Origin of the sequence: Streptomyces sp. B1866, assembly GCF_031932565.1 — a bacterium.
Taxonomy (GTDB): domain Bacteria; phylum Actinomycetota; class Actinomycetes; order Streptomycetales; family Streptomycetaceae; genus Streptomyces.
The window spans coordinates 1-54502 of the sequence record NZ_JAVSCF010000006.1; the positions used below are offsets into that span (position 1 = coordinate 1).

Sequence of the window (54502 nt, forward strand, 5' to 3'; positions counted from 1 at the left end):
CCGCCCCCGGCGGGACTCGGCGCCCCGCCGCGCCGCCCGCGCGCGTACCCGTACCGGGCTCGCGGTCCGTGGCCGGCCGGGCGCCGGCCGCCGGGTCCGCCGCACGGGTCGCCGTCAACGCCTCCCCCATGGTCGGCAAGGTGTTCCTGACCAAGAGCGACGGCGACTACGTCTGCTCCGGCTCGGCCCTCAACAGCGAGTCCGGCAACGTGGTCCTCACCGCGGGCCACTGCGTCTACGACGGCGGCTGGGTGCGGAACTTCACCTTCGTGCCCTACTACGACCACGGGAAGCGCCCGTTCGGCAGCTGGGCGGCGGCGCGGCTGCGCACCTTCCGGGGCTGGACCGACCACGGCGACTTCCACTACGACGTCGGCATGGTCAACGTCTGGGACAACGACCGCACCCTCGTCGCCACGGTCGGCGGCGAGGGCATATCCACCTCCGACTCCGCCGGCCGCCTCCCCGACGTCATCGCCATCGGATACCCGAGCGAGGGCCCGTACGACGGGACCTGGCAGTACTACTGCCGAGGGGACGCGACACGCGCGGACGGGCGCATGCGGCTGCCGTGCGGCCTGACCCGCGGCGTGAGCGGCGGGCCGTGGCTGCTGGACTACAGCGACGCCACCGGCATCGGCTACGCCTCCGGCGTCTTCTCCACGATCGACCGGGTCACCGACCCGAGGACGGCCTACAGCCCGCCCTTCGGCAGCGCCGTGTGGGACCTGTACCAGTCCGCGCAGGTCTACCGCCCGGCCTGACCGGCGCCCGGCCGACGGGGCATCATGTCCGCCGGGGGCGGGTGCGGAAGTCCGCGTCGGAGGGTCACGGGAGGGGCGGGGCGCATGGCCGCTGAGCGGTTGTCACGGCGGGAGCTGATCCAGCGGCGGCTGCGCGGCGGGTTCGTCGGCCGGCGCCGCGAGCTGGCGGTGTTCGCCGACAACCTCGCCCGGCATCCCGACGACCCCGCCTACCAGTTCCTCTTCCACGTGCACGGCAACGCCGGGGTCGGCAAGTCGTCGCTGGTGCGGCAGTGGGAGGCGGCGGCGCGCGAGGGCGGGGCGGTCACGGCGCTGGTGGGCGACGAGGTGCACAGTCCCGTGGAGGCGATGGAGGCGGTCGGCGACCGGTTCGCGCGGCAGGGCTGCCCGCTGAAGGGCTTCGAGAAGCTGCTGGCGTCCTACCGGCAGCGGCGGCACGAGGCCGAGACCGCCGTCGTACCGCGGGCCGAGGGGCCCGGCCCGGCCGGCCCGGGCCCGACGACGGCCGGCACGGTGGCGGCCCACGCCGGACTGGTGGCCGCGAGCCTGCTGCCCGGCGTCGGCGCGCTGGCCGGCGCGGTGGACCCGCGCCAGGTCGCCGCGGGCGCCGACCGGCTGCGCGAGGCGGTGAGCGCCCGGCTGCGCGGCCACGAGGACGCCGAACTGGTGCTGTCCCCGGTGCGCGCGCTCACCCCGAAGTTCGTGGCGGACCTGCGGGAGGTGGCGGAGCGGCGGCCGTGGGTGGTGCTGTGCTTCGACACCTACGAGCGCTCCGGGCCGCTGCTCGACACGTGGCTGCGCGACCTGATGGTCGCCGAGACGTACGGCCCGGTGCCGGTGAACGTGCAGGCGGTGCTCTCCGGCCAGGGCCGGCTCGACGCCCGGGCCTGGGGCGACTGGCTGGGCCTGGTCGCCGAGGTGCCGCTGGAGGTGTTCACCGAGGAGGAGGCGCGGACGCTGCTGGCCTCGCGCGGGGTGACCGACGAGCGGGTGGTGGAGGTGGTGCTGCGGCTGTCCGGGCGGCTGCCGGTGCTGCTGGACACCCTCGCCCAGGCCCGCCCGGAGGACCCGGACGCGGTCGGCGACCCGTCCGGCACGGCCGTGGAGCGGTTCCTGAAGTGGGAGACCGACCCCCGGCGGCGCGAGGCCGCGCTCGCCTGCGCGCTGCCGCTGCACGTGGACGACGACGTCTTCCGCGCCGCCGTGCCCGGGCCGGTGGCGGAGGGCTCGGACTGCCGCTGGCTGCGCGGCCTGCCGTTCGTCACCGACCAGGCGGGGCGCGGCCGCTACCACGAGGTGGTGCGCGCGGCGATGCTGCGCGTGCGGCGCGCCCAGTCGCCCACCCGGTGGACGGAGGACCACACGCGGCTGGCCGAGGCGTTCGCGCGCTGGCGGGCGGCGCTGGAGCCCACGGCGCCCGCGGACGGGCACACGTACTTCGGCGGGGACGCGAGCTCCGGCAGGCGCTCGACCTCCGGCATGCACGCGTCCTCCGGCGGGCACTGGTCCTCCAGCGGGCTCTGGGAGGACGCCGCCTGGCGCGAGCACCGGCTGTGCGAGACCTACCACCGCCTGTGCGCCCACCCCCGCCGAGCGCTGCCCGCGGCGCTGCGCGAGCTGCTGGACGCGTACGGGCACGGCCCGGCCACCCTGGAACGCTGGATACGGAACCTGGCCCAGGCCGCCGAGGACTCCGGCAGCGCCGACCTCGCCGACTGGGCGCGGCGCCTTTCGGCCGCGACGGAGGACGGCGACGGCACGTTCCTGACCCTGCTGCTCACCCGCGCCGACCTGGACCCGCCCGGCCGGGCCCAGGCCCACACCCTGCGCGGTCGCGACCACCACTGGGCCGACCGGTACGACGAGGCCCTGGCCGACTACGCCGCCGCGCTGGCCCTGGACCCCGACCACCAGCGGGCGTACTACGCACGGGGCCTGACGTACAGCTTCACCGGCCGCCACGAGGAGGCCCTGGCCGACCTCGACCGCGCCGTACGCCTCGACCCGGACCACGCGTCGGCCGTGGCCAGCCGTGGTTGGACCTACCGCGACCTGCGCCGGTACGACGAGGCCCTGGCCGACCTCGACCGGGCCCTGCGGCTCGACCCCGGTTACGCCTGGGCGCTGGCCAGCCGCGCCGAGGTGCACCGCGTGCGGGGCCGGTACGCCGAGGCGCTGGCCGATTTCGGCCGCGCCGTCGAGCGCCGCCCGACGTACGCGTGGGCCGACGCCAGCCGCGGCCGGACGTACCACGACACGCGCCGCTACGACGAGGCCCTGGCCGACCTCGACCAGGCCCTGCGGCTCGACCCCGGCTACGCCTGGGCGCTGGCCAGCCGCGCCGAGGTGCACCGCGTGCGGGGCCGGTACGCCGAGGCGCTGGCCGATTTCGGCCGCGCCGTCGAGCGCCGCCCGACGTACGCGTGGGCCTACGCCAGCCGCGGCCGGACGTACCAGGACACGGGCCGCTACGACGAGGCCCTCGCCGACCTCGACCGGGCCATCACGCTCGAACCGGACTACGTGTGGGCGCTGGCCAACCGGGGCCGGCTGCGCCACCTGCTGGGCGACGACGAGGCGGCCCTGGCCGACCTGGACCGCGCGCTGGCCCTCAACCCCGGCTACACCTGGGCCGCCACCTGCCGCGCGTACGTCCACGACCGCCTCGGCCGCCACGAGGACGCGCTCGCCGACTTCGACCGCGCCCTGGAGCGCACCCCGGACAGCGCGTGGGCCCGGGCAGGGCGGGGCTGGACGCTCCGGGCCCTGGGCCGGTACGACGAGGCGCGCGCCGACTACGCCCACGCCGTCCGCCTGACCCCGGAGGACGGCAGGGTGTACGCGGGCCTCGCGGTCATCGAACGGCTCGCGGGCTCGGGCGAGGAGCGGGAGCACTGGGAGCGGTCGGTGGAGCTGCTGACGGCGCAGGGCGCGGCCGACGGCCCGGACGCGGCGGTGGCCCGGGGCGCCCTCCTGGTGGTCTACTGCGCGCTGCCCGACTGGGATCGGGCGGCAGACCAGCTCGCCGCCTTCCTGACCGCCGCCCCCACACCGTGGCAGGTCAGGGAGGTGCTGCGCGCCCTGTCCGACCTGGAGCGGCTGCTGCCGGTGGACCAGGCACGGCTCGCGCCGCTGCTGCGGCGGCTGGCGGAGGCGCTTCCGGACGCCGCCCGGCCGTAACTGGTCATCAGCAGGACCTGCCCGGCGTCCAGCGGCCCGTCGGGGCTCGGGCCGGCGGCCGCCGCGGCGGCGTCGCCGACGGGTTCCGCAAGGCTACGGCGCCGTAGCCGCCCCGCTCACTGGCCGAGATCGGCCAGCAGGCCGTCGAGTACTGTCTCCTCCTCGATGCGTACGCCGAGTTCCGTGAGGGCGGCGGGCAGGTCCGGATCCCACGCGGCGGTGGTCGGCGTGCCGGTCAGGGGCGGGGCCAGGGGGGTGGCGGCGACCGCGGTGCGGTAGTCGGTGGCGCGGTAGCGCCAGGGGTGCCAGGGGACGCGGCGCAGCAGGGCGGAGGCGATGCGCAGGCCGCCCCAGTCGAAGTCGCCGTGATAGCGCAGCGTGGTTCCCTGGGCGTGCAGGTGGCGCAGCAGGGTGAGGGCGGCGGCCGAGGGCTGGCCCTGGAGGCAGACCAGCGGCGGGCAGCCGGCGCCCAGGGTGTCGGCCGCGGTGGCCAGGACGGCCGGGTTCTCGCAGACGCGGACGACGGGAAGTGCCGTGCGCGGCGGGTGCCGGGTGAGCTGCCGTAGCGTCAGGACCGCGGGTTCGCCCTCACCGGCCGACCAGTCGAGGGCGGGGGTGCCGGGCAGGCCCAGGGTCAGGACCGTGGCGGACAGGGCGTCCCTGAGGAGCCCGGCCGAGGCCCATGCCTCGCGGCGCCACTCGGCTCCGCTGCCGTCCGGGAAGCCGGTGAGCGCGCGGACGCCGGACAGGACGAGGGTGGCGAGCGGGGTGCCGTCGTCGAGGGCGTGAGCGTCGCCGAAGGTGGCGCCTGAGAAGACGGGCAGGGACACCGCGGGATCGGCCGGCAGCCGGCGCAGCGCCTGGACGGTGCTGTCCAGCAGGTTCTTCGCCACCTGCGGGGTGCGGGCGAGCCGGCGTACGAGGCCCTCCGCGACGACTCTCTCCGCCCAGTCGTCCAGCCGGGGCCGGTGCGTGCGGACGAGTTCACCGAGCGGCGTGTACGCCTCCCGCCAGGCGCGCTCCTCCCGCTCGCGTACGTCGGCCGGCCGAGTGACGGGTCCGGTGAGGGCGACGACGGCGGCGCCCAGGCCGTCGGGGCTGACGCCGGAGCGGCGCAGGACGGCTTCCACGGCCTCAAGGCGAACGCTCAGCCCACGTCCTGCGCCGGGGACACGGCCCAGCAGCCGTTCGGCGGCGGCGCGCTGCGCGGGGGTGGGGTCGGCCAGGGTGACCGGTCCGGTCAGGGGCTCCTCCCGTGCCATGCGGCGGCGTACGCGGTCGACCAGCCAGGCGAGGTCCGGGCCGCCGAGCAGGCGGGCCAGGCGGTCGCGGTCGACGGGCGCCGGAGGCTGCCCGTCGTTCACGGCCACAGGGCGTCCTCGCCCGCGGTGGTGGAAGCGGTGGCCTGCGCGGCGAGGGACCCGAGCCCATGGCCCGGGTCCGTGCCCCGCACCCGTTCGGCCCCGTCCCATTCCCATCGGGTCACCAGGACCGCCGGGATCTCGTCGACGCGGGAGAGCTGGGCGATGGCGATGCCGGGGACCTGCGGGTAGCAGGCCCATTCGCGTTCGGAGGTCATCGCCACATCCAGGTCGAAGGCGTGCAGCAGGCCGAGGCACTTGGCGCGGGAGTCGTCGTCGACCCCGGCGAAGGCCTCGTCCAGGGTGACCAGACGCGGGGCGTGCGACGCGGCCGTGGCGTAGTGCGAGGAGGCCGCCGCGAACAACGGCACGCTCACGGCCAGGACGCGCTCGCCGCCGGAGGCGGGCCCGGTGGCGGGGACCCACTTGCCGTGCTGGTGGCGTTCGATGCCGAACTCGTGCCAGGCGCGGTAGTCGAGGGCAGCGGTGAGCACCTCCAGCCAGCTGCCCGCGGTGTCGTCGGCCTGCCGGCGGGCGATCTCGGCCTGAAGGAACCCGCCGACCGCGGCCCGGTCCTCGGCCGTCCAGGCGTCGGCGGACTGGCGCAGCCGCTCGCGGGCCTGGGCGAGGCCCGCCGGGGCCCTGCGCGAGGGACGCCAGACCAGGCGCAGCCTCATACCGGTGGAGGTGGGCCGCTCCTCCAGTTCGGCGTTCATGGCCCGCACCTGGCGCTCGGCGGCGCCGATCAGCTCCTGCAAGGTGCCGGCGACCTCGGTGACCAGGTGCGTTTCGAGGACCTCGCGTTCGTGCGCGGACAGGATGCGGGTCAGCTCGGCGACCTCCGCGGCGAGGGCCTCGGCGAGTTCGGGGACGGCCCGCTGACGGCCCTGGTAGACGATCTCGACGACCATGCCGTCCTCGGCCATCCGGGCGGAGGCGCTGTGGCCGCCGCGTGAGAGGGCGTCCTGGAGCTTCTTGTACTCCTCGCTGAGCCGCTTCTGCACCCGCTCCCAGGCCCCCTCCGAATCATCGGCTCCGGACAGTTCGGCCTCGATGGAGCGGGCGAGGGCGACGGCCGGGGTGGCGGCCCAGGGCCCGGCGTCGAGCGGGGGTACGGCGACCTCGGGCAGGGCGACGGACAGCAGACCGGTGCCCGCGAAACGCTGAAGGGCGGCGATGGCCTCGGCGCGGGCCGCGGTCGCCTCACGGACGTCCACCTCCAGGCGTTCGATGTGCCCCTGGGCGAGGTGGGCGCGCCGGTCGGCGGCCGTGTGGTCCTCGCGGGCCCGCCGCTGGCCGCCCTCGCAGGCCGCCAGCGCGTCGGCGGTCTCGGTGAGGAGCCGCTGAAGCTCCGCGACGGCGGCGCCGACGGTGGACCGCAGGGTGGTGTGACGTTCGTCTGCCGCGGCGGCCAGACGCGCCGATTCCTCGGTACGCAGGACCAGTTCGGCCACTCGGGAGTCGGCCCGCCCGGTCTCGGTCCGCTCGTCGGCCAGGGCGCGCGCCGCGTCGGCGCGTTCCCGCAGGGCGGGCCACAGGGCGGCGAGGACGGCACCGTAGTCGGCCAGGGCCTGGCGGACGGCGGCCAGGCCGCCCCGGTCCGCGGGCAGGTTCACCGCCGCCGTGGTCTCGGCGAGTTCGGTGGCGGCCTCGGCTGCCCGCCCGGACACGGCCGCCAGTTCGGCCGATTGCTCGTCGCGGCGGGCACGGGCCCGGTGGGCGGCGTCGGCAGCGGCGGCAGCGAGCGCGTGCGCCTGCCGCGGGGCCTCGTCGTCGGGCAGGGCGGCCAGCTCGGTATCCAGGGTGCCCCGGCGCCGGTCCACGTCGGCGCGCTCGGCGTCGAGCCGGTCCCACTCGCCCGCCAAAGCACCGAGTTCGTCACGCAGGGCGGCGATCCGGGCCCGGCGCGCCTCCTCGCGGGCGCCCTCGCCGACGTACACGGCCGCCGGTTTCGACCAGCTGCCGGTCAGCGCGCCGACGCGGAAGCGGCCGTCGGCCGCCACCCAGGTGTCACCGCGGCCGCCGGAGCCGAGACCCACGGCCGCCAGCAGCCGGGAGACGGTCTCCTCGCCCACCGACAGGGCCCGGGCGTCGCCGTGGTCGACGGCGGGCCGCAGCACGTCGGCGAGTGTGGGCCCGCTCACGGGGCCACCCGGCGCCAGCAGAACGTCGTGCCCGTCCGCCCGCACGGCGGTGCCGTCCGGGCGCACCCAGGCGTCCAGCAGACCCGATGCCTCCAACGCGGCCTCCAGGCCGGCCCGTTCGGCGGCGGGCGTCTGCTCGCGGAAGTCGACCAGCCGCCACAGCGGCGCCCCCGGCGCCTGGTCGCGGACGCCGGGCGTACGGGTGTGCGGTGCCGTGGGACCGCGCTGGCCGCCCGCCGCCAGCTCGCCCAGTTCCCGTTCGGTCTCGGCGCGCCGGGCCCGGAGTCCGGCGAGTTCCTGCCCGAGGGCGGCCGTCCGGTCGGCCAGACGTGCCGCCCGTTCGCGGTGGGCACGAGCCGCGTGTTCCCGTGCGGGATAGGGGCCCTGACAGTGCGCCACCCAGTCCTGGAGGGCGTCCAGCAGCCCGGCCGGATCGGTGACGGCCAGCTCCTCGCAGGCGTCCAGATGGGTGCGGACGCGGGCCACGAGGTCCCGGCCCGCCTCGGCGGCCCGCCCCTCGGCCTCCGCCTGTCGCCCCACGGTGTGGCCCACCTCGGTCTCGGCCTCGTCCAGGCGGCGGGCGGCGGCCCGCCGTTCGGCGGCGGCCTCGTCGGCGCGGGCCGCCAGCTCCTCCACGTGCTCGACGGTGCGGCGCCGGCGCGCCACGGACTCCTCGGCCGTCCGCCGCAGTTCACTCTCCGGTACGCCGTCGGTGCGCAGCTCGCCGTCGAGCCGGGCCGCCGCTGCCGCCTCCCGCTCGCGGGTGAGCGTGTCGGCGACCTGCTTTTCGGCCGCGTCGAGGCGTCGGCGGGCCGTCTCCAGGCGGCCGAGCGCCCGGGTGTGCGCCTGGGCCGCCTCGTCCCGGTCGGCCTGGGCGCGGGTCAGCTCCCCGGCGGTACGGCGGGCGTCGGCCGCCGCCTGCTCCAACTCCCGGGCGCTGCGCATCTCGGGGCCCTCGCGCAGAGCCGCCTCCTGCGCCGTCAGACGGGTGGCGGTCTCCTCCAGCTCGGCGATCCGCTCGGCGGCCGCCGCCCGGTCCCGCTCGGCGTCCTCCCGCTCGGTCCGGGCCTGGGACAGGTCGCGGTGCAGCTGCTCGTAGCGGGCGTGCTCGCTGCGGGGCAGCCGGGCCCGGCGCCGCGTGGCGACGCGGGCGTAGCGTCGGTAGTGGTCCAGGAACGCGGAGGCGGCCCGCTCCGCCTCGGCGGCGGCCCGTAGCTCCCCCTTCTCCTCGTCCAGGGACCGGAACGCCTCGGCCACGTCCGCGACCACCGCCTGGTCCATCGGGGGCAGGGCTTCGGTCAGCGCCCGGGACAGTGCGGTCTCGTTGGGCCGTTTCGACAACTGCGGCTGGCGCAGCTGGACGAGCAGGTCGACCAGGGCGGCGTAGCGCCGCTCGCCGAGGCCGAACAGCGCCTCGTCGACCGCTCTGCGGTACGCGGTGGCCGTGTCGTACACCATGCCGCGTCCGGCGACCGCGTCCGCGAGCCGGTCCCGGGACAGCGCGGTGCTGGTGGCGTCCAGCAGGCGCAGCTCCTCGCCGATGCGCTGGTCGGTGACGGCGTACCAGTGACGGGCGATGCCGCGGCCCGCGACCGCCTTCAGCCCGCAGGCGAGCGTGCGGAAGTGAGCCTGCCCGGTGCCGGCGTCGACGCGGCCGAACTCGATCCAGGTGTAGCCGAGCCGTTCGGAATGCGGGTGCTCTCCGCCGAGCAGCAGGTTCCACTCCATGCGCTTGTTCGGGTCGGCGTCCGGCTCCACCCGGCGCGCGGACAGGTCACCGTCCAGCAGGAACGGCAGGGTCAGGGCGAGGACCTTGGACTTGCCGGTGCCGTTGTTGCCGCGCAGCAGCAGCCGGCCGTCGCGGAACCAGAACTCCTCGGTGTCGTAGTAGAAGAGGTCGACCAGGCCGATGCGCAGCGGTCGCCAGCGGCCGGGGGAGGGCTGGGGCAGGGCGGTCACGGCTGCGGTGCCTTTCGTCGAGAGGTGCGGGGACTGCGGACTCCCGGTTCCACGACGACGGTCTCGCCGACCGCGTACCGGGCGAGCGCGGGCAGCGGAGCCACGCCCCGGGGCGTGCGGGTGACCAGGGCGAGCGCGGTCAGCTTGGCCAACGCCTGCTCGACCAGCTCCCCTTCCGCGCCGGGTTGCTTGGCGCTCTTGGACCAGAACCCGCCGTGCTCGGCGGCGAGTTCCCGCACCCGGTGCTCCAGTTCCGCGCGGCTCACCTCGCCGCCCGCCGCCGCGAGGTGCTCGGCGAGCAGCAGGGTGACGTGCCCGTGGGTGCCCTGCTCCGGCATCCGTACGTCGGTCAGGTCGTCCTGGGGGTCGGCCATGGCGATGCCCTCGGCGCGTACCTCCGCCACCAGGCCGGTCAGTTCGCCGACGCGGGCGGTGAGAAAGGCGCGCTGGCGGGTCAGGTAGGCGAGTTCCTCGTCGGTCAGCTCGTCGTAGTACAGGACCGGGTCGTCGAGGAGGCGGCGGGTGAGCTTCTGGCGGATCGCCCGGAAGCGCAGTTCGTCACTGTCCAGTGCGCTCTCCGCGGTGAGCCGGTCCAGCCGCTCCTCGAAGCCGTCGGCCGTGATCGTGGAGGGGCCGTGGCGGGCGGCGAGCAGTCCGGCCAGGACGCGGCGCTGGACGTCGTAGAGCACATCTCCCGTTCCGCTGACGTAGGCGTCCTCGTCCCCGGCGACCCGCCGCAGCACGCCGTGGCGCAGCAGCAGCCGTACGACGGCGGCGAGGTCCCCCCGCTCGTCGCGCCGCTCCAGGGTGAACGCGACCCCTGCCGCGGCCAGGTGCGGGTCGGCGGCCTCCAGCACCACCTGTTCGGCGAGACGGCCGAGCGCGATCTGTGCCTCTCCGCGCTCCAGTACGGCGAGCGCCAGGCACAGCAGCACATAGCGGCGGCGGGTGAACGGCGCACCGGCGCGGGACGCCTCGCGGGCCGGGTGGGTGGCGTCGGCGAGGGTGCCGGGTGTCTTGCGCAGCCGGGCGGCCTCCGCGTCCACCCGCAGCGACCAGCCGGTGTTGCGCTCGAACCAGTCGCGCAGCTCGCCCTCGTACTGCCTGACCAGGCGGTACGCGTCGGCGTCCGGGCCGTGCGCGAGCAGCAGCGGCTCCTTGAGCAGGGCGCGTGCGGCTTTCTGGAAGTCGGCGGTGCGCCGGCCGTCCAGCACCTCGCCCAGGGGTGTGGTCATCGCGCCCTCCGTGCGGGGTTGCCCGCGGTCAGGTCGGTGATCTCGACGAGGTGGTCGGGGCCGCGGAACACCCCGCCCGGCGTGCGGATCTCGGCCGTCGTACCGTCGTCGAGCGCGGTGAGCCGGATCTCCATCGTGCCGTCGTTGCCGGTGGTGACGGTCGTCGTCATGCCGGGCCGCCAGGTGGCCAGGGCGTCGCCGAGCAGCCGCAGGAACAGGCCGAAGGCCATGGGGTCGAACTCTCCCAGCGCGGACAGCCGGGTGGTGCCGTCCGTCGCGAGCCGGGCGCGGGCGGCGGCGATCTCCTCCGCCTGCTTGGCGGCGATCTCCGCCAGCTGTCGCCGCTGTTCGGTGCGGTCCTGCACCTTGCGGGGTTTGCCGCGGCGCTCGTAGCTGCCGGTGCGGCGCAGGTGCGGGCTGATCCGCAGCGGCTCGGCCTCGGCCCACGGGGTGGACGCGGCCACCGGGCGGGCCGCGCGGTCGGCGAGGGTGTCGGCGTCGACGGTGAGGTGCCGGGCGGGGTACAGACCGAACGCGGCGCGCCACAGCCGGTGCCGCGCCTCGGCGTCGGGGGCTTCGGCGAACCAGCGGGCCAGGGTGCGGAAATCCGCCGACCGGTCCGAACGCCCGGCCCGCCGCTCGTTCAACTGCCGTACGACGGCGAGGAGCTGGGGAATGGCGCCGAGGGCGCGACCGCGCAGCAGCCGGGCCTGGGCCTCGCGGCCGTCGGCGGACACGAACCAGGCGGACAGGCCCGCCCACTTCGCCGCCCACCGCGCCCGCGCCCGCGCCTCGGCGCTCTCGGCCTCGTCCGGGGCGGCGTCGGCCGCCTCCCGCGCCGCCGCCAGCCGCAGCAGCACGCCGACCCGTCCCCGCTCCTCCAGTTCGCCGATGAGCCGGGCGATCCGCCCGCCGAGGGTGATCAGGTCCTGGATGAACCGCTCCAGGTACTGGATCAGCCGGTCCTTGTAGGCGAGGAACACCTCGACCTCGACGCCGTGCAGGTCGATGGTGCGCTGCAACGACCCCATGAAGGCCCGCGCGTTCTCCGCCAGCGCCTCGAACCGGTTCGTCAGCGTGGACAGCGCCAGGTGAGCCTTGGCCGGATCCGGTTCGCCTTCCTCGTGCTCGGCGGCGATCACGAGCAGGGCGCGCAGCTGCGTGACGATGTCGTGCAGCGCCACCGCCTGCAACGCGCCGCGCCGCCCCAGCGCCTCGTCGTACACGGACAGCGCCTGTTCCGCGGCCTCGCCGGCCTGGGTGAGCTGGTAGATGAAGCGCCTGCGGTAGAAGTCCTCGACCGCGGTGACCCGGGAGGTGTCCGGATCCGCCCGCAGATTGCCCCACCCGACGAGGCTGTCCAGCGCCTTGACAACGGCGTCCGGGGCGGCGGGGCGGTGCTCGGACGGCAGCGCGGCATGGACGTCCTCGGGCCGCAGATGCACCGCGAACCGCTCCTTGGCCGTCAGGAACGCATGCATCACGTCGCGGTAGAAGGCGCTGTGGGGTGCGGTGAGGTGCGCGAAAGGCGAGTACGAGGCGTGGCCGGACGGTGCGGCGCGGCCGGCGGACTCGGCGGACTCGGTGCGGTCGGGTTCGGGAGGCTGCGGCGTCATCGTCGTGACATTGTCCCTGACGCCGGACCCGGCCCGAAGCCGTGCCCGAGGCTTCACGCACAGTCACCGCACCCGGAAGCGTGACACCGTCGACAGCGACCTACGGAGGTCACCGCCCGCTACCGGCGGCTGCGCGCTCTCGGAGGAGGCCGGCCACGCTCGGCGGCGGGCCGGAAGCGCCTGAGGCGCACGTCGAACGCCTTCTGCGCCTGGTGCCCCGTGCCTCGTGCCCCGGCGGCATCCGCCGGCGGGCGCGTCGTTCAGGACGCTGTTCACCGCCAAGGGCGAGCACCGGTGTGGGTCCCGTCGACCTGCTGGTCGCCGCCTCGGAAGAGGCGGGACTGACACTGCCGCACCACGACCACGACGTCGGGACGACCGCCCGCGACCGACAGCCCGTACGCATGACCGATGTCAGGGACTGAGCGGCGCCGCCCGGCGCGCGGCGAGCGGCGCCGCTCCCGCGCCCGCTTCACAGCCTGTGCCGGTCGAGGACGCTCATCAGCTTGCGCCGGCGTTTCAGTTCCACCCGCAGGCCGACGAGGTGATCGGCGAACGCCTCCTGCGTCCCCAGCACACGATGGCACTCCCGGGCGCCCACCAGCACTCGCGCCAGGTGCTCGTAGGCACGCTCGCCGGTCGGCTCCTTCAGCCGCTCGGCCAGCCGCAGGTAGACCGCGAGCGCCTCGGCCGGGCGCGACTCGCGCGAGAGGTCGGCGAGCCGCTCCCACTGGCGGTCGTCGGCGAGGCCGCCGGCCTCGCGCCAGGCGGCGTCCACGTCGCCGTCGTCGAGCAGCACGTCGATCAGCACCGGCCCGCCGTACCGTCGGCCCCGCTCACGGCGGGCATCCTCCCGCAGAGCTGCCAGCGCGGCGACGCGCTCGGCCTCCCAGCACTCCGCCGCCTGGGCCGCAGCGCGCAGGTGCCGGTAGGCGGCCAGGGACCGCTCGGCTCCGAACCGGTCCCGGCGCACCCCGACCACGTCGTCCGGCCGCCCGGCCTTCGCATAACGGGCACACACGTAGTCGACCAGGCGCCCGTCGACGTACGTCTCGGCGGCACAGTCCCGAAGCCCCCGCTCCGCCCACCTGAGCGCCTCATCCGCGCGGCCCGCCGACTCCAGTTCCTCGGCGATGCGCAGATGCGTGGCACCGGACGGGTCGAGGTCCTGCGCGTAAAGGGCGACCAGCGCGTCGACGTCGCCCTCCGCCCTGACCAGACGTTCCATCAGGTACCGCTCCGCCCACCCGGACGGCCTGCGCCGCCGCGCCTCGGCAGCCAGCTGCCGCACGCAGGCGAGCCCGCTCGCCCCCAGCACCTCGGCGTAGTCGAGCGGGTCCAGGTCCGGCACGTCGTTGCTGTCGCCGAGCACCTGGCCGACCAGCCACTCGGCCAGCCGCTCCGGATCGGTGCGCGCGGCTCCGCACGCTTCCAGATGAACGTCGGCCACCGCTGCGGCGGCCCGCCCCACCACACCGTCGGAGTCGTCGATCGCCTCGTACGCCTCCCCCAGCACCCGGATCGCCTCCTCAGCCAGACCGACCGCCTCGGCTGCCCGCCCGCCGCCGGTCAGGGCACGCAGCGCGCCCGCCGCCTCGGCCACCTGCTGCGCATACCCGGGGGCATCGGCGTACTCGATGTACCCGTACCGGGCAAAGGGCCGCGGATCGATCAGCGCCAGGATCCGATCCCGGACCGTGCCGAGGTCGGAGCGAGCTGCGGCGGCCCGCAGCTCCAGGCGCCGACGCAGCCCGCGGTCGTCGGCGATCTGTTCCCGCACCAGCGTCAGGAGTTCGTCCCGGGACAGAGCGGTCAGCCACGCGTCCAGGCCGGAGGCCCGTGCCCGCGCGGCGGCCCGCTGCGGCGGGATCGTCTTCGCCCGCCGCAGCACAGTCAGCCCCACCGCCACACAGTGCTTGCAGAAGTTGCCCTCCTGCCCGTACGGGCAGTCGCACTCCCCCGAGACCACGTCGTCCTCGCCAAGGGTGAGCTCCACCACATAGACATCCGTACCGCGCACCGAGGCGGTGACCGAGCCGTCCCCCACCTCCAGAGCGCTCACCGCGTCCAGATACCCCAGCCCTCGCTCGAAGGACCGAGGCCCGGCCAGCGCCCGCAGATCGTCCTCGCCGAATCCCACGACTTTCCGTGCCACACCGGTATTGAACCGTGGATCGGCCGCTCTCGGAGAGACGACCACCCCGCCCACCCGTACGCACCGCATGCGCGCGCAGCCGCCATCGGCTACGTTGGACCACCCCGGCAAAGTCGGAGGCTGACTTGTGTGGCACGCGGCCGGCGCGGACTCTACGAAACTAAAGGCTGTCCCGTAATCCCTGGTGGATCAGCGACCGGCGTCAGATGCGGTCGATCGCAAGGCGGCGGAGCGTCCGAACAGTGGTTCTGTTCGGACGTTTCGCCAACGCCGCGAGTGGCCGTAGCCGGCGTCGGGAGCCTGCCAGGGATTGCGGGACAGCCTTTAGGGGCAGCTCACCCATACCGGGCTACGAGGAGACGAAGCGCCGCTTCGCCTCCGGCCAGTCCCTTACGGCCCGCATCACGGTCGGCGCATGGCTCGATACCTGGCTCTCGTCCAAGAAGAAGATCCGCAGGACGACGCGGAACGGCTCCGGGTCGCACATCCGCGTGCACACCAAACCCGCCACCGGGCACCACCGGCTCGACCGGCTCAACCTGGCCACCTCATCCAGATGTTCGACGGGATAGCCTACGAGAACGAGGTGATCGCCGTCGAGAACCAGGCCCGGCGCACGCAGGCCGCCCGCTGCAAGTGGGGCAAGCCGGGAGCGCCATCGGCAGCGGACCGGGCGCGGTTAGTACTACAGCCGGACTGCACCACGGCCGTCGCCGAAGCCACACGCGGCGACCTGCGGCACGTCGGCATCCCGCCAGGTGAGCGCTGCGCGAGAGCTTCCAAGACTGACACCTCGTCAGCTCCATCGGCTTCCCGGGGCCTCCCTGACCTGCGAAGACGCAGAAGTCCGGCTGTAGTATTAGACGGTTCCGACAGTAGGTGGCCCACTGGAAGATGTGCCGGTCGCTGAGGTCCTGTAGGGCCGCAAGGACTCATCCAGCCACTCCTCCTCGACGCGCTCGGCTTGCGCCGACTCCTCGGGCTCCGGCGTCGCAGAGGGTGGCGGTCCGTGCAGCTTCTCGTCGAGCCGGGCCAGTAGGGCGTTCCGGCGCTTCTTGAGGAAGGCACGTGTGAACACGGCCCGGATCTGGCCCTCCCACGCCTCCAGATCGTGGACGGGGAGCCCCTCTATCAACCCATCGGCCAAGCTTTGGGCCTTGTCGAGCTTGACGGCTCTGCACAGAGCTTCGATTTCCCGCAGGGCAGCGTCGACAGCGGACATCCATGCTCCATACTGAAGGGCCGTCATGTGGCCCGGGAATCCTATGTGACGACGTCTCGCCACGCGACGGAAAGCGGCATGAGCGGTTACTGTAGCCCGGTGACTCGCGGACGGGAAGGACGGCCGGGTGGCACGGGAGGACGAGGCTCATGGGCGTCTCGACACTATCCGCTTGGTGGGGCGAGGATCACTTGCCAACAGCTATTCGCCCGGGCCCGTCACACCCGAGTACACGAACACCGGGGAGATCGTCGAAGCGCGCTCGCTTGTCGTAGGTGACTACTGTGCGTGCGGTGGTCAGGGCGGTTGCCGCGATGATCAGATCGTGGGCTCCTCTGGGCTGGCCGGCCCTGCGGACGTGGGCGAGCAGTCGCGCATGAGCCCGCGCGATGTCCACGGTGTACTCCTCGACCGGAATCGTGGCGAGGATGGCATCGACGAACGACTGGCGGGCAAGCCTGTTGGTGTCGTCGGCCAGTTCGACGCCCTGGAGCAACTCCGCGGCCGTGATGGCGGCGATCACCGGGTCGTCGTCGTCCGCGAGTACATGGTCGAGGACGACTTTCCGGCGCTCGACCGCGATCAATACGCCGGTGTCCAGGATCAGTCGCTCCACGGATCGTCCAGGGTCAGCAGATCACGGGTGCCCGTCACATCGCCTTCGAAGGCGTCGTCGAGGGTGTCGATGCAGGACAGGAGAGCATCCTTCACCGCCCGGCCGGTGGCTTTGGGCGCCGGGCCGAGCACGGCCAGGCGTTTGCCTCCGCGGGTGATTACGATGGTTTCGCCGCGTTCCGCGCTGTCCAGCACGGAGGCGAAGTTCCGTGATGCTTCGGTAGCGGTCATCGTCTTCATGACCTCATGATCTCAGAGAATCTGATACCCGGCAAGGCGGAGGCCGAGCCTCTGGCGACCCTCCCTCCGCTTGACACTCAAGCCGAACAGCGGGCCGGAAAGCGACGCCCGGCAGACTGGGGCGAGGCGGACAGCGACGGCGCCGACGGTCAGGCCGCCCGGCTTCCTGCGGACCCGCTCCATTTCCTCGCGTCCCCTGCACGTCCCCTGGATCTTGCCTTTCGACTCCGCTGCGTAACCTACGACAGTCGACCTTGCTCTCTGAATCGCCGCAGGCCAGAGCCTTGGCAAGGGTGCCCGGATGCCTGCCGTGACACCTCAGACAGTACTGGTGAGCAGCGGATTCTCTCCGTTGGGACCGAGCAGGTGACTCAGGGCACTGAAGAGACGTTTCCGCAGGTCAGATCACGTTACTGGTGGGGCGGGTGGGACTCGAACCCACGGCCGACGGATTATGAGTCTCCGGTTTTCACTCTGGGGCACTCCGACAGACTCCGACGTGCTCCATTTGTCCTGATCGGGGAGTGATTTCGCTCCGGCTCACTCCGCCGAATCCGGGCTGCTCCGGGACGCCCGCTCACGCATCGCTCACGCAATCGCCCCGGTCAGCGGGACGCTGACCAGGGCGTATGTCCAGTGTCCCGCACGCCGTCTGCCGCAGCAACCGGGCGTCGCCGGGCGAGCGTCCGCGCTGCCCCGGGCGGCGCGGCCGGGAAGGGTCGGGACTGGCGCGGACCCCTGGCGGCGGGGCATACCGGCACCTCGTCGGCCTGCGGGGGCGCGGCTCGCGCGCGGGAGGTGGACCATTTCCGCGGCGCCGCGAAGAAGGTGTACGACGGCCGCACGCGGGCGGGCGCGGGGGCCCTGGGTAACCACGGTCATGATGACCGTGGTCGGCCTCCCGCACGCGCATGGGGAGGTGGGTGTGAGATCGGCCGTTGTTTTATAACGCCGGATCTCACACCCGAGGAGCGCCAGCCGCCGAGCACGGTGAAGGCCGGACCCGACAACGCGGGCCCGGCCTCCGGTGTCCTCCGCGAGCAGCCACGCAGCGTGGATAGGAACGCCCCCCACCGTACGACCGGCCACTGACACCGGCCCGCCCGCGCGCGCCCCCTGACCCGCCGCCGTGCGCCCTACCGCCCGCCCCCCGCCCGGCCCGAGCATCGACCCTCGTACGGCACACCAGGCACCTACACAGCGGAGGTACCCGATGGGTGAGCACGGCGACGGCCAGGGCGGCGCCGAGGGCGACCAGAACCAGTCCCCCAAGGAGTCCGACGGCCAGTGGAACCGGCCGATCCCGCCCGCGACCCCCAACACCGGAAGCGGGCAATGACGGCCGTCCCCGACGGCTGGCGGGGCGCCTTCACCACGGCGCCCCGCTCCCGCTTCACCCCCGGCCGCATCCACGACGGCACCCGGTGGATCGACCGCCACGCCGAGCCCGACCGCTGGCAGGACCTGGTCGACTCCGACACCCCGCTCACCGTGCAGCTGGACGACGGGCGCGACGGGCCGGACGGCACCCCGACCTCGTCCAACTCCATGCCGGCCGTCGTGGCCGCCATGCTCGACCAGCTCGACGTCGCCGACGGGCACCGGGTGCTGGAGATCGGCACCGGCACCGGGTGGACCGCCGGCCTGCTGGCCGCACGGCTCGGCGGCCGGCAGGTCACCACCATCGAGATCGACCCGCGCCTGGCGGCCGCCGCCCAGGCCCGGCTCGCGGGCCTGGGCCTGCGTCCGCGGGTGGTCACCGGGGACGGCATGCTGGGCGACCCGGACGGGGCGCCCTACGACCGCGTGCACGCGACCGCCGCCGTGCGCCGCGTGCCGCGCGCGTGGATCGAGCAGACCGCGCCGGGCGGGGTGATCGTCGTCCCGTTCGGCACCCCGTACTGCAACGGCGCGCTGCTGCGCCTGGTCGTCGCCGAGGACGGCAAGAGCGCGTCCGGCCGGTTCGTGGGGGACGCGGCGTTCATGTGGGTCCGCTCCCAGCGGCCGGACGCCCGCCCGGCGCCTGCCGGGGAGGTGCGCCGGTCGGCGTCGGCGATCAGCCCGGAGGCGGCGCAGGAGAGCCACGCGGTGGCGTTCGCGATCGGGCTGCGGCTGCCGGGTGTGTTCACGCGGCAGGTGTGGGCGGAGGCGGATCCGTGGGGTACGGGCCGTTCGGAGGTGTGGGACGCGGCCGGGTCGTTCGCGTGGTGCCGGTACGCGGACTGGGACGCGCCGCACGCTGTGGGGCAGGCCGGGCCGCGGAGCCTGTGGGAGGAGGTCACCGCTGCCCGCCGCTGGTGGGAGGAGCGGGGCAGGCCGGGGGTGACGCGGCTGGGTCTGACGGTGGGGGTGGACGGGGAGCACCGGGCGTGGCTGGACGAGCCGGAGGACTGCTGGCCGGTGTGAGGCCCCGGGGCACGGCGTAGGTGCCCCGGGGCCGGTTGGCCCGCGGCCCCGCCGTCCGGGGGCGGGGAGCGCGTGAGCGCGGTCGCGCTGTCACGCGGACCGGGTGGCCTGGCCGGGTGCTGCTCGGGGAAGTCCGGCCCTGGGCCTGGCCGGACGCTGCGGTGGGGCAGCGTCCGGCCGTTCGGGGTGGGCCCCGGGCACGCTCCGCTAACGTGCCCGGGGCCCTGGCCCTCGGCCCCGCCGCCCTGTGGCGGGGATGAGGGCCGTCTGGGGGCCCGGCCGGTGTGCTGTCCTAGGAGTCCGGCCGGGCCTGGGCGGTGCGCCGGGGTGTCCGGCGGTGGCCGCCCGCTGGGGGGTGGCCCCGGCACGCGCCGTACGTGCCGGGGCCCTTCGGCCCGCGCCCCGCGGGTCGCCATGACAGCGCGGGGTGGCGCGCGCGGCGCGCCGTGGGGCCGGCGTGGCCCGGCCGGGGAGACCTCCCCAGACCTCCCAGCCGGGTGCCGAGGGCGGGCTGCGGCGGTCTGGCCACCACAGCCCGGACCACCGCACCCCGCCCCGCTCGTGGTGCCCGACCTGGCCCGGGGGGTGGGCGCAGGCCGGGCGGTGCGGCGGCCGCCCGCGGGGGAACAGGGCTGCCGCCGCGGCCCCGGCGGTACGGGTGGGACCGTCACCACCCGCCGCCGGGGAGCCGTGGGTCAGTCGGGGTCGGGGTCGTCCGGCCCGGGCCCGGTCTCGTCTGCCTCGCGCAGCAGCGCGTGCGCCGCGAGCACGTCCATGCCCAGCCAGCGCTCCAGGTACATGGACGGCGGGGCGCATGCCGCCAGCCGGGCCAGCCGGAGCGCCCGCCGGGTGCGTTCGGCGCGGCGGCCAGCGGCACAGGTCAGCCGTATGAGGGGCAGGAAGGGTAGGCCGATCATCCTGCCCACCGGTGGGCCCGCGAGCCTTCCAGCACCCGTCCCAGGACCCGCCCCCGTGGGCACCCCGGCCGGTCCGGCCGACAGGCCGGGCACTGGGCGGCGTGCTCCTCGACCAGGGCCTCGGCCTGCTGCGGGCGCAGGTAGTCCCGGGCGCAGGTCAGGCACACCCGGTGCGTCATCCCCGGGCCCCACGCGGTGTGCTCGCGGTGGAACGGGATCGGCTCGTCCGTCTCCCGGCCGCAGCCCGCGCAGTGGTGCGGGCCGAACGCGTCCCGGATGGCGTGGTGCAGGGCGGTGTGCAGGCGGTCGGGGTGGGTGAGGAAGCGGCCCAGGCGGGGCTGCACGCGCCAGTGGGGGGCCGGGCCGGTGGTGATCCCGAACCGGGGGATGACGACGTGGGCGCCGTGGCCCAGGACGCGCAGGCGGCCGAGCGGGCCCCACTGGTCGGCGGCGCCGTGGCGGATGAACCAGTACAGCAGGCCGCCGCCGGGGTCCTCGACGACGGCGCCGGTGCGCTCGCGGAGGACTCCGAGGGCCCGTTCGCCGACCGGGGTGGCGATCCGGATCGCGTCCCACGCCAGCCCCGCAGGCCGCGTCTCGTGGTCGTCGCTGAGCGGCAGCGGGGCGGCGGCGAAGGCGTCGAAACAGGCGTCTTCGGGTGGGGTGGTGAGGACGGCGCGGCGGATGTCGTCGCTCGGGAGGCGCCGGGGCAGGCCGCCGCTCACCGCGCGCACCGCCCGGCCTCGGTGCCGGTGTCCTCGCCGAGGAACTGGCCCAGGTCGTCGTACAGGCTGCGGGCCTGCTGCATGTCCAGGACCAGCTCGGCGGAGTGGACGCGGCCGGTCTCCGTGCCGACGGTGAGCGGTACCTCGATGCCGCGTACGGTGCGCTGTATCGGGATGCCCGGGGCCAGGGTGATGCCCAGCTCGGGCATCGGCGGCTGATCGACACCCATCAGGCAGTCACCTTTCGCGGGCCACCCTCGCCACTGGCCGCCAGGGCCAAGGCCATGTACAGCGCTTCGGGGTCGGTCAAGTGCCTAGTGCGCGTAGGCGGCACACGCCAGTACGGTCCGGCCGTCCGCTGAGGGCCAGGCACAGCGACGTGCGCAGACGCCCCCCACGTCCGCACGCCGACGGGGAGTTCCCACCCGGCAGTAGAGCCGGGGCGCACCAGCCAGCACATGTGGGACGTACCAGGGTCCTCGATGACGGCGCCCGAGGCATCACCCAGCGCGATCAGCACGCTGTTGCCGATGCGGTGGGGAACGGCTACGGCATCCCACGACTGTCCGGCAGGCCGCATCGCGACCGCGCGGCCAGGAGGGAGCCAGCTCAGAGGGTGTGCTTTGGTCACCGCGCCAGCTTCGGTGACGCAAGGTGCCCGCTCCGATACCTCAACGGTAATCTCACGGTGAGATGACTTTCCATGTCGCCGTGAACGGAGCTTCCCATGCCAACGCTTCTCCCCATCGAACTGCCAGAGTGGGCATGGCATCGCACAGAGGTCCGACAGGCGCTACAGTCCCGCGACGTGGGCGCCATCTTCCGCTACGCACAGCAGTACGCTGGCGCCAGCCAGGGCCGCATCGCCACCGCCACCGGCATGACCCAGTCCCGCATCAATGAGATCGTCAACGGACGGCGGGAAGTTACGCGCCTCGACGTCTACGAACGCATCGCAGACGGCCTCAAGATTCCCGACCATGGGCGTCGCCTCCTGGGCCTGGCCCCAGCGAGCGACAGCGACGGTGGCCCCGCCTTCGACCTAGCCGCCTTCCCTGAAGTGGTACGCGTGTACTCCTCACAGGACGGCGCCGCCGAGGAGATCCAACGGCAGGCCCGAAGTGCGCAGGATCTCGACATCCTTGCCGTCAGGGGGCTCGGGCTGATCGGTCTCAGCCGCTCGCTCCTCCGTGGGGCATTGCTCCCCCGTGACAGCCAGGCGCCTCCGCGCGTGCGGGTGCTTCTCCTGCACCCGGACTCACCGGCCTTGGCCCGTCGTGCCGCAGAGATCGGAGAGTCAGCCGAATCGCTCGCCGCCGGTATCCGGCTGGCCGAATCTCGTTTGCGGGAGGCGTCCGGGGTATGCGAGATGCAGGTATACCGCTACCGGCTGCTGCCCACATGGCGGATCATCCGCCTTGACACGACCATGTTCGTCTCGGTGTTCGATGCGAGGTGGGAGGGGCACGATTCAGCTGCGTACAAAGTGATGGAGACGCCTTACGGTCCCTTGTACAGGGGTTTCCGGCGCATGTTTGATGCGATGCTCGATGACAGTGAGCGCACGGTCTGACGGAAAGGAATAGGCGTGATCGAAGCCGAGTTGAAGGCGCGAGTCCGCGCGCCCGAACTGGTGATGAGGCGGCTGGAGGAGTTCGGCGCGGGGCGGCCCGAGGTGTATCAGGACACGTACTACGACAGCCCGTCCGGTGGCTTGACCGGGCTCGGTCAGGAGCTTCGGGTTCGTGTCGTGCATGGCGCGGATGGGACGCGCTCGCTGCTGACCTTCAAGGGCGGAGAGGTCGACGCGGCGTCAGGGTCGAAATCTGAACACGAGACCATCGTGGACAATCCAGATGCGGTTAACGCGATGCTGCGTGGACTGGGGTATTCTCCGGTGATCGCATTCGAGAAGCGATGCCGGAATTATGACTTCACAGCCTATGGGCGCCAGATGCTCGGCACGCTGGTACGGGTTCCGGAGATCGATGGCACATTCCTAGAAGTGGAAACGCTGATCGGTGAAGACGAGGGCGGGGAGTTGCAGAGCGCGCTCGCCGATGTGCGCGCTGTCCTGCGTGACCTCGGCATTGAGGACGAGGACCTGACGCAGGAGCGGTACACCGACGCTGTGGCAGCCCGACGTGAAGGTGCATGAAGGGCGTCACCCGCGTCCGGACGCACGAATGCCCCCTCGCCCGGCGCGCGGCCGGGCGAGGGGGCGGGTCACTTCGTGAGCGAGTACAGGGTTAGCACCAAGGCGGCCAGCCCGGTCAACGCGGCCAGCGACGGCAGCGGCCAGCGGGCCCGCTCCAGCGCGCGCAGCCGGACCTCGTGGTCGCCGAGCTGGGCGGCGTGGTCCCCGAGCGGCAGCGCGTCGAGCTTCGCCGACACGGATTTGACCTCGTCATGGATAGCCCGGACTTCGGCGTAGACCTCGGTCGGGGTGATGATGACCGACCCGTCCGGGATCGGGGCGTGCGGCGTCGTCACGGTCGCCGCCGTACGGTCTCCGTGATGCCCGGCCCCTCCGCCCCGCCGCTGGTGGCGACGGCGGTCAGGACGGCCAGCAGCGCGGCGCCGCCGGCGAGCGACAGGCCGTCGCCCCAGTCCGCGTGCAGCACGCCCACCTCGTCCAGGCCGAGCGCGGCGACCAGAGCCTGCGCCGCCGTACGTACGGCCCGCTCGGCGGTAGATCTCCAGAACGCGACGGTCCACATGATCAGCCCTCCGTTCCCGCGGCCGCGACCAGCGCAGCCAGCGCGTCCTCGACCCGCTTCAGCCGGGTCGCCATGCCGTGCAGCACCTTCTCGACGGGCACCGACGCGGGCTCGTCCTTCAGCGGGTCGTCCATCCGGCGGTCCCAGACCTTCGCCGCGATCTTCTCGGCGTCGCTGTCACTCACGGCCATGCCGTCCTCCTTGGTCTTGGTGGTGGTGCCCGCGGCCCAGGCGCGCAGCTCGGCGGCGGACAGGTAGCAGATTGAGCGGTCGAGGGGCTGGCTGGTGAACTGCCAGAACAGCGGCGACCGGCCGGACGGCCGCGGGCGCGCGGCGGCCTCCGCGCGGCTGTACGGGGCCTGGCCCCACGGGTACGACGGGAACCACAGCGGCACGTCGGCCGGGACCCGCCCGGCCGCCAGGTCATCGGCCGAGGTGTACACCCCGACCCGCTGGCCGGGGAACGCGGTCCGTACGGCGGCGATCCACGCCGCCGCCCACGCCCGGATCTGCCCGGCCGAGCGCCCGGCGTAGTTCCGGCCGTCCGGGTACCGCTCCAGGTCGAGCCAGTGGACGAACGGGTGCTTCGTGGCGTACGGCCGGACGGCCCCGATGTAGTTCGCAGCCTCGGCCGCCGGGTCCTGGTTCGGCCACGCGAAGTGGTAGGCGCCGGGCACGAGCTGCGACTTGATGATGCCGGCCATGTGCGCGTCGAACCGTGGGTCCCGCGAGCGCTCGCCCTCGCTGGCCTTGGCGAAGGCGAAGGTGACGCCGGTCCGCTTGTGGGCGGCCCAGTCCTGCGGGACCTGGTGGACGGACACGTCCACACCGCGACAGGTCGCCATCACACACGCTCCGGCCAGTGCCAGGTGCCGCCGGCGAACGTCACCTCGGTGACGATCGCGGCGCGGCAGGCCGGCGGGTGTGCCTGGCTGCCGTCCTCGCGGACCGGCGTGCCATGGCTGACGTAGTGGACGATCCGGCCGACGCTCGGCGTCTGCTCGGGCATGTGAGCCTCCTTCGGACAGCAGAAAGCCCCGCAGCCGACGGCGGCGGGGCGGGATTCGGCGGTCAGTTGACGCGCAGGAGCGTGAGCAGGGAGCCCAGGCGCACGGTCGTGGTGGTCACAGACGAGCTGTTCTGCGCCCACCGCACCTGTAGCGTGCCCGCCGTACCGCCCGTGCTCAGCGACCCGGCGGCCGCCGCCGCGACACCGGAGCCGGTGCCGCCGAGCACGGCAGATTCGCTGCCGGTACGGACCTGGAACACCAACGAGCCGTCCGTGCCGCTGGCCGACGGGGCCGGCCCCTGCGGCGTCCACCGCATCGTGGACCCGGACGGCGTGGTGAAATCCAATTTGAAATCCGCGCTGACATCGGATGAGTAGATAAGGAAAAGGTCCACCCGGTAAAGCGCGTTGGCGGCGACCGGCACTGCGAGCTGATCGTCGTTCTGCAATGTGGTACTGCTACTCAAAGATTCGTCGGCGGTCTTGTAAGCCTGGGCGAACAGCGCGTTCAAACCGTCGGCGTCGATGTCCTCGCCGGCCAGCCAGTGCGGGTACGGCACCAGGACCTCCTCTCCTACAGCGCCACGACGGCGGGCTGCGCCAGCCGTACGGCCGCGTCCACGTTGTGGCTCTTGCTGATGCCGTTCGCGGCCCGGGTCACGGTGAAGGTCTGCGGGCTGCTGGTGCCCGAGATGCCGGTCACGGTCATCTCCTCGCCGCCCACGAGGATGGAGATCGGCATCTGGGCGGGGTCAGTGGTCCACAGCGCGCTGCCCGGGGTGACCGCGACGCTCAGCGTGGTGGCCGAGGCGCTGACCCCCGCGGCGAGCGTGCTGGTACTGCTGCCCGCCTTCGCGTCCGCGTTGGTGCGGGCAACGGTCCACGGCCCGGCCGGCATGCAGGTGTAGACGATGTCCCACTCGTACGGGCCGATGGTCTCGGTGTACCCGGTCACGATCAGGTCGGCGACGCCGGGCGGCAGCCACGACGGCAGGTTGGCGATGGTGATCCGGTCGCCCACGTCGACCGCGGTCGCGGCGTCGATGAGGTGCGGGGCAGCGGCCAAGTTCACGTGCACGGTGGGATACCGGGCTTCGTCCCAGGTGCCCAGGTGCAGCCGCCACGCGGCGTGTTGCTCGGGCTGGTCGTCGGAGTACAGGTTCAGGGTGACCTGCTCGTCGTACGTCCCGACACCGGCCGGGGGCGGCGCGGTCGACAACGGGCCGGTGGTGCGTACCGCGCGCGCCGAGCTGCCGCCGACCCGCTGGACGGTGATGTCGTTGCGGACGTGCTGGTCGTCGTCGGTGGGCTCCAGCGGCGGCGCCACCCCAGGACCGGCATAGTCGAGCGCCAGGGCGACGGGCTGGTTGTAGAGGGTCGCCCGCCCCCGGTAGGCCAGCGCGGCGGCGTCCCGGCGTTCGTACAGGCTGCCGCCGTCGGCGGCCGCGGCGTCCTCCACGAGGGTCAGCAGCGTGTCCGGCCGCTGGGCGCCGACCTGCTCCTGGACGGTGGTGTCGCCGTAGACCATCAGCGGCAGGCCCTCCTCGTACGCCAGGCGCAGCATGCGCACACCCGCGGTCTCCCCGGCCCAGGCGGAGTCGGCGTTCTCGTAGGCGTCGGTGCCCAGGACGGCCCAGGCGGACAGGTGCCCGATGGCCATCCCGTCCAGCGCCGCGGCGAAGCCGTCCGGGGGCGACGTGCACGCTGTGGGGCGCCCGGTGGTGCCGCTGTAGGAGCCGCCGGAAAGCTGGGCGCCGGCGCCGGGCCACGCCCAGGCGATCTCCCAGTTCACGGTCCCGCCGCTCTGGGAGAGGGTGAACCGCAGCCGGACCCACTGGCCGTACAGTTCGGTGCCGGTGCCGATGGCCTGGTTGACGACCGTGCTGCCGTTGGTGTCGTAACCGAGCACGCTGGTCTGGTTGTTGCGCTGCTGGATGTACCACTCGGCGACGGTGCCGGTGGACACGATCCGCATGAACGTGTACCCGGTCGTGTTGACCGTGTCCAGCCTGTACACCCACTGGACCTCCCACACCGACGGAGTGCCGACCGGGGCCGGGATCGGCGCATACAGGCGCGGCAGGGAGCCGCCGCCGCTGGCCAGGACGGGCAGCGGTTGAGAGGAGGGCAGAGAGTCAGCCTGGCCCCAGGTCACCTCGGATGCGGTCAGCGGCCGGACGCCGGCGATAGGGCTGTACGCCTGCGTCGCGCCGTCCGGCTCCTCCATCGGCCAGTAGGCCAGCGGCGCGAGGCTGACGATCCGCCGCCGCAGCGTCGAGTCGAGCGGCTTCGCGCCCTGGCCGAGGCGGCGCAGGATGCCCGCGGCCTCGACGGGCACGTACACGTCCTGACCGGAGACGTCCCACCGGGCGGGCCACGAGGAGACCTCGCCGGTAAAACGGCGCACCCGATTCGTGATGGACGCCGCCCCGGACACCGTCCACGTCCGGCCCGCCGAGTCGGTGAACGACCCGACGCCGACCGTCTGCGCGGTGAAATCCGGGGCCGCGGCGAGCGTGCCGCCGATCCCGTTTCTCAGCTCGAATGCGTAGAGGGCTCCCACCGGATTGTCGAATCCCGCATTCAGCACACCCCCGACATCGAGCGATGCCGTCGAGTTGAAAATGCTGGTGACTCCCGCGGTGACGACCGGGGAGCCCAGCTGCGTCCACGGCCCGCCGAGGGACGGCGCCGTGTAGAAGGTGAGCACGTTGTTCCCGGACCCGTCGTTCACGTCGAGGGTCGCCCGGACTGCCAGGCGCCCTGACGGCGGGACGGCCAGGGCGGCCGTGCCCGACCGGTGGATCTCCGCGGAGCCGTCCGTACTCCAGTAGAACCACACCGTTCCGTGGAACAGGAACAGCAGCCAGCTCCTCTGGGAGGTGCCCTGCTGCCATTTTCCCGCCAGCTCGACAGCCTGGGTGTTGGCGGACCAGTCCGTGAGCCGGGCCTCGACCCGCACGTCGATGTCACCGGTGATGTCCAGCGACGCGTGGTCGGGGGTCGTGGCCCGGTCTGCGTCGCCGCCGGGCAGGTCCAGGTACGGCGTCCCGGTCCGTACGGACACGCGCAGCGGGGTGTTCCTCCCGAGCTGCCCGTAGTAGGGCCCCAGGGGGTTCCTGGGGCTGTAGGTGCCGGACCGGTTGTTGAGGGTCAGCGTGCAGGAGCCCGGGTCCACGCGTGCGCCCTCGTCGGGCCGACCGCGGCTGATGGTGATGCGGTCCCGCGCGCGGACGTCGCCGGTGATGTCGACCGGGGAGCCGCCGGGCGCGATCTCGACGGCCACCGGCAAGGGGGTGTTGGGGAATGCCACGGCGTCTGACCTCCTTCTATCGGGCGAAAGCGGTTTGCGGCTTGCCACGGCCGTCGACGCGGACCATCTTGCGGACCATCTTCTTCATGTCCTCGTTCGCGCCGGTGACGTCGAAGAGCACGCGCACCGGGGCCTGGCCGGAGGCGGCGGCAGCGACGCCGCGCGGCGTGGCGACGGTGGGCATGGCGCCTGCCGCGGTCGCCGTGGCGTCGCTGACGGCCGCGTACACCGCGTCCTGCCGCGCGGTGATGCCCGCGGCGAAGTCCTCCGCCAGGGCGTGGCCGCTGTAGAGCGTCCACCCCTTGCCGGACAGGGGGCCGACCTTCGCCGGGCTGAACCCGAAGAAGTCCCTGACCCGGCCGACGACGCTGCCGACCGTGCCGAGCACGTCCGAGACCTTCGAGACGATGCCGTCAATGAACCCCTGGAGCAGCGCACGGCCGGCGCCGTACAGGAGCCCTCCCAGGTCACCGATCGCCCGCGCTGCCCGGCCGGGCAGGCCGGACAGCCAGTTCACCGCGTCGGTGATCTTCGAGCGGACGGCGGACACCATCTGCCGGCCGGCGTCGCCGACCGTGGACGCCAGGCGGCCGCCCAGGGTGGACAGCGCGCCGACCGCCCGCCCGGGGAAGCCGCGCACCCAGGTCAGCAGCTGCTGCCATTTCTGGACGGCCCAGTCCTTGCCCTGGCCGAACCAGCCCGCAATCCGGCCGGGCAGCGCGGCGAGCCATCCGACCGCGGTGAGGACGCCGCCGACCGCCGCGTCCGTTCCGCGCTTGATGCCGCCCCAAGCGGCGTTCCACGCGGTCTGGAACCACGTGGTCTTGGTGCCGATCAGGATGATCACCGCGATCAGCGCGACGATGCCCGCGACGATCCACGTGATCGGACTCGTCCAGAACGCGGCGTTCAGCACCAGCTGCGCGACGGCCCACGCGCGCGTGGCGACCGTGGCGGCGATCTGGTAAGCGGCGTAGAGCCGGGTGGCGACCGCTACCACGGTGAGGGTCACGGCGAGCGCGCGCAATACCGGCTGCGGGGTGTTGTTGATGAGGCGCGCGAACCACAGGACCAGCTGGGAGGTCACTCCGATGACGGGCGCGAGGGCTACCAGCAGCTCGACGGCCGCACTGCCGAGGGTGCCCAGGGTCTTGGCGCCCTCGCGGGCGATGTCGAGGAACTGCTCGAAGCCCCGGGACCCCTCCAGCCCCTGGCCCCACCGGGCGAAGGCGGCGGTCGACTCCTCGATGCCGCCGGACATGTTGTCGCTCAGCGGCAGGAACGCGCGGATGATGCCGCCGAAGCCGGTGACGACGTTGCGCAGTGACCGCAGGAAGCTGCCGAGGTTCTTCTCGGCCGACCCGGCCAGGTCCTCGGCGAAGTCGGTGACGCTGCCCTTGTCGACGCTGTCCTGGACGCCGTCCAGGAAGTCATCGAGGGCGCCCGCGGCGGCCTTCACCAGCGGCGTCAGCGCGGGCAGCAGGGAGCGCAGCAGCTGAAGGCCCTTGGTGAAGACCGGCATCGTGGTGCCGGACAGGCTGTCGGACCACTTCTGGAAGTCGCCCTTGAGGCCGACGAACTCCTTGGCCGTCGCGCGGGTCGCGGGCGGCAGCCGCTTGAGGGCGGCCTCGTACGCCTTCTGCTTGTCCGCGGCGTCCTCTGCGCCCTCGGCCGCGGCCTTCTGCGCCTCGGCCGCCAGGTCGGCCACCTCGCTGACCGCCTTGAGCTGCGGGCCCGCGGCGAGCTGGAACGCCTTGGCCGCGATACCGGCCGAGGCGAACGCGGCCGCCATGCCGCCGACCGCCGCCGTGGTCGCGGCAGCCGCGGGCGCGCCGATGCCCAGGCCGGCCGCGGCCTTGCCGAGGCCGGTGAGGATGCCGCGGGCGCGCGCGGCGCCAGCGCGCAGCCGGTCGGTGTCGATGCCCAGCCGGACGGTCATCGACGCGAGGGTGGACACAGCTGGTCACCACCTTCCCCGGCTCGCCGGGCGGCGCGCTATTCAGTTGCCGGTGCCGGGCGGACGGTGCCGCCCAGGGCCGCGTTCGCCTGCATGGCGGCGGCCCACATCTCCTCGGGCGTCATCGCCCGGGGCTTGTCCCACACCGGCAGGAAGTCCTCCGGCCGCAGCGCCCGGCCCCGCGCGCGCTGGGCGTTGGCGACGGTGGCCGCGACGATCGCGGCCTGGACGTCGCCGCGGCGGCCGCCGAGCGGGCCGGTCAGCCGCTCATAAACCATCCACTCCGTCAGCTCCGCCGAGCTGGTACGGGCCAGCAGCTCGGCGACGGTGCAGCCCAGATGCCCGGCCAGGCGGAAGTAGAACACCCGCTCTGGCCGGGCTCTCAGTTTCCCGTCAGCTCCGCCACGTCCGCCGCGCCGAGCTTCGACAGGCGCATGGCCACGTCGCACACCCGCTGCAACGCCGTCGCGGACTTCTCGCCGAGCCGTTTGATCTCGGCCGCCGAGCGGAAGACAGGCCGGCCGTCGGCGTCCACGATGGCGGCGGCGGCGAGCCGGGCGCGGAAGCCTTCCAGGCCCTCGGCCCGGACGGACCGGCCGTCCTTGCCGACGAACTGGGCCTCGAACTTGTCCCGCTCCGTCCCGGGCAGTTCGCGGACGCGCACGGTGCCGCCCCACTCGGGTACGGGCACATCCTCGTAGGCGAGGTCGGCCGAGCCCAGGATCTGCTCGGCGGACAGGTAGGCGGTCATCGTCAGCTCCCGGGGGTGAGGGTGGGCTCGCCGGACACCTGGAAGGTGACCGTGGCGGACAGCTTGTCGTCGTGCGGGGCGGAGGGCTGGAACCCGGTCATCACCGCGGCGAAGGACCAGGACCCGAGCGTCCCGGGCCAGACCACCTTGTAGTCCCGCGGGTTGGCGTCGCCGAAGTCGGCTGCGAGCTGGTCGTGCAGGCGCGGGTCGTAGTTGATGTCGATGCTGACCTCGCCGCCGTCCTTCAGGCCGCCGATGTACTCGCGCCAGCCGTCCGGGGAGCCGTGCGTGGTCGTGTCGAGGGTTTCGCGGGCGAGCGCGGGCGGGGTGATGCTGGTGACGTTGGCGATCGCGGTGAACGTCGCCGTGGGGGTCGCCATGTCGCTGCGCTGGAGCTGGGTTCCGAACGCGTCGAGTCCGGCCATGGGCCTGCCTCCTTCATGCCTTGGTCAGCCACACGCGGTAGGTGGCGGTGATGTGCCGGATCTCGGGGTCCGGGTCGCGCAGCTCGGTGTGCTGCTGGTGGGCGACGGACACGTCCCGCCAGCCGTCCACCGCCAGCGGCCGCCGGTCCAGGACGGTGTCGAGGGCGTCGAGGATGCCGGCGGCCTCCCGCCAGCCGCGGTAGCGGGACCAGACGTCCAGTTGCACGGTGGCGGCCAGGCCGCGCTGGTTGTGTGCGTCGTCCGTCTGCTCGGTGACCGGGCCGAGGGTCACGTACGGGGCGGCCTGGTTCTCGGGCACCTCATCGAACACCCCGGTCACCAGGCTCATCAGCGTGGTGTCGCCGGTGAGCGCGGTGTAGACGGCGCGCTGGAGGGGCCACAGGGCCGTGCTCACCCGCCGTCTCCGGCCTCTCGCAGGCGGCGGCGGACGGCGGCCCGGTAGGTGCGGGTCACGGCCGGGCGGGCGGCCTCGAACGCGGGCAGCAGGTAGGGCTGGGCGTCCATGCTGGACGTGCCCTTCTCCACGTACAGCGCGTACTCCAGGACCTCCGGGTCCCACACGCCGACCTCGGCGCGCCCGTACTGCTCGTCCACGTCGTGGTCGAGCGCGTTGTCCAGGGCGCCGGTCCGCTGCGGGGCGCGTTCCTCGGCGCCGGTGCGGGTCTCCTCGGCCCACTCGTGCAGGGTCTCCGCGCGGGCCTCGCGCATCGCCTCCGGGATCTGCCCGACCGCGCGCAGCGCGCGGGCCAGGCCGTCCAGTCGGGCACGGCTCGCCATCGCGGCCTCCTGTCAGGGAAGTTGCAGGACGGCCACGGTCACCGTGGTCACGCCGCTGTAGGTGATCGCCGCGCGCCCGGTCATCGGGTCCCGGAACGTGGAGGTGAGGGGGATGAACGCGGCGCCGGCCGCGGGGATGGTCTGGGCGGCGTCGGCCACGGCCAGGTCGCCGACGGTGCCGGGGGTGGCCACGGTGACGGTGATGCTGCTGCCGCCGCCGTTGCGCACGTGGAGGAACAGCTTCTCGCCGACCGGGGCCTGGTCGCCGCCGGATGCGGCTGCGGCGTAGGTGGGTTGGAGCCCGGACAGGGGCAGGCGTTGCGCGGACAGGACGGCCATGGTTCTCCTTCAGGTTCCGGGGGTGGGCTGGTGGGCGGCGCAGTCCGCCCGCAGGTAGGTGCCAGGCACCGACGGCTCGAACACAGCGATGACCCTCAGCACCCGGCCAGACGGCCGCAGCTCATCCCGGCGGCGCACGTCCGTCCCCGGTGCGAAGTACCAGGTCTCGGCCAGCTCGGCGCCGGACTGGTCGGCGGCCTGCCGCTCCCGCGCGCTGGGCTGGGAGCGGCGGGAACGGGCGGTGGCGATGTGGACCCAGGTGGTCGCGTGGCCGCCGCCCCCGTCGTCCACGGTCGTCTCTCGCCAGACGGGGACGGTGGTGTTCAGCAGGTGCCCGATACGGCTCACCGCGACTCCACCACGGCCACGCCCCCGCCGAAGCGGGCGGCCAGCCGCTCGCGCAGGTACTCGGGCAGCTCCAGTTCGGTGATCCGCCCGTCGTCCCCGTAGGTGACGGAGTAGTCGCCGATCCGCTCCGCGCGCACGTCCCGCGCGGCCAGCCCGGTGCCGTCGGGCTCGGCCCGGTAGGCCAGCAGTGCCGCGGCGGCGATCCGGCACACCAGGTCCACGATGTCGGCCGGCACCGACGGCAGGCCGTGGGTGTAGGTGATCTCCACCTCCGACGGCTCGCACGACGGCGACCATCCGGCCGCCCGCCACAGGCGGCCCGACCGCAGCCGCCAGTCGGTGACCGCCTGGCCGTCGATCGCGACCGTGGCGACCGCGGTGACCGGCGGCCCCGGCAGATCCAGCCACAGACTGCCGTCCGGACCCTCCAAGGCGACCGTGCTGGTCGTCTGGCTGATCGGGGCCCCGGCGGCCTCGCGTACGGCCGTGGACGCCACGTCGAGGTAGACGCCCATGACCGCGGTCTCGGACGCCTCGACGGTCAGGCCGCGGGCGGTGCAGTCGGCCACCGTCGCCAGAGGCGGTAGTGCCACGGTGGCCTCCCGTTCAGCTCGCCATGTCGATCAGGTCCTGGCGGGTGTAGTTCGCCGCGTCCTCGGCCGACAGCAGGCCGAGCGAGACGACGTGGGCGATCCACTCCGCCTTCGGCGCGTCCTCGTCCGGGCGCCCGGCCGTGGGCGCCGCGCGCGAGGGCGGGTCCTCGGGCAGGCCGGCCAGGGCCTGCTTGGTCATGCCGTCGGCCTCGCCCATGTCCAGGCCGTGCACGGCGACCGCCCAGGCGACCCACTCCGACTTCGCCGCGTTCTTGCCCGGCCGGGGCGTCTCGCCCCGCGTGAGCGCGCCCCCGCCCACAGGCGCAGGCGCGGGGGCGGCCGTGGCGGGGTCGGTGTAGGGGGTGCCGTCCGGGTTGACCCGGCGCAGCTGTCCGGCCGCCAGGCGGTCCGCGATGGCTTCCGGCAAGGGCAGGTCCATGGGGAAGACCATGCCGCCCTCGCCCAGCACGTGAATCGTCTCGGCCATCAGGTGTTCCTCGGGATCTTCAGCGCGGTGATCGTGCCGGTCGTCGCGCTCGACTCGATCATCAGCGAGCCGTCGTTCTGGACGAACCGGCCGGACTCCAACGGGCCGATGAGCTGCACGCCGGATGCGGCCACGGTGACCGCGAGGTCGCCCTGTCCGCTGGCCAGGGCGGGCGGGTAGTCGCCCGCCTTCACCGTGATGGTGATGGCGTTGCCGGCGTCGGAGTTCGTGACGCGGAACAGCGTCAGCTCCGGGAAGGCGTTGGCGAGCTGCATGTTGTTCGTCGGCGCGGCAACGAGCGTGGTGCCGGCGGGCTGGGCGAGGTTCCCGTTGGGGACCAGGTTGGCGTAGCTGAGCTGCGTGGTCGCCATGGCGTTGGTCTCTCCTCTCGGTCAGGCCGGGTTGATGAACGCGGCGGCCAGGCAGTCCGGGCGCACGACCTTCGCGCCGTACAGCGCCAGGCCCTTCACGGCGTCGCTGAAGCTGTTCTCCGGCCGGTACGCCTCGGTCTTGTTGATCTGCTCGGCGAACGTGATCGCCGCGTTCGTGCCGGCGGTGATGACCTGCGTGTCCCCGGTCGGGTTCGGCACGTTGTTGGACTCGTAGATGTCGAATCCGGCCGCCCGGCCGACCATGCCGCCGCGCAGGCCCTCCGAGGTGCCCGACGCGTCGACCTTCACGAACCGGTCGTCCCGCAGCAGCGACGCCATGAACTCCGGGGACACGATGCAGTAACGGCCCGTGGTGGGGACGCTGGCCTTGGTCAGCTTGGTGCGCAGCGGGACCAGGACGTCGTCGTAGGCGTCGGTCGGGGTGGTGAAGGTGTCGATCGGCGAACCGACGACGTTCAGGAAGTTCGCCGCCTGGATCTGGGTGTAGAGGCCGGCGACGTACTGGTCGACGGTGTCGGCCAGGCTGTACGCGGCCTCGCTCATCGCCTGCGGGATCAGGTTCGCCCTGGCCTGCCGCGCGTCCACGTCATCCACGCTGAAGGCCCAGTACTTCGACTGGTCCACCACGAGGGTGCGCTGGCCGGTGGTCAGCTTCTCCGGGGTGATGACGGTGGAGCCGGGCACGTAGGTGCCGATCGCCGGCCGCGACACGCTGGTGATGCGCACGGTGTCGCCCGCCTCGCTGATGTCGCCCTCCCAGTCGCGGTTCACCACGGTCGGCCCGGCGTAGACCAGGGCCTTGCGGAGCGCGACCAGCAGCCGCGAACTCCAGATCTCGGGAACGAAGTTCCGCACGGACATGGGGGTACCTCCTGGTTATCTGCCGCCCATGAGGTCATCGAGCTGTCCCGCCTCGCGAGCTTTCTCGATCTCCTCGGGGCTCATGGATTTCAGGTCTGCTCGGCTGAGCTGCTTGGGCCGGGACGTCTTGCGCGCCGCCCCGCCGTCGCCGGAGCCCTGGAACCTCTTGGCCGTTGCGGCTGCCAGGTAGGGCTTGTTCTTGATCAGGTCCTCGATCGCGTCGGCGATCTCGTCCTCGTCGATCTCGCCGTTCTCGCCGACCTCGAACTGGTCGAGGTCAAGGAACGTGAGGGCGTCGCGCGGGTCAGCCAGGCGTCCCTTCGCGGCAGCGCGGATCTCCGCTCGCAGGATCCTCGCGTTCGCCTTGGCGAGCGCGGCCCGCTCGGCGGCGACGCGCTGCTGCTCGGTCTCGTCGCCGGTCTTCTGCGCGAGCTGGGCCTCCAGCTCCTGCCTCTTGGAGCGCTCCGCCCGCCACTTCCCCTTCATGGAGGCCAGGGCCCGCTTGCCCTTGTCGCCGAGCTGGTCGGCGCCCTCCGGGTCCGCGTCGTCGTCGCCCTGGTCCGGCCCGCCGCCGCCCTCCGGGTCGTCGCCCTGGTCCTCGTCCGCGTCGTCGTCCTCGGGGCTCCCGGGATCGGTGTCCGGGTCGTCGTCGTCCGGGGCGCCGCCGAGGATGGGCCAGATCGGGTACAGGCCGTCCGGGTCCTCGCCGGGGCGGGCCCTGCGCCAGCCCAGCGCACGGGCGCCGGTGAGCGGGTGTACGGGCAGCGTGGTGCGCATGATGTCTCTCCCGTTGCGGGTGAAGAAAGGGGGCGGGCCGCGCGGTGCGCGCGGTCAGAGGATGTAGCCGTAGCGGCGCAGCAGCCGGACGGCGTGCTCGCGGTCGTCGGCGATCCGGTAGATCTCCTCCGGCATCAGCCGCGGCGTACGGGACGCGGTCACCCGGCGCCCCGCGGCCGGGGCCGGGGCGAAGTTCCGCAGCCGATTGCCGGCGATGCCGCGCCGGGTGACGCCCTCGGTGGTGGTCTGGAGACGGCGACCGTACGCGGTCGCGGTGGTCATGCCCCGACGGGCGTTGACCACCTGCGCGAAGTCCGCCCCCGCGTCGATGGCCTGCACGCCGGCCCGGCCGAACGCCCGGGTCCGCTGGGCGTCGGTCATGCGGTCGTACACGTCGTTCGCGTCGATGCTGGTCGGCCGGTGCCCGGCGGTGACCGGCTCCATGGTGCAGTCGCACCGCGGATGCCGCTCAAACGCCGTACGCAGCCCGTAGGCGCCCGCGAGGATGATGCACCGCGCGCACGCGGGCAGCTCCACCACCCGCACGTAGCCGGTGACCGCCGGCCGTACGATCATCCCGACCAGGTCGGCGGCCCGGCCGGTGTCGGCCACGACCGTACGCACCAGCAGATCCACCAACGCCGCGCCGCTGGCCCAGGCGACCGCCAGCGACAGGCCCCGGCGTACGGCGGCCAGCGTCGACCACACCGGGTACATCAGCAGGTCCAGCAGCGGCCGGCCGTCCGGCGCGACACCGGCCAGCGACCCGGGCACCAGCCGGTCCGACGCCGCCCGGCCCTCCTCGCCCTCCTCACCCAGCACCACGTGCAGGTACGGTTCGGCCTGCCGCGCGGCGGTGAGCTGGGCGGCGGCCACCTGGCCGAGCACACCGGGCAGCTGCGCGGCCCACGTGCCGCGCACGTCCGCGGTGTCCACCCGCCGCCACGCCTCGCCCGCCGCGCGCGCGGCCGCGGCCGCCAGGCGCGCGCGCTCGCGCTGGTGCCGCTCGGCCTCCGGCGACGGACTCACGTCGCAACCTCCCGCTCCTCGGGCGCCGGGGGCTCGGGCTGCCGGGCCATCATCCGGGTCAGCTCGCCGACCGGGTCGGCCGCCGCCTCCCGCTCCCGCATCGCCACCACGTCGGCCACCTCCGTCGGCGTCAGCCCGTACCGCAGCGCCAGCCACTCGAACGGGAACCCGATGTCCTTCAGCTTCACCAGCGCGTCGGCGAGCTGCGCATGGCTGCGCGACTCGGAGTCCGCCCACAGCACCTGACCCGACCGCAACGCGCGCGCCTTCGCGTCCTGCCCGCGCGCCAGCGCGATCAGCCGGGCCACCTCCCGCAGGCCCTGGCCGAACCACAGCTTCTTCTCGTCCACCCGCTTGACCAGCCCGGTCTCCGCCGCCAGCAGCGCATCCCCGGACAGGTTGGCCATCTTCCCGATCAGGTAGTGCTGCGGCGTGCGCGTCTGCGCGGCCAGGTGCCCCACCGCCACCTCGATGATCCCGGTGTACGCGGCCAGGTTCGCCGCCTGCCACTCGGCGAGCTTGGCGTCCTTGCCGGTGATCCACAGCACCCGCTCCACAGCGAACTTCTGCAAGTCGACCGGCTGTTTGCCGACGATCTCCCCAGCGCTGTTCAGCTTGGGGATCATCGGACGCTCAGCGCCGAGCACCACCCGCTGCGGGAACGACGCGTAGTCCGTGGCGGTGAACAGCATCGCCCAGACCAGATTGATGGCATCCTGCATCGCCACCACGCCCGACACGTCGCTGATGGGGTCCTCCACCAGCATCGGCTTGTTCGGCAGCTCCACCAGCGGCACCACCCCCATGGGGTTGGGCTGCGGGTTCGGCTCCACACCGCCCATGTCCCGCGGCACCCACGTACGAAGCTCCTCATCCACCTCCGCCATCTGCGGCGACTTGTCCTGCCGGGCCAGCGGCCGCTCGAACTTCCACATCTCCCCGGGCAGGTACAGGGTGGCGAAGTCGCGGTTCCCGTCCTGCCAGCGCTTCAGCCCGGCCCGCCGCCGGCGCCGCGATCCGGGCTCGTACACCACGACGCACTGACTGGCGTCCTCGAACGTCACCACCGGCATGTCCGGGTCGTCCGGGTCCCCCCACACCAGCACGAACGACCGCGCGGAGTTCACCGCGCCGAGAAACCCCAGCTGCGAGTCGGCGTCCAGGCCGTTGACCTGCCACACCTCCCACAGGTCCGCGTCGGCCCGCTCCTCCCCGGCCGCCTGGAACCCGGTCACCGTCAGCCGCTCCACCGGGCTGTCGGCCACCACCTGCACCCAGTTATCCGAGAAATCCCGGTAGCGGTCCCCGTGGAACTTCGCGAACTCCTCCGACGCGAAGTGCAGCCGCTGCTTGCCCCGGTAGTAGTCGTTGTTCCGGTCGATCTCCCCACGCCGACGGATCAGCTCCGACTCCAGCAGCGCGACCAGGTGCAGGGCCTGGGCCAGCTCGGCCACCCGGGCCACCCCCTCACGCGGAGTAGAAAAACGACTCTTCCCGCTCGGCCAGCCCGGCCGCGATCACATCGCCCAGCGCCTCATGCGCCAACACACTCGCCACAGCGACGTCGATCTTCTGGGCCGGAGACGCCTTGCGCAGCACGTACAGGCCCGAGGGCCGCTCGGCCTGCCGGGTGTTGGCGATGTGTGCCTCGGCCAGCGGGCACCCGTCGTGCGTGAACGCCGCCGCCCGGGAGTCGCCGCCGCTGTTGCGCTTCACCACGTCGGTCTTCAGCCGCTCCGCCGCGGCGTGCATCTGCACCATGCGGCGGGTGTACCAGCGGATGACCCGTTCCTCCCCGTACAGGTCCACCCACTCGTCCACCTCGGTGTCCCAGTACGGCGGGTCCGCGTACAGCCGCACCACGTCGTACCGGCGCATCAGCTGGTCCATCGCCGCGCGCACCTCCGCTCGCGGCACCTGCCCGCCGTAGTCCGCCGGGTTCCAGATCGTCGGCTCGTCGTTCGCCCCGTACACCGGGGTGAACTGGTAGCCGTCCATCGTCTCGGCCCTGATCGCGGTCCAGTCGTCCATGTCCGAGCCGTCGAACCCGAGCACGATCCGGGTCATCGGCCGTACCCGCCGCGGCTTGGCCTTGGCCGCCCACTTGGCCCCGTCGAGCCAACCCGCCGACCCGGCAACGCACCGGTTGCCGAAGAACCGTTCGGCCTGCGCCGGGTCCTTCTCCATGATCTCGGCGGCCTCCGCCTCGATCGCGTCCAGGTCCACGTGCGCCGACCCGGCGTAGACGATGGCGTGGATCTTCCTGCGGTCCCGCTTGTTGCCGTAGGACAGCGTCTTGGGCGCCTGCGGGTGGTACCGGAAGATGTCCGACGCCTTCGACTCGCTGGTGCGCTGCGCCACCGAATCCTCCGAGGGATCCCAGGCGTTCGTCGTCTCCATCGAGCGACCTTGCATACCGGCCGCACCACGGCGCTGCGTCTCTGCCACGCGGCGCAGCTTGTTCGCCGTGGTGTACAGGCCCGTCTCGTCCTGCATCGCGAAGTTGATCGGGTTACCCAGGCGGGACAGCGCCGAGGACGTCACCACGTCGATACGCCCATCGTCGCCGATGCGCGTGAACTCCTCGCCCACGCGCAGGAACTCCGACAGCGGGCCGCGCTTCACCATGTTCTGAAGCGGCCTGTACACGTTGGCGACCTGGTCCTCGGACGTCGCCGTCAACTGGATCAACGGCGTCGGCCACGGTATGCCCATCGGCTCGCCCCGCTCGTACGCGTACCACCAGCCGCAGCCGCACCCGTGATCCGCGCACCGGTACCGCTCACCGCCGCGCGCCCACCCCGCGAACACCGCCGGGCCCGCAGCCTCGGCCAGCACAATCGTCGCGCTCCACGGGCCCTTGCCGGTCTTCTGCGGCGCCACCACCTGCGAACGCCGGTAGTGGAACGCCAGCGCCAGCTGCCCGAGCGTCGCGGTCGGCTTGACCCGGTAGTGGTTGACCGTGCACCACAGCTGCCACGGGTACAGCTCCAGATCCTCACCCGCGCGGAACCCGTCCGGCACCGGGCAGTGCGCCTCGATCCAGTCCGGCACCACCCACAGCGTGGGGAAGTCGACAACGAACCCGGCCGCCGAGTCAGGCGCCTTCGTCGCCATGGCTCGGCCGCTCGAACGGCACGACCTTCATCCGGTCCCGCGCCGACCGCCGCCGCGGCGCCCCGGCGGCGGACAGCCGCTCATCACCGGGCGCCTCGTCAGCCTGGACGCCGTCAGCCACCTTCCACCGGTTCCGCAGCATCCCCGACACCGTCAGCCCCAGCGACTCCTGGTACTGGCGCGCCACCTTCCGGCGCTCCGTGCTCGCGTCCGGCTTCTCCGCCTCCGCCAGCGTACGGACGAACAGCGCGACCTCCAGCTCCTGACCCAGCGCCTCCCACATCACCGCCTGCGGCTTCGCCCAGACCGCCCGCCACAGATCGAACTCCCGCACCGACGGCTCGGTCAGCGGCCAGTCCGGAGGAGGACCCGGACGGCCAGCGGCCGGCAGCAGCGTCCAACCGGCCTTGTCGCTCGGCCGCTCACGCCGCAGAGCGTTCGGGTCCGGCGCCGGTCCGGACCGGGAGCGGGCACCACCACGGGGCATCTCGATCACTCCTCCGTCGCCGCATTGCACGGCAGCAGGCGCCGTCACCTTGCGTGACAGCGAGGGACCTTCTGAACCCGACGGACCATCCAGAGCCCTCCCCGGCGTTCCGGCGCCCCACCTCGGAGGGGGTCCACCCCCACCCCGCCCGGCGACGCTGCGTCACCGGTCCCGGTCGTTCCAGCCTCCGGGCTGCTCACGTGCGGTGTGGCGGGAGTGGTGGGCCTTGGTCATGGCCTGGAGGTTGGCCCAGTCGTGGCCGCGGGGGCCGTGTGGTCCGAGGCCGTCGCGGTGGTTGACCTCGGTGGCGCGGGGGCGCAGCAGCTCGGGCAGGGTGGTGCAGTCGTCGCACTCGCAGTAGGGGTGTTCGCGGAGGTAGGCGGCGCGGGTCCGTTCCCATCGACCGTCGTAGCCCTTGGCGCGTGCGCTGCCGCGCGCGTGGGTGGCTGCGGCCTGGCAGGTGGGGCAGCGTCCGGCCTTGGTGAGGTTGGGGCATCCGGGGGTGGGACAGACCTGGAGGGCTCGGCGGGCTGGCATGGGCTTCCCTGCTTCGCCGTTTGGGGTGTGGCTGGGGGATGCGGGTACTAGCCTCGGCCCGTACGGCGCGGCTGTGCCTGGCCCCACACAGGCCCCGTGCGTCGTGGCGTGTCTGTCTGTGACGAGGGGTCCGAATGGGGAAGTTCAGTGTCCGGCCTGACATCGACGCTGCTGCGGAGCGTCTGAGCAACACGGTTGGGTCCAAGAGGGAGATCAACAAGCTGCCCGAGGTGCTGTGGGAGGGCGAGACGGTCGACATGCTCGCCACGGGCATCTACGGCAAGGGCAACGGGCTCATCGCCATGACGAACCTGCGGCTGATCTTTTTGAAGCACGGGGTGATGTCGCAGCAGTTGGAGGACTTCCCGTACGGGAAGATCTCGTCGGTCCAGTGGCAGGGCGGGATGATGTTCGGGACGTTGACGGTGTTCGCCTCGGGCAACAAGGCGGAGATCAAGCAGATTCCGAAGGCGGACGGGAAGGCGCTGGCGGACAAGTTGCGCATGCTGATCGCGCAGGGTGGGGCTCCGGCGCCTGCTGGGGTACCGGCTCCTGCGGTCCCGGGTCAGGACATCGCGGGCCGTCTGGCGACGTTGGATCAGCTTCGTGCGGCCGGTGCGATATCCGATGCTGAGTACCAGGACCGGCGCGCCAAGATCCTCGACAGTCTGTAGTCGGGGCGAGGGCTCAGGTGGTGGGGCCCTTCTGGCCCAGGCGTTGCTGGGCGGCCGTGACGTAGCGCGCGGACAGTTCGATGCCGACGAACGAGCGGCCGGAGGTCAGGGCGGCGACGCCGGTCGAGCCGGAGCCTGCGAACGGGTCCAGTACGGTGCCCTGCGGTGCGCAGACCTTCACCAGCTCGGCCATCAGCGTGTCGGGCTTTTGGGTGATGTGGGTCCGGTCCCGGCCGCGGGGCTGGCTGGCCGAGTAGAGGCCGGGGAGGTAGACGGGGTTGCGGGCGGCGTCGACCGGGCCGTGGGTGGCCCACAGGACGTATTCGCACTCTCGTTTGAAGCCGCCTTTAGCTGGCCGGGAGATCGGCTTGTGCCAGGGGACGATGCCGCGCCAGGTCCAGCCGGCGGCCTGTACGGCGTCGCTGGTGACGGGGACCTGCCGCCAGTCGGAGAAGACCAGGAGCGGGGCGCCGGAGCGGGTGAGCCGGTAGCACTCGCTGAGGATCAGGCTCAGCCAGGCGAGGTATCCGCGCTGGTCGCGGGTGTCGCCGTCGAAGTCGGGGAGGTCGTGGCGGGCGTCGCCGGTGACGTACTTGCCGCGGGCGGTGTCGTTGGTGCGTTGGGTGGGGGTGAGGCCGCCGCTGTTGTAGGGCGGGTCGGTGATCGCGGCGTCCATGGATTCGGTGGGCAGGGTGGGCAGGATGGTCAGGGCGTCGCCGTGGTGCAGGGTCCAGGCCGGCATGTGGTGCCTCCGGTTGCTGGGTGCGCTCGTGGTGGGCGCGGGGGCTGGTGTCCGTTGGTCCTCGGGTAGGTGGAGTGCGGACACGGCGAAGGCCCCGAGCCGGGTTGGCGCGGGGCCTTGGAGGTCGTGGTTAGCGGTTTCTGGGCACGCTAAACGCCCCTCAAGTGTTACAGCAGGTGGCGGGGTGGGTCAAGCGGCCTTCGCAGCGAGGCGGCTCCGGAGTTCTTCGAGGTCGACCAGGGTGCGGCCGTTGCGATCGTGGCCGTGGTGGGTGAGTCGTCCGCGGTGGAGCCAGACGCGGAGGGTGCCGGGTCGGGTGTTGGTGGCGAGGGCGGCGGCGTAGATGTCGGCCAGGACGGGCGCGGGGGTGGTGGGCTGGTGGTGCATGTCGTCCATGATGCGCCCGGGGCCCGCCGCGGCGGGTGCGCGCGGCGGGCCCCGGTGCGGGTTCAGGTGGTCACCGTGCTGCGGTCTCGCACGGGCACGGCTCGGTGTAGGGGGTCCCGTCCTGGTAGGTCGGGCGGGCGGCCTGTGCCCATGCCTGGCCCTCGCAGACGCGGGCGGTGTGGCAGGGGCAGTGCGGGCAGTCGTCCGGGGCCGGGCGCATCCAGTGGTGTCCGTCGGGGGCGTCCAGGGACGGGTCTTCGATCCAGCGGGTCATCAGGTTCCTCTCGTCAATGGTTGGGTGTGGCAGCTATCCCCTCTTGGGAGGGGTGCTCTCCGGTCGCTCTCCGGCCTGCTCTCCACTGCTCTCCAACGGGGCTTGACCTGCGTCTCCATGGCGCGGAGAGGGGACGGAGAGTGGGTCAGGGGAGGGGCCGTGCAGGAGGGCTTCGAGGTCGCTGTGCTTGATGCCGGAGCGGCCTTCGGCGCCGGGGAGGCGGAGGGTGCGGTGGATGGTGATGCCGGCGTCGAGGAGGGCGGCGCGCAGGCGGGTCTCGTCCAGGTGCGCGGCGGCGGGGTGGTTGAGGAGCCGGGGGTAGAGGTCGGCGAGGTGGATGCCGGGCCGGTCGCCGATGAGGTGGAGGACGGCGCGGGCGAGCTGGCGGCGCGCGTCGGGGACGTCGGGCTGGCGGCGGGTGTCCGGCTCGGCGGCCGGGCGCGCGGCCGCGGCCGCCGCGCGCCGGGGCGGAGGTGGCGCGGCCGGTGGGGTTGGGGCGGTGCGCCAGGCGGCGATCAGCCAGGCCCCGGCGGCGGCCCACATGATGCCCGGCTGGTGGTGGGCGGCGTTGAGGACGCTGACGGTGCCGAGGGCGGCGCCGGTGCAGCGGGCGGCGGCCGCGACGGGGCGGCCCTCGGGGAGGAGGGCCGCACCGAGGCGGCGGGCGAGCTGGGTGGAGCCGGTGACGAGCCGGGCCGGCGGGCGGTGGTCGGCCATCAGATGCTGTTCAGCAGGGAGTCGCCGATGGAGTTGATCAGCGGTAGCAGGGCGAGGGCGCCGCTGCCGGCGACGCCGGCGGACGTGCCGAGGGTGGCGCCGGAGACCGCGCCGGCGCCGATCTGCCGGATCTCGTCGCGGCCGAGCTTCTTCCACAGGGCGATCAGGGCGGTGAACGCGAGGACGACCAGGATGGCGCCGCCCATGGTGAGCGCGGGGAGGTGGGCGGCGGTCGCGGTGGCGCTGGTGGCGCCGGTGGCGCCGTTGAGGACCTTCTCGCCGGTGCCGTTGGAGGCGGCGCGGACGCGGTTGAAGATGCCGCCGATGAGGCCGCCGGCGCACGCGGAGCCGAGGATGCCCAGCACGATGCCGTAGCCGAGGGGGATGAGGGCCCGCCAGTTCTTGGCCTTGGTCCCCTTGTTGGCGTGCCACCAGCGCATGCCGTGCCAGGCGAGGATGGCGAGGCCGACAGTGATGCCGCCGGCGGTGACGGGGGCGTTCATGAGGTGACTCCGGTGATCCAGTAGACGGTGATGGTGATCAGGGGTTCGGCGGGCAGGAACGCGGCGCCGAGGAGGGTGGTGTAGAGGCCGGTGGCGGTGAGCCACCAGCCGCGAGCGGCGTCGAGCGCGGCCGTGATGGTGATGGCGACGGCGGCGATGACGTACGCGCCGGGCGTGGACAGCTCGGGGTCGAGGAGGACCTGGTGGCCCCACCAGATGCCGGGCGGGACGGCGCAGGCGGCGGCGGTGGGCCGCCAGGTCCAGTGGTCGGCCAGCAGGTTCCGCAGCCGGTTCCGGCCGGGCGGCGCGGGGACGGGGGCGGTGCCGAGGACGATGACGCGCGGTTCCGCTCGTGGTTCCGGCCCGGTTCCGGTGGGGGTGTTGGTCCACCAGGTGGTGCGGCCGACGGTGGGCGCGTACGGGGGCGGCGGGGGGACGCGGGGATCGGGCATGGCAGGGGCCTTCAGTGCGTGAGGCGGGCGGTGGTCAGCGCGCCGGCGGCGGTGGTGGCGGTGAGCGTGGCGGCGGTTTTCCAGTCGCGCTGGTGGGCGGCGGCGAGGATGAGCGCGGCGGCGGTGGTGTCGGCGGCCAGGGCGCCGAGGGGGCTGAGGCCGAGCAGCAGGGCCAGGCGCCAGCCGGTGGCGAGGGGTTGCAGGTCCATGGCGGGTGCCTCAGCGGTGGAAGAGGAAAGCGACGTACGCGCCGGCGACCGTGAGGAGGGCGACGGTGCGGGCGGCGGGGAGGAGGTAGCGGCCGGGTTCGCGGCGGGAGCAGGCGACCAGGCCGAGGGCGCCGAGGAGCGCGAGGGCGGGCCACAGCCAGACGGAGAGGACGGTCACGCGTATCCGCCTCCGCCCTGGCCGATGCCCTCGGCGCCGCTGCCGCTGCTGGTGCTGCGGGCCTGCCGGGCGCGGGACAGCACGGTGCGTACGTACCGGTCGTCCACGGTGATGCGGTTGATGCGCTCGACGCGGGCGACGATGGCGGCGGCGGTCGCGCTGGTGCCGAGGTGGGCGGCGGCGTCGAGGATGGCCTGGGCCTTGGTGACCGGCGGCAGGGCTGTGACCTGCGGCGCATCATGATGCGCGTCAGGCGCATCATGGTCGTCTGCGCGGTCGACCTCGACCTGCCGGGAGCGTCCGTTGAGGACGAGGGCGACCTGGACGGCGTCCACGACGACGCCGTAGGTGATCAGCAGCGCGGCGAGTTCCGCGGGCGTCAGGCCGGGCTGCGCATCATGGGCGATGCGGATCGCATCAGCGGGGTCCATCTCGGCGAAGCGGCGCCGCAGTACCTCCGACGCTGAATGCCGGGAGGGGGCGGGCGCGTTGGCCGGGCTGGCGGGCGCGCCCGCGGTCTCGATGTGGGCGACGGCGCGGGACCGTACGCCCTGTCCGGCCAGAACGGGGGCGAGCAGCCAGGCCCACCCGCCGAAGGCCGGCGGCCGGAAGGGGCGGTCGCCGCGCTGCGCGCGGGCGGCGGCTCGGGGGCCGGCCCAGGCGAGTTCGGAGACCAGCAGCAGAGCGGCGGTGGGCACGGCGAAGAACACCGCGGCCGGGGCGCCGCCGTGGATGAGGCGGGCGTGGGTGGTGTTGAGGTAGACCGACGCGGCGGTCATGCCGAGGGCGGCCAGGCGGGCGCCGGCGGCCGAGCGGCCGGCGGCGGATGCCTCGGAGGCCAGGCGCAGCAGGGCGTAGGCGGCGCCGTCGAACGCGGCGACGGCGGCGACGGCGACGGGCTGGGGCGTGTTGTAGTGGCGGGCGAAGGCGTACAGGCTCCACCCGGTGGTGGCGATGGCCGCGAGGGACACCAGGGTGATCGCGGCACGCCAGGCGAGGCGCTTCAAAGGGGGGTCCTTCCGCCGGGCCCGCCCGCCCGCGTGCGGTGGGGCGGGCCCGGTACGAGGGTGGTCAGGAGTGGGTGCCGGGGCGGCCGGCGCAGCGGCCGTTGACGGTCGGCTCGCCGGGCTCGGGGCCGGTGGCCAGCCGCCAGCCGCCCCCGGCCCGCTTGGCCGCGTACATCGCCTCGTCGGCGCGGCGCAGCGCGGCCGACAGGTCCGTACGGGCGGGCGGCCAGTAGGCGCCGATCGAGGCGCCGACGGTCAACTGCCGGCCGTCGTGGTCGAACGGGGATGTCAGCCACTGGTGCAGGGCGGTCAGCTCGCCGCGCACCTGGTCGGCGTCATCGACCTGGATGACGGCGGCGAACTCGTCCCCGCCCAGCCGGGCCGCCACGCCGAGCCCGTCGGTCCACTCGGTCAGCCGCTGCCCGGTGGCGCGGATGGCGTCGTCGCCGGCGTCGTGCCCGTGGCTGTCGTTGAGGGCCTTGAAGCCGTCGAGGTCGACCAGCACGACCGCGGCCGGGCGGCGGCGGGCCAGCGGCCGGCGGGCGGCGCGCTGGAAGGCGGCGCGGGTGGGCAGGCCCGACAGCGGGTCGCGGCGGGCGGCGGCCAGGCGGCGGCGCAGCCACCAGCCGTGGATGCTCCACGCGGCGGCTACCGGCAGGGCGGAGGCGAGGGCGGGCAGGTTGCTGCTCATCGGGGCCTCCGTCCGGCCTTGGCGCGGGCGGCGGCGTCCTGCCGGTCCATGCGCGCGCGGATGTCGGCGGCGGCTGCGTAGTCGGCGGCGCAGGCGGCGACGGTGGCCGGCTGCTCGGCCACGCTGGTGCCGGGCTGCGGGGTGGCCGGGGGCTCGGTCGGCGTGGGCCGGGGCGTCGGGGTGCTCACCGGTCGCTCCCCTCGATGTCCTGGGTGGGGGTGGAGCTGAGGGGCGTCGCGGCCGTGTAGGTGACGGGCGTTTCGGCGGTCCACGTGCGGAGCTGGTCGGCGGCCTTGGCCGCGTCACGGCCGCCTGCGACGGCGTCGGCGGTGATCCGCACACGCCAGGCCCGGATGTACAGCAGCTCGTCGTGGACCCGGTCGTCGTCAGCCGTGGCGGGCAACGGCAGGCGGAGCGCGTCGCGGATGGCGGCCAGCAACTCGCGGACGTCGGCGGGCAGGTCGGGGGTGCTCACCGGTCGCTCCCCTCGGCCTCGTCAGCGGCCGGGGCCTGGTCGGCGGTGTCCGGGAGCGGCGTGGCGTAGCCGATCAGGCGTACGTCGGCCCCGGCGAACTGGACGGTGGCGTTGAGGGAGACGTGCAGCGTGAACTCGCGGTAGCTGACGGCCTCCGGGAGGATGCCCAGCGCCTCGCGCCACGTCTCGAAGTGGGCCAGCGAGCCGTGGTCGTGGAAGCCGATGTCGATCCGCTGGGGGGTGTAGGGCGACAGGCTGATGCTGGCGGCCGGGAGGTGCCCGAACGCGGCGAAGACCGCGGTGAGGGCGGTGAGCGCGGTCTGCTGGTCGGCGAGCTTCACGGCCTCGGGCAGGTCGGCGGTGGTCACTGGTTCACCCCCGCGGGGCGGCTGGTGCCGGTGACGCCGGCCTCGGTGGCGCGGAGGGTGAGGATGCGGCCGCCGTGGCGGCGGACGAGGCCGACGGCGATGAGGCGCCGGGTCGGCGGGAGCGCGTCGAGGCGCGCGGGCATGGCAAGATCGGCCACAGCCGACTCCTTGGTTAGGTCAGGGAGTACGCCCGGCATGCCGGGCTTCGGTCAGGCCGTGACGCGGGGGTGGAGCCCTGCGTCACGGCCGTTGTGCATCAGGGCAGTTGGTGGAGCAACCGCCGAGTGGCACTCCACTAACGTAGCGCGTCCCGTAGACCGTGGCAATCCACTGTGGGAGCATTGCGCCATGCCAGCAGGAGTCCACAAGAAGCGGGCCCGGACCTACCGTCCGGACAGCCCCGAGCTGTACGAGCGGGCCAAGGCCGCCGTCGCCGAGGTGGGCTCCGACATGAACAGCCACCTCAACCACTTCCTGCGCTGGCTCACGCATGAGACGGATGACCTTCCGGCACGTCCGCCACGGCAGACACGGCCGAACCCGCCTGCGGGGCCGGAGGAGTAACCGCCGCCTGCGCGCGGGCGAGCGCCAGCCACCGGTCCGGCCCCCATTCCCCACCGCACCACTCGCAGCGCGCCGCCGACTGCCCCGGCCGCAGCAGGACGACCGCCCCGCACCGGCCCTCCACCGTCTCCACCGGGCAGTACCCCAACCGGCGCGCCCGCTCGCCGGGCGGCGCCGGGTCCACGACCGACAGCACCGACCGCTCCAGCTCACGCATCTCCGCGGCGAACTCGCCGGCCGCTGGCCACTGCTGGGCGATCCAGTCGAGGTTCATCGCCAGGCCGCGCGCGGCGGCCCGGACGCGGTTCTCCGCGGTCCCGGCCACGGCTGGCGGGCCCCAGCCGCGGTCGGCCTGCATGGCGGCCCGCCAGTCCTCCAGCACGCCGACGATCCCGCCGGGGCCGCGGAGCGACAGGGCGGTCTCGGAGACGGGCAGGGGTGCCTCGGCGGGGCGTGTGCCGCCGTGCTCGGGCCGGGTCCTGCCGGGGGCGAGGAAGGCGGCCAGGACGGCGTACAGGCCCGGCATCCGGGCCAACCGCCTGGCCGTACCGGCCGTGCAGCCGGGGCACAGGTAGTGCTCGGCCTGGTCGCTGCGCTGCTCGCGCTCACACAGCTGGCAGTCCATCGCGGCCTCCTTCAGGGTGGTCGGAGCGGCCGGCCCCGGCACCACGGGGCCGGCCGGGTGGCGGTCAGGCCGCGGGGGCGCCGAGCAGGGCGGCGGTGGCGGCCTGCTGGGCTTGGTCGTACTCGGTGTCGGTGACGGTGGGGTCGTCGCCGAGGGTGGTCAGCCAGGCGGTGACGTCGGCCGGGTGCCAGGTGTCGAGGTCGGTGGGGATGGTGAGCATCGGGGTCTCCTTCGTGGTTACGGGTGCTGTCGCCGAGCGACGGCCTCGGCGATGGCGGTGACGAGGTCGTCGGTGTGGGCGGTGAGCCAGCGCGTGAACGCCTTTTCGACGGCGGCCTCGATGGCTTCGGGGACCGTGATCTCGTGCTGGTCGAGCCAGTCGGCGAAGGCTTCGCCGGTGGCCTGCTTGAGGAGGTGGCTGTTCGCGGGCATGCCGGTGTCTCCGTGGGTCAACAGGTGGGGTGGGTGGTCTGGCCGGGTTCGACCCAGGTCATCGGTTCGCCGCAGCCGGTACACAGAGGGGTCTGATTAGAGAGTTGCTGCATTTCAGCGTCCCCCAGCGTCCCAGCGTCCCCCCTGTCGTGTTCCCGCAGGTCAGAGGGGGTGCGGTGGGGGGACGCTGAGGCGTGGCCAGCGTCCCCCTCAGCGTCCCCCAGCGTCCCCCCTGCCGGGTGGGGGGACGCTGCGGGGGGTTCGCTAGCGTCCCCCCTGTTTGCGCTGGTCACAGGCTCTTTCGGGTCGTGGGGGGACGCTGGGGGACGCTGTTCCGACCTTTTACTCTGGTCATCTGCCTGGCGGTCTTCGGTGGCTGCGCGCCGCTCCTCGGTGATGGTGAGGGTGTACAGGCGCTGCTTCTTCGGCTTGGGCCCGCGCTTGCTGTCGTCCACCTCGATGCCGATGGTGCGCAGGGCAGGGGCGAGGCGCTTGAGCTGGCCGCCGGCGCGGGTGGCGTCCTTGGGCCACTTCTTCGGCAGCCGGTCCGGGGTGGGCACGCGCTCCAGCAGTTCGGAGGCGGTGAGGGTGACGCCCTGCGGGCCGGCGGCGTCGACCAGGGCGGTGACGGCCTGGGCGAAGGGTTCGCCGTCCAGGACATCGGCGACGGCGTCGCGGGCGCTGGCCTTGTAGGACTCCAGCGTGGACCAGCCCTTGACCTGGTCGACCGCGGCGAGGATGCGGGCGAAGTCGGCCATGCGCGGGCGCTCGGTCAGCTCCACGTCGGGCAGTGCGGCGAGGACCTGGGAGAGGAGGTCGAAGAGGCTGGCGAGGATGCCCGCGTGGGCGTCGGCGTAGGCCGCGTCGAGTTCTGCTTCCTCCCGGCGCTTGCTGTCGGGGATCAGGTGCAGCTCGATGGTCATCAGCCGTTCGGCCAGGTCCCCGGCGAGAGCGCCAGCGTCGATGGTGGTCATCGCCAGGACGCGGCGGAACTCCAGCACCACCACGTCGTCATCGGTGTACAGCGCGCGGTCCACGATGCCGTCGCCGGTCACCGCCCGGCACAGCGCGTCGGAGAGCCAGTCCGGCACGGTGCTGATGTTGTCGATGCACAGAGCCCAGGAGTTGAACGCCTGGGTGGCCCAGGACTTGATATCCCGGGGCGCGGTGCGCTTCGGCGCCCCGGAGGGGTCGACCAGGCCGATGACCATCTTCGCCGAGTACGACTTCCCCGTGCCCTGCTCCCCGCGGAAGGTGAGGATGGGGTGCGGCAGGTCGGGGATGAACGCGGCGACCAACCAGGCGACCAGCAGACGAAAGCCGTCCTCTCCGGTGTTCAGCAGGTCTTGCAGTCTCGCCAGGCCATCGCCGTCGCGGATGGGCTCGGGCAGGGGCTTCATGGCGCCGGAGCGGCGGAAGAGCACCGGGGAGCGCGGGGAGCGTTCCCAGCCGTGGGGACCGACGATGACGCACCGGCCGTCGGGGGTGCCCAGGTCGATGACGATGCCGTCCTTGTACCGGGCGGCCCGCAGGTGCGGGACGCGGGGCTCGGCCACCTGCGCATCGCCTTCCAGGACGGTCATGGCGTCCGCCAGCGCCGACTGGGAAGGCACGGACCCGCCGCTTGAGTCGGTGTACTCGCGGGCGATCTGGGAGCGCAGGCCAGCCTTCCCCCGCAGGGGCAGAGCGATGTTCGGGCCGTCCACCTTGGCGGCGTAGGGCCGGCCGTCCTCGGACATGAACAGCTCGTACCGCTCCCGGGCCAGCGCCACCAGCAGGGACGCCTGCGAAGGCCCGCGGCCCTTGCCCTCCCCGGTGTCGGTGTCGAGGCCGTTGCGGGCCAGGATCTCCCGGGCCTGCTCGTTGATGTCGTTGGCGTCGTTGTCGGCGTCGTCGCTCATGCGCAGCTCCGGGCGGGGGCGTTGCGGGCGCTGGCCACGGTGCGTTCGGCGGCGCGCTCGGGGTGGCCGAGCGTGACGGCGGCGTCGACCAGGGCGCGGCCGACGGCGTCGGCGTCGGCCCCGGTCTCGTAGGCGCGGCAGGCCGCCCAGTACAGGCGGTTGTTCAACTCCCCGTCCGGGGCGGCGAGGACGAATGCCACCAGGCTCTCCAGCAGGCGGGCGCGGCGCGGGCCGGGCAGCACGACCGGGTGCGAGCGGGGCGCGGGCGGCGGGGGCAGCATCAGCCGCAGGAGCCCGTCAGACAGTTCGGCCGGGTCGCGGAGCTGGTCGACGCGGTACACGCCCTTCGGGGTCCACGAGCCGGGCCCGACCAGGTATCCGCCGTAGCCGCGCACGTCGATGCCGGGGGCGAGCTTGCTGGCGCTGTTGCGCACCGGCGCGCCGGCCGGACCGGTGAACCACAGGTGCAGCCCCCCGCTCGGGGTGGCGACGACCATGGTGTCCGGCACGGTGAAGGCGTGCTGTTCGGCGAGCGCGGCCAGGGCGGCGACGCCGTCGAGACCGTTCTTGCGGTCGAGGTCGACGCCGAGGAGCGGGTAGTGGCCGCGGCCGCACGCGATGCCGTACCCGGTGGCGTGCGGGGCGGCGGCGAACAGGGCGTCGAGCTGCTGGGGGTCGGTGGTGGCGTCGTGCACGCCGTGCCCGATCCGCCCGCACTCCCCGCGGCACGGCCGCGCGCGGGACGGGTCGTCACGGTGGGGCGAGCGGATGGCGGGCAGCTTGGCCCGGCCGATGGGGAAGACGTGCAGCCCGCGCCGCGCCGCGCTGGCCGCCGCGTGCCGGGCCTGCTGCCAGGCTCGGCCGAAGTCGTTGGGCGGGTGCCCGGTGGTGCTGTTCACGAACGGTGGCTTTCTGTCGTGCCGACGGGTGTTCGTGGTGCGCGCCGGGCCCGAACCCGCCAGGGGGTGGCAGGTCCGGGCCCGGGCGCGCGGGCCCGGTTTACCCGGTGCCGGTCGGCCGCTCGGCGAGCATCCGCGCGTGGTCCTCCCGCAGCAGCCGCACGTACCGCAGCACGTACGCCTGCAACCAGGCGAGCCCAGGGGCGCCCCCGCGTACCGAGAGGGTGACGCGGCTGACGCCCAGGTAGCACGCGGCGGCGATCGCGTGGGGAAGCCCGCTGCCCGCGACCCGCAGGGCGGTCCGCCCGAGCTGCACGTCGACCTCGCACCCGGGCGGCAGGTGGCGGGTCTGCTCGGTGAGGTGGTCCAGGACGTCCCGCTGGGTGGCGTACCGGCCGGAGGTCAGCGCGACGGTGATGGTCACACCGACCTGCGGGTAGGGGAACGTCGGGTCCGGGGTGCTGCTCACCTCTGGCCTCCTACGGTGTACGCGACGGCGGCCACGATGTCGGCCTGGTGCCGCTCGCAGGCCGGGAAGTCGTAGCGGAGTTCGGGCCCGGTGTGGACGCTGACGACGACCGCGGCCGGGGCCGGGCAGCCGCCGCACTGGTACCCGCGCTGGTTGTGCGGGGAGTCGGGCCCGTCGGGGCAGTCGCACCACGTGCACCGTCCGCCGTCCACGGTGGTGATGGCGACGGGGACCTGGCCCGGGAGGGCGGCCGCTTCGGCAGCTGCGGCCAGCGTCTGGTCGGCGAGGAAGGTCTGGTAGGCGGTGCGCTTCACGCGTCCTCCCCGGCGATCTGCTCGGTGGTCAGCGGCGACGCGGCGACGATGCGCTGCTCGTAGGTGTCCGTGGCCGGGCGGCCGGGGGTGGGGTCCCCGGCCGTCGCGGCGTCATACCGGGCGGTCATGCGTCCGTCCCGCTGTCCTCGGCGGGCCAGCAGCGGCCGAAGGAGTCGGCGTGGTCGCCGTCGTGACGGCAGGGCTGGGCGCACGGCAGCCGGTCCAGCACGTCGCCCGACGTGCGCCAGCCGGGCCGCTTGTCGCCGCAGCTGGAGGTGTAGACGAGCGCGAGCGGAGTGCCGTCCTCCTCGTGGCCTGCCGCCGCGTTCAACCCGGCGAGGATCGTGCGGAACACCGCGCGCGGGTCCGGAGCACCGGCCAGTGCCCGCCCGGCCAGGCATACTGCCGCTTCGGCGAGGCGTCCGCTGTCCCCAGGCTGTGGAGGGTTGCGGTCGGCGATCTCGTGGGCCACCCCGTCCAGGGCGACGAACAGGGGGTGCGCGACGTTGTCGTCCATCTCCAGCATGAAGTGGAACGCGAGGCCGCGGTACAGCAGGTCCCGGAGTGCGGCGGTCTCCTCGGGGGTGGCGCCGGACGCCTCGGTGACCGCCAGGGTGCGGCGGGCCAGGGCCATCACGTCATCGAAGGACAGCCCGCTGTAGGGGCCCACGGTGGCGGGGGTCGTGGTGGTCACGCGTCCTCCTCGGCGGTCAGCTCCAGCGCGGCCCGCAGGGCGCGGAGGGTCTGGGTCGGGTCGCTGGAGGCGCGCAGGGCTTCGGCCATGGCGTCCACGGCGGTGCCGAACGCGAGGTCGGAGTACGCCTTGAGCGGGTCGTCCCACCCGCCGGCCGCGCTGCGGTGGGGGGCGGCGGCCTGGTTGACGGCGCGGTGGACCTGGTCGAGGACGTGCCCGGCCCATGCGTCGGGTCGGGCGGCTTGGGCGGTGTGGATGGCCTGTTCGACCAGGGCGGCCACCGCGGCGAGGACGGGCGCAGTGTCGGCCGGGGTGGCCGACTGGGGCTGTTCGATGCTGGCGAGGCGGTCGCGGAGCCGCTGCACCTTGGGGATGAACTTGATCAGGCCAGCGATGAACTGGTCCGTTTCGGCTAGGTCGAGATCGACGCCGGTCTCGCTGTAGAGGGACAACGTGGTGACGGGCCCGTTGCCGTCGTCCCAGGTGTACAGCTCGGCTCCCAGGAGGGCCCTGTCGGCACCGGGGGCGGTGAGCTGCACCAGCCCGGGCGTCGGTGCCTGCCTGGCCTGCTCCTCGGCGAGGGCATTGAGCCGGGCGGCGAAGACAGCGGCCTGCTTGGCGGCGGCCCGGGTGCGCTCGGGGGTGTCGAGGTCGACGTCGTCGTTGAGGTCGAGGCCGATCCAGGGGACCGGACCGCCGTCGAGGCCGGGTCGGAGTTCGGCGGCGAAGATCTGCGGGATGCTGGTCGGCCGGGAGTCAGGCTGGTCGGTGGCGCCGTCGAGGGCCTGGTGTGCGGCCTCGGCGAGCGCGACGGGCAGCGGCCCGTCGGTCGGCAGGTCGGCCAGCGCCGGGGGCGGGGCGGTGGTGGTGGGCTTCATCGGGCGCGCCCCTCGGTGCCGGCGGGAAGGTACAGGACGGTGCCGCTGACGGGCGCCGGGTAGAAGTGGCCCAGCAGCCTGACGCGCAGGTAGTGCGCGTGCCGGGGCCGCACATACGGCACGTTGTGGAGCGCGCCGCCCAGGAACTCGGGCACGGTCTTCACCCGGTGCGCGTGGGCCTGATACGGGGTGTTGTGCCGGTCGGTGCCCGGGGCGTCCTTGAGGATCCGCAGTTCCCGCAGGGCCTTGATCGCGGAGTTCTGCCCGAGCGGCTTGCCGTTGGGGCGGCGGATACCGGACTGCTGGGCGAATACGGCGGGGTGGATCAGCCCGCGGGCGTTGGCGAACTGCTCCCACGCTTCGGCGGCGGGGGTGAGTTCGGCGACCTTGGCCTCGGCGGTCTGCCGGGCGGCCCGCTCCTGGAGAGCGAGGGCGACGGCCTGGCGGGTCAGATCGGTCTGCCGCTGGATCTCCGCCAGCGGGTCACCGAGGACCGGCGGGGCCGCCAGCATCAGCTCCGCCTCCCGGGTCTTGGCCGCGAAGTAGATCAGCGCGGCGCGGATCTCCTCC

The 54502-nt window shown here is 73.6% G+C and carries 69 protein-coding genes (1 of these 69 cut by a window edge); 8 read left to right on the forward strand and 61 right to left on the reverse strand.

What is annotated here, in order from left to right; translation table 11 throughout:
* Both RKE29_RS01860 and RKE29_RS01865 read left to right on the forward strand, forming a co-directional pair.
* Positions 1-764, forward strand: a 764-nt coding sequence (locus tag RKE29_RS01860) for a serine protease (protein ID WP_369016014.1), incomplete at its 5' end; no start/stop codon positions are given.
* Between the two features lie 84 nt (positions 765-848).
* Positions 849-3944 carry a tetratricopeptide repeat protein gene (locus RKE29_RS01865; protein ID WP_312003205.1) on the forward strand — a complete coding sequence of 1032 codons (3096 nt, stop codon included), beginning with the start codon at positions 849-851 and terminating at the stop codon, positions 3942-3944.
* 116 nt (positions 3945-4060) lie between these two features.
* Here RKE29_RS01865 and RKE29_RS01870 read toward each other — a convergent pair whose 3' ends face one another.
* From RKE29_RS01870 to RKE29_RS01885, 4 genes are read right to left on the reverse strand one after another with little or no spacing between them, the layout of a single operon-like run.
* Positions 4061-5314, reverse strand: coding sequence for a TIGR02679 family protein (locus RKE29_RS01870; RefSeq protein WP_312003206.1), 1254 nt, complete (start codon positions 5312-5314; stop codon positions 4061-4063).
* Complete coding sequence (locus RKE29_RS01875; protein WP_312003207.1) at positions 5305-9408, reverse strand: TIGR02680 family protein; 4104 nt, start codon at positions 9406-9408, stop codon at positions 5305-5307. The genes RKE29_RS01870 and RKE29_RS01875 overlap by 10 nt, the downstream gene beginning before the upstream one ends.
* Positions 9405-10643, reverse strand: a complete 1239-nt coding sequence (locus RKE29_RS01880; RefSeq protein ID WP_312003208.1) for a TIGR02678 family protein — start codon at positions 10641-10643, stop codon at positions 9405-9407. Before RKE29_RS01880 ends, RKE29_RS01875 begins: the two co-directional genes overlap by 4 nt.
* The gene (locus RKE29_RS01885; RefSeq protein ID WP_312003209.1) at positions 10640-12259 is read right to left on the reverse strand and encodes a TIGR02677 family protein; all 1620 of its coding nucleotides are present in this window, start codon (positions 12257-12259) and stop codon (positions 10640-10642) included. Before RKE29_RS01885 ends, RKE29_RS01880 begins: the two co-directional genes overlap by 4 nt.
* 296 nt (positions 12260-12555) lie before the next feature.
* On the opposite strand from RKE29_RS01885, the gene RKE29_RS01890 reads away from it, so the two are divergent.
* Positions 12556-12684 (forward strand): hypothetical protein, encoded by a 129-nt coding sequence (locus tag RKE29_RS01890; protein WP_312003210.1) that lies wholly within the window; start codon positions 12556-12558, stop codon positions 12682-12684.
* Positions 12685-12731: 47 nt separating this feature from the next.
* Here the strand turns inward: RKE29_RS01890 and RKE29_RS01895 are convergent, their stop codons facing one another.
* The 5 genes from RKE29_RS01895 to RKE29_RS01915 all read right to left on the reverse strand — a co-directional run bounded on the left by RKE29_RS01895 (position 12732) and on the right by RKE29_RS01915 (position 16491).
* On the reverse strand, positions 12732-14414 hold the full coding sequence (locus tag RKE29_RS01895) for an SWIM zinc finger family protein (RefSeq protein WP_312003211.1): 1683 nt from the start codon (positions 14412-14414) through the stop codon (positions 12732-12734).
* A 349-nt stretch (positions 14415-14763) separates the two neighbouring features.
* Positions 14764-14952 (reverse strand): hypothetical protein, encoded by a 189-nt coding sequence (locus RKE29_RS01900; protein ID WP_312003212.1) that lies wholly within the window; start codon positions 14950-14952, stop codon positions 14764-14766.
* Between the two features lie 321 nt (positions 14953-15273).
* The gene (locus RKE29_RS01905; protein WP_312003213.1) at positions 15274-15636 is read right to left on the reverse strand and encodes a hypothetical protein; all 363 of its coding nucleotides are present in this window, start codon (positions 15634-15636) and stop codon (positions 15274-15276) included.
* Positions 15637-15823: 187 nt separating this feature from the next.
* Positions 15824-16252, reverse strand: coding sequence for a PIN domain-containing protein (locus RKE29_RS01910; RefSeq protein WP_312003214.1), 429 nt, complete (start codon positions 16250-16252; stop codon positions 15824-15826).
* Positions 16240-16491, reverse strand: a complete 252-nt coding sequence (locus RKE29_RS01915; RefSeq protein ID WP_312003215.1) for a type II toxin-antitoxin system Phd/YefM family antitoxin — start codon at positions 16489-16491, stop codon at positions 16240-16242. The genes RKE29_RS01910 and RKE29_RS01915 overlap by 13 nt, the downstream gene beginning before the upstream one ends.
* A gap of 1213 nt (positions 16492-17704) precedes the next feature.
* Here RKE29_RS01915 and RKE29_RS01920 point away from each other — a divergent pair.
* On the forward strand, positions 17705-17830 hold the full coding sequence (locus tag RKE29_RS01920) for a hypothetical protein (RefSeq protein ID WP_312003216.1): 126 nt from the start codon (positions 17705-17707) through the stop codon (positions 17828-17830).
* The gene (locus tag RKE29_RS01925; protein WP_312003217.1) at positions 17827-18897 is read left to right on the forward strand and encodes a methyltransferase domain-containing protein; all 1071 of its coding nucleotides are present in this window, start codon (positions 17827-17829) and stop codon (positions 18895-18897) included. Before RKE29_RS01920 ends, RKE29_RS01925 begins: the two co-directional genes overlap by 4 nt.
* A gap of 695 nt (positions 18898-19592) precedes the next feature.
* Here the strand turns inward: RKE29_RS01925 and RKE29_RS01930 are convergent.
* The 3 genes from RKE29_RS01930 to RKE29_RS01940 are packed head-to-tail and all read right to left on the reverse strand — an operon-like array spanning position 19593 to position 20769.
* Positions 19593-19814: a hypothetical protein gene (locus tag RKE29_RS01930; RefSeq protein ID WP_312003218.1), complete on the reverse strand. Its 222-nt coding sequence runs from the start codon at positions 19812-19814 to the stop codon at positions 19593-19595.
* The gene (locus RKE29_RS01935) at positions 19811-20539 is read right to left on the reverse strand and encodes a hypothetical protein (protein WP_312003219.1); all 729 of its coding nucleotides are present in this window, start codon (positions 20537-20539) and stop codon (positions 19811-19813) included. Before RKE29_RS01935 ends, RKE29_RS01930 begins: the two co-directional genes overlap by 4 nt.
* Positions 20536-20769 carry a hypothetical protein gene (locus RKE29_RS01940; protein WP_312003220.1) on the reverse strand — a complete coding sequence of 78 codons (234 nt, stop codon included), beginning with the start codon at positions 20767-20769 and terminating at the stop codon, positions 20536-20538. Before RKE29_RS01940 ends, RKE29_RS01935 begins: the two co-directional genes overlap by 4 nt.
* A gap of 578 nt (positions 20770-21347) precedes the next feature.
* On the opposite strand from RKE29_RS01940, the gene RKE29_RS01945 reads away from it, so the two are divergent.
* The gene (locus tag RKE29_RS01945; RefSeq protein ID WP_312003221.1) at positions 21348-22112 is read left to right on the forward strand and encodes a helix-turn-helix transcriptional regulator; all 765 of its coding nucleotides are present in this window, start codon (positions 21348-21350) and stop codon (positions 22110-22112) included.
* Between the two features lie 15 nt (positions 22113-22127).
* The gene (locus RKE29_RS01950; RefSeq protein WP_312003222.1) at positions 22128-22697 is read left to right on the forward strand and encodes a class IV adenylate cyclase; all 570 of its coding nucleotides are present in this window, start codon (positions 22128-22130) and stop codon (positions 22695-22697) included.
* A 68-nt stretch (positions 22698-22765) separates the two neighbouring features.
* Here RKE29_RS01950 and RKE29_RS01955 read toward each other — a convergent pair whose 3' ends face one another.
* From RKE29_RS01955 to RKE29_RS02070, 24 genes are all read right to left on the reverse strand, one after another.
* Positions 22766-23032 (reverse strand): hypothetical protein, encoded by a 267-nt coding sequence (locus RKE29_RS01955; protein WP_312003223.1) that lies wholly within the window; start codon positions 23030-23032, stop codon positions 22766-22768.
* Entirely contained in the window at positions 23029-23259 is a 231-nt protein-coding gene (locus RKE29_RS01960) for a holin (RefSeq protein WP_312003224.1), read from the reverse strand. The genes RKE29_RS01955 and RKE29_RS01960 overlap by 4 nt, the downstream gene beginning before the upstream one ends.
* Before the next feature lie 2 nt (positions 23260-23261).
* A complete protein-coding gene (locus tag RKE29_RS01965) occupies positions 23262-24104 on the reverse strand; it encodes a glycoside hydrolase family 25 protein (protein WP_312003225.1) in 843 nt (280 codons plus the stop codon).
* Positions 24104-24268: a hypothetical protein gene (locus RKE29_RS01970; RefSeq protein ID WP_312003226.1), complete on the reverse strand. Its 165-nt coding sequence runs from the start codon at positions 24266-24268 to the stop codon at positions 24104-24106. The genes RKE29_RS01965 and RKE29_RS01970 overlap by 1 nt, the downstream gene beginning before the upstream one ends.
* A 62-nt stretch (positions 24269-24330) precedes the next feature.
* Positions 24331-24828, reverse strand: a complete 498-nt coding sequence (locus RKE29_RS01975) for a hypothetical protein (protein WP_312003227.1) — start codon at positions 24826-24828, stop codon at positions 24331-24333.
* 14 nt (positions 24829-24842) lie between these two features.
* Complete coding sequence (locus tag RKE29_RS01980; RefSeq protein ID WP_312003228.1) at positions 24843-27581, reverse strand: hypothetical protein; 2739 nt, start codon at positions 27579-27581, stop codon at positions 24843-24845.
* Between the two features lie 16 nt (positions 27582-27597).
* Positions 27598-29538: a hypothetical protein gene (locus RKE29_RS01985; protein ID WP_312003229.1), complete on the reverse strand. Its 1941-nt coding sequence runs from the start codon at positions 29536-29538 to the stop codon at positions 27598-27600.
* A gap of 38 nt (positions 29539-29576) precedes the next feature.
* Positions 29577-29903 carry a hypothetical protein gene (locus tag RKE29_RS01990; protein WP_312003230.1) on the reverse strand — a complete coding sequence of 109 codons (327 nt, stop codon included), beginning with the start codon at positions 29901-29903 and terminating at the stop codon, positions 29577-29579.
* A 17-nt stretch (positions 29904-29920) separates the two neighbouring features.
* A complete protein-coding gene (locus RKE29_RS01995; RefSeq protein ID WP_312003231.1) occupies positions 29921-30289 on the reverse strand; it encodes a hypothetical protein in 369 nt (122 codons plus the stop codon).
* 2 nt (positions 30290-30291) lie between these two features.
* Positions 30292-30714, reverse strand: coding sequence for a phage tail tube protein (locus RKE29_RS02000; RefSeq protein ID WP_312003232.1), 423 nt, complete (start codon positions 30712-30714; stop codon positions 30292-30294).
* Between the two features lie 13 nt (positions 30715-30727).
* Positions 30728-31129, reverse strand: a complete 402-nt coding sequence (locus RKE29_RS02005) for a DUF3168 domain-containing protein (RefSeq protein WP_312003233.1) — start codon at positions 31127-31129, stop codon at positions 30728-30730.
* Positions 31126-31512: an HK97-gp10 family putative phage morphogenesis protein gene (locus RKE29_RS02010; RefSeq protein ID WP_312003234.1), complete on the reverse strand. Its 387-nt coding sequence runs from the start codon at positions 31510-31512 to the stop codon at positions 31126-31128. Before RKE29_RS02010 ends, RKE29_RS02005 begins: the two co-directional genes overlap by 4 nt.
* A gap of 12 nt (positions 31513-31524) precedes the next feature.
* On the reverse strand, positions 31525-31851 hold the full coding sequence (locus RKE29_RS02015; RefSeq protein WP_312003235.1) for a hypothetical protein: 327 nt from the start codon (positions 31849-31851) through the stop codon (positions 31525-31527).
* 9 nt (positions 31852-31860) lie between these two features.
* Positions 31861-32199, reverse strand: a complete 339-nt coding sequence (locus tag RKE29_RS02020; protein WP_312003236.1) for a head-tail adaptor protein — start codon at positions 32197-32199, stop codon at positions 31861-31863.
* Entirely contained in the window at positions 32196-32792 is a 597-nt protein-coding gene (locus RKE29_RS02025) for a hypothetical protein (RefSeq protein ID WP_312003237.1), read from the reverse strand. The genes RKE29_RS02020 and RKE29_RS02025 overlap by 4 nt, the downstream gene beginning before the upstream one ends.
* 13 nt (positions 32793-32805) lie before the next feature.
* Complete coding sequence (locus RKE29_RS02030; protein ID WP_312003238.1) at positions 32806-33279, reverse strand: hypothetical protein; 474 nt, start codon at positions 33277-33279, stop codon at positions 32806-32808.
* Positions 33279-33650: a hypothetical protein gene (locus RKE29_RS02035; RefSeq protein ID WP_312003239.1), complete on the reverse strand. Its 372-nt coding sequence runs from the start codon at positions 33648-33650 to the stop codon at positions 33279-33281. The genes RKE29_RS02030 and RKE29_RS02035 overlap by 1 nt, the downstream gene beginning before the upstream one ends.
* A gap of 21 nt (positions 33651-33671) precedes the next feature.
* Positions 33672-34532 (reverse strand): phage capsid protein, encoded by an 861-nt coding sequence (locus RKE29_RS02040; RefSeq protein WP_312003240.1) that lies wholly within the window; start codon positions 34530-34532, stop codon positions 33672-33674.
* Positions 34533-34547: 15 nt separating this feature from the next.
* The gene (locus RKE29_RS02045) at positions 34548-35309 is read right to left on the reverse strand and encodes a hypothetical protein (protein ID WP_312003241.1); all 762 of its coding nucleotides are present in this window, start codon (positions 35307-35309) and stop codon (positions 34548-34550) included.
* Between the two features lie 54 nt (positions 35310-35363).
* Positions 35364-36338, reverse strand: coding sequence for a hypothetical protein (locus RKE29_RS02050; protein WP_312003242.1), 975 nt, complete (start codon positions 36336-36338; stop codon positions 35364-35366).
* Positions 36335-37792 (reverse strand): phage portal protein, encoded by a 1458-nt coding sequence (locus tag RKE29_RS02055; RefSeq protein WP_312003243.1) that lies wholly within the window; start codon positions 37790-37792, stop codon positions 36335-36337. The genes RKE29_RS02050 and RKE29_RS02055 overlap by 4 nt, the downstream gene beginning before the upstream one ends.
* A 13-nt stretch (positions 37793-37805) precedes the next feature.
* Complete coding sequence (locus RKE29_RS02060; RefSeq protein ID WP_312003244.1) at positions 37806-39455, reverse strand: hypothetical protein; 1650 nt, start codon at positions 39453-39455, stop codon at positions 37806-37808.
* A complete protein-coding gene (locus RKE29_RS02065) occupies positions 39436-39942 on the reverse strand; it encodes a hypothetical protein (protein ID WP_312003245.1) in 507 nt (168 codons plus the stop codon). Before RKE29_RS02065 ends, RKE29_RS02060 begins: the two co-directional genes overlap by 20 nt.
* A gap of 162 nt (positions 39943-40104) precedes the next feature.
* Entirely contained in the window at positions 40105-40479 is a 375-nt protein-coding gene (locus RKE29_RS02070) for an HNH endonuclease signature motif containing protein (RefSeq protein ID WP_312003246.1), read from the reverse strand.
* 134 nt (positions 40480-40613) lie between these two features.
* Between RKE29_RS02070 and RKE29_RS02075 the strand changes: the two genes are divergently transcribed.
* Positions 40614-41153, forward strand: coding sequence for a PH domain-containing protein (locus RKE29_RS02075; protein ID WP_312003247.1), 540 nt, complete (start codon positions 40614-40616; stop codon positions 41151-41153).
* A 13-nt stretch (positions 41154-41166) separates the two neighbouring features.
* Here RKE29_RS02075 and RKE29_RS02080 read toward each other — a convergent pair whose 3' ends face one another.
* From RKE29_RS02080 to RKE29_RS02200, 25 genes are all read right to left on the reverse strand, one after another.
* The gene (locus tag RKE29_RS02080) at positions 41167-41895 is read right to left on the reverse strand and encodes a site-specific DNA-methyltransferase (protein ID WP_312003248.1); all 729 of its coding nucleotides are present in this window, start codon (positions 41893-41895) and stop codon (positions 41167-41169) included.
* Positions 41896-42084: 189 nt separating this feature from the next.
* Positions 42085-42282, reverse strand: a complete 198-nt coding sequence (locus RKE29_RS02085; protein ID WP_312003249.1) for a hypothetical protein — start codon at positions 42280-42282, stop codon at positions 42085-42087.
* A gap of 70 nt (positions 42283-42352) precedes the next feature.
* Positions 42353-42556 carry a hypothetical protein gene (locus RKE29_RS02090; RefSeq protein WP_312003250.1) on the reverse strand — a complete coding sequence of 68 codons (204 nt, stop codon included), beginning with the start codon at positions 42554-42556 and terminating at the stop codon, positions 42353-42355.
* 33 nt (positions 42557-42589) lie between these two features.
* Positions 42590-43273: a hypothetical protein gene (locus tag RKE29_RS02095; RefSeq protein WP_312003251.1), complete on the reverse strand. Its 684-nt coding sequence runs from the start codon at positions 43271-43273 to the stop codon at positions 42590-42592.
* Positions 43273-43776, reverse strand: a complete 504-nt coding sequence (locus RKE29_RS02100; RefSeq protein WP_312003252.1) for a hypothetical protein — start codon at positions 43774-43776, stop codon at positions 43273-43275. Before RKE29_RS02100 ends, RKE29_RS02095 begins: the two co-directional genes overlap by 1 nt.
* Entirely contained in the window at positions 43773-44228 is a 456-nt protein-coding gene (locus RKE29_RS02105; RefSeq protein ID WP_312003253.1) for a hypothetical protein, read from the reverse strand. The genes RKE29_RS02100 and RKE29_RS02105 overlap by 4 nt, the downstream gene beginning before the upstream one ends.
* Positions 44229-44239: 11 nt before the next feature.
* On the reverse strand, positions 44240-44437 hold the full coding sequence (locus tag RKE29_RS02110) for a hypothetical protein (RefSeq protein ID WP_312003254.1): 198 nt from the start codon (positions 44435-44437) through the stop codon (positions 44240-44242).
* 10 nt (positions 44438-44447) lie between these two features.
* Positions 44448-44615, reverse strand: a complete 168-nt coding sequence (locus tag RKE29_RS02115; RefSeq protein WP_312003255.1) for a hypothetical protein — start codon at positions 44613-44615, stop codon at positions 44448-44450.
* Complete coding sequence (locus RKE29_RS02120; RefSeq protein WP_312003256.1) at positions 44612-45622, reverse strand: DUF2637 domain-containing protein; 1011 nt, start codon at positions 45620-45622, stop codon at positions 44612-44614. The genes RKE29_RS02115 and RKE29_RS02120 overlap by 4 nt, the downstream gene beginning before the upstream one ends.
* Positions 45623-45686: 64 nt before the next feature.
* The gene (locus RKE29_RS02125) at positions 45687-46313 is read right to left on the reverse strand and encodes a GGDEF domain-containing protein (protein ID WP_312003257.1); all 627 of its coding nucleotides are present in this window, start codon (positions 46311-46313) and stop codon (positions 45687-45689) included.
* Entirely contained in the window at positions 46310-46501 is a 192-nt protein-coding gene (locus RKE29_RS02130; protein ID WP_312003258.1) for a hypothetical protein, read from the reverse strand. The genes RKE29_RS02125 and RKE29_RS02130 overlap by 4 nt, the downstream gene beginning before the upstream one ends.
* Complete coding sequence (locus RKE29_RS02135) at positions 46498-46788, reverse strand: hypothetical protein (RefSeq protein ID WP_312003259.1); 291 nt, start codon at positions 46786-46788, stop codon at positions 46498-46500. Before RKE29_RS02135 ends, RKE29_RS02130 begins: the two co-directional genes overlap by 4 nt.
* A complete protein-coding gene (locus tag RKE29_RS02140; RefSeq protein WP_312003260.1) occupies positions 46785-47156 on the reverse strand; it encodes a hypothetical protein in 372 nt (123 codons plus the stop codon). The genes RKE29_RS02135 and RKE29_RS02140 overlap by 4 nt, the downstream gene beginning before the upstream one ends.
* A complete protein-coding gene (locus RKE29_RS02145) occupies positions 47153-47314 on the reverse strand; it encodes a hypothetical protein (RefSeq protein WP_312003261.1) in 162 nt (53 codons plus the stop codon). Before RKE29_RS02145 ends, RKE29_RS02140 begins: the two co-directional genes overlap by 4 nt.
* 326 nt (positions 47315-47640) lie before the next feature.
* Complete coding sequence (locus RKE29_RS02150) at positions 47641-48345, reverse strand: hypothetical protein (RefSeq protein ID WP_312003262.1); 705 nt, start codon at positions 48343-48345, stop codon at positions 47641-47643.
* A gap of 64 nt (positions 48346-48409) precedes the next feature.
* Positions 48410-48565, reverse strand: a complete 156-nt coding sequence (locus RKE29_RS02155) for a hypothetical protein (protein ID WP_312003263.1) — start codon at positions 48563-48565, stop codon at positions 48410-48412.
* Positions 48566-48582: 17 nt separating this feature from the next.
* Complete coding sequence (locus RKE29_RS02160; RefSeq protein ID WP_312003264.1) at positions 48583-48777, reverse strand: hypothetical protein; 195 nt, start codon at positions 48775-48777, stop codon at positions 48583-48585.
* Positions 48778-48794: 17 nt separating this feature from the next.
* A complete protein-coding gene (locus RKE29_RS02165; protein WP_312003265.1) occupies positions 48795-50678 on the reverse strand; it encodes an ATP-binding protein in 1884 nt (627 codons plus the stop codon).
* The gene (locus RKE29_RS02170; protein ID WP_312003266.1) at positions 50675-51577 is read right to left on the reverse strand and encodes a bifunctional DNA primase/polymerase; all 903 of its coding nucleotides are present in this window, start codon (positions 51575-51577) and stop codon (positions 50675-50677) included. Before RKE29_RS02170 ends, RKE29_RS02165 begins: the two co-directional genes overlap by 4 nt.
* A gap of 100 nt (positions 51578-51677) precedes the next feature.
* Positions 51678-52046, reverse strand: a complete 369-nt coding sequence (locus RKE29_RS02175) for a hypothetical protein (RefSeq protein ID WP_312003267.1) — start codon at positions 52044-52046, stop codon at positions 51678-51680.
* Positions 52043-52360 carry a hypothetical protein gene (locus RKE29_RS02180; protein WP_312003268.1) on the reverse strand — a complete coding sequence of 106 codons (318 nt, stop codon included), beginning with the start codon at positions 52358-52360 and terminating at the stop codon, positions 52043-52045. The genes RKE29_RS02175 and RKE29_RS02180 overlap by 4 nt, the downstream gene beginning before the upstream one ends.
* The gene (locus tag RKE29_RS02185; RefSeq protein WP_312003269.1) at positions 52357-52488 is read right to left on the reverse strand and encodes a hypothetical protein; all 132 of its coding nucleotides are present in this window, start codon (positions 52486-52488) and stop codon (positions 52357-52359) included. Before RKE29_RS02185 ends, RKE29_RS02180 begins: the two co-directional genes overlap by 4 nt.
* Positions 52485-53054, reverse strand: coding sequence for a hypothetical protein (locus RKE29_RS02190; protein ID WP_312003270.1), 570 nt, complete (start codon positions 53052-53054; stop codon positions 52485-52487). The genes RKE29_RS02185 and RKE29_RS02190 overlap by 4 nt, the downstream gene beginning before the upstream one ends.
* Complete coding sequence (locus RKE29_RS02195; protein ID WP_312003271.1) at positions 53051-53932, reverse strand: hypothetical protein; 882 nt, start codon at positions 53930-53932, stop codon at positions 53051-53053. Before RKE29_RS02195 ends, RKE29_RS02190 begins: the two co-directional genes overlap by 4 nt.
* Positions 53929-54502 carry the 3' portion of a phage antirepressor KilAC domain-containing protein gene (locus RKE29_RS02200; RefSeq protein WP_312003272.1) on the reverse strand. Its footprint extends 278 nt past the window's final position, so only the last 574 of its 852 coding nucleotides appear in the window; its start codon lies beyond the right edge, outside the window — the gene reads right to left on this strand; it ends in the stop codon at positions 53929-53931. The genes RKE29_RS02195 and RKE29_RS02200 overlap by 4 nt, the downstream gene beginning before the upstream one ends.

Coding starts and splice junctions, on each gene's coding strand:
- RKE29_RS02155 (WP_312003263.1), bottom strand. CDS start 48,565: ATGCTCACCATCCCCACCGACCTCGACACCTGGCACCCGGCCGACGTC.
- RKE29_RS02075 (WP_312003247.1), top strand. CDS start 40,614: ATGGGGAAGTTCAGTGTCCGGCCTGACATCGACGCTGCTGCGGAGCGT.
- RKE29_RS02085 (WP_312003249.1), bottom strand. CDS start 42,282: ATGCACCACCAGCCCACCACCCCCGCGCCCGTCCTGGCCGACATCTAC.
- RKE29_RS02070 (WP_312003246.1), bottom strand. CDS start 40,479: ATGCCAGCCCGCCGAGCCCTCCAGGTCTGTCCCACCCCCGGATGCCCC.
- RKE29_RS01920 (WP_312003216.1), top strand. CDS start 17,705: ATGGGTGAGCACGGCGACGGCCAGGGCGGCGCCGAGGGCGACCAGAAC.
- RKE29_RS01940 (WP_312003220.1), bottom strand. CDS start 20,769: ATGGGTGTCGATCAGCCGCCGATGCCCGAGCTGGGCATCACCCTGGCC.
- RKE29_RS01925 (WP_312003217.1), top strand. CDS start 17,827: ATGACGGCCGTCCCCGACGGCTGGCGGGGCGCCTTCACCACGGCGCCC.
- RKE29_RS02080 (WP_312003248.1), bottom strand. CDS start 41,895: ATGCCGGCCTGGACCCTGCACCACGGCGACGCCCTGACCATCCTGCCC.
- RKE29_RS01880 (WP_312003208.1), bottom strand. CDS start 10,643: ATGACCACACCCCTGGGCGAGGTGCTGGACGGCCGGCGCACCGCCGAC.
- RKE29_RS02100 (WP_312003252.1), bottom strand. CDS start 43,776: ATGAACGCCCCCGTCACCGCCGGCGGCATCACTGTCGGCCTCGCCATC.
- RKE29_RS02185 (WP_312003269.1), bottom strand. CDS start 52,488: ATGACCGCCCGGTATGACGCCGCGACGGCCGGGGACCCCACCCCCGGC.
- RKE29_RS01885 (WP_312003209.1), bottom strand. CDS start 12,259: ATGACGCCGCAGCCTCCCGAACCCGACCGCACCGAGTCCGCCGAGTCC.
- RKE29_RS02095 (WP_312003251.1), bottom strand. CDS start 43,273: ATGGCCGACCACCGCCCGCCGGCCCGGCTCGTCACCGGCTCCACCCAG.
- RKE29_RS01930 (WP_312003218.1), bottom strand. CDS start 19,814: ATGATCGGCCTACCCTTCCTGCCCCTCATACGGCTGACCTGTGCCGCT.
- RKE29_RS02150 (WP_312003262.1), bottom strand. CDS start 48,345: ATGGACTGCCAGCTGTGTGAGCGCGAGCAGCGCAGCGACCAGGCCGAG.
- RKE29_RS02160 (WP_312003264.1), bottom strand. CDS start 48,777: ATGCCCGCGAACAGCCACCTCCTCAAGCAGGCCACCGGCGAAGCCTTC.
- RKE29_RS02195 (WP_312003271.1), bottom strand. CDS start 53,932: ATGAAGCCCACCACCACCGCCCCGCCCCCGGCGCTGGCCGACCTGCCG.
- RKE29_RS01905 (WP_312003213.1), bottom strand. CDS start 15,636: ATGTCCGCTGTCGACGCTGCCCTGCGGGAAATCGAAGCTCTGTGCAGA.
- RKE29_RS01865 (WP_312003205.1), top strand. CDS start 849: ATGGCCGCTGAGCGGTTGTCACGGCGGGAGCTGATCCAGCGGCGGCTG.
- RKE29_RS02035 (WP_312003239.1), bottom strand. CDS start 33,650: ATGGCGACCACGCAGCTCAGCTACGCCAACCTGGTCCCCAACGGGAAC.
- RKE29_RS02090 (WP_312003250.1), bottom strand. CDS start 42,556: ATGACCCGCTGGATCGAAGACCCGTCCCTGGACGCCCCCGACGGACAC.
- RKE29_RS01970 (WP_312003226.1), bottom strand. CDS start 24,268: ATGCCCGAGCAGACGCCGAGCGTCGGCCGGATCGTCCACTACGTCAGC.
- RKE29_RS02015 (WP_312003235.1), bottom strand. CDS start 31,851: ATGGCCGTCCTGTCCGCGCAACGCCTGCCCCTGTCCGGGCTCCAACCC.
- RKE29_RS02010 (WP_312003234.1), bottom strand. CDS start 31,512: ATGGCGAGCCGTGCCCGACTGGACGGCCTGGCCCGCGCGCTGCGCGCG.
- RKE29_RS02165 (WP_312003265.1), bottom strand. CDS start 50,678: ATGAGCGACGACGCCGACAACGACGCCAACGACATCAACGAGCAGGCC.
- RKE29_RS01915 (WP_312003215.1), bottom strand. CDS start 16,491: ATGAAGACGATGACCGCTACCGAAGCATCACGGAACTTCGCCTCCGTG.
- RKE29_RS02030 (WP_312003238.1), bottom strand. CDS start 33,279: ATGGCCGAGACGATTCACGTGCTGGGCGAGGGCGGCATGGTCTTCCCC.
- RKE29_RS02065 (WP_312003245.1), bottom strand. CDS start 39,942: ATGCCCCGTGGTGGTGCCCGCTCCCGGTCCGGACCGGCGCCGGACCCG.
- RKE29_RS02000 (WP_312003232.1), bottom strand. CDS start 30,714: ATGGCCGGACTCGACGCGTTCGGAACCCAGCTCCAGCGCAGCGACATG.
- RKE29_RS02040 (WP_312003240.1), bottom strand. CDS start 34,532: ATGTCCGTGCGGAACTTCGTTCCCGAGATCTGGAGTTCGCGGCTGCTG.
- RKE29_RS02125 (WP_312003257.1), bottom strand. CDS start 46,313: ATGAGCAGCAACCTGCCCGCCCTCGCCTCCGCCCTGCCGGTAGCCGCC.
- RKE29_RS01995 (WP_312003231.1), bottom strand. CDS start 30,289: ATGACCGCCTACCTGTCCGCCGAGCAGATCCTGGGCTCGGCCGACCTC.
- RKE29_RS02045 (WP_312003241.1), bottom strand. CDS start 35,309: ATGCGCACCACGCTGCCCGTACACCCGCTCACCGGCGCCCGTGCGCTG.
- RKE29_RS01965 (WP_312003225.1), bottom strand. CDS start 24,104: ATGGCGACCTGTCGCGGTGTGGACGTGTCCGTCCACCAGGTCCCGCAG.
- RKE29_RS02060 (WP_312003244.1), bottom strand. CDS start 39,455: ATGGCGACGAAGGCGCCTGACTCGGCGGCCGGGTTCGTTGTCGACTTC.
- RKE29_RS01960 (WP_312003224.1), bottom strand. CDS start 23,259: ATGTGGACCGTCGCGTTCTGGAGATCTACCGCCGAGCGGGCCGTACGT.
- RKE29_RS02105 (WP_312003253.1), bottom strand. CDS start 44,228: ATGCCCGATCCCCGCGTCCCCCCGCCGCCCCCGTACGCGCCCACCGTC.
- RKE29_RS02110 (WP_312003254.1), bottom strand. CDS start 44,437: ATGGACCTGCAACCCCTCGCCACCGGCTGGCGCCTGGCCCTGCTGCTC.